Raw genomic sequence first — 54347 nt, forward strand, 5'->3', positions numbered from 1 at the left:
CTGCCGCGACGGCATGCGAGAAGGATGGCGCAAGCGAAGACAGCAGGATGGCGAAGCACGCTAACCATGCGGTGATTTTACTTCTGACAAACTTGCTTTGCATGCACACATTTTAGCACCAGGACTTGCCTTCTAGCAAATCGCGCGGCGGCCGGCCGGGCATCCAGTCCGGCTCGCGCCCATCGGGGCAGCGATAGGCCAGGCCGGCAGCGGCGCCAGCGGATGATCCAGCGCTGGTGGCAACTGTAGCTGTCGATCGACTGATACAGCATGGCTCTGTCACCTTGGCCTTGTGCCTTGTCGGCGCCGCGCCGCGCTCCTAGACTGGTAGCGTTTCCACACTGCGAACTGCATACCATGACCGAACTCCTGCCCTTGATGAGCTATTGCTTTGTAATGTCGGCCACACCCGGGCCGAACAACGTCATGCTCGCCACCACCGGCGCCAATTTTGGTGGTCGCGGCGCGCTGCCGGCCATTCTGGGCATCCAGACCGGCATGTTCGTGCAAACCATGCTCATGTGCGTGGGGCTGGGAAGCGTCTTTACGGCCTACCCGTTGACGCAGCAGGTGTTGCGTATCGCCGGATCGCTGTATCTGGTGTTTTTGGCTTGGAAGCTCAGCGGGGCCTCGGTGGGCGGGGCGCAGGCCCCCAAGGCGGTGTCGTTCGCCCAGGCGGCGATATTTCAAGCGCTCAACCCGAAGAGCTGGGTGAAGGCCGTTACGGTGGCATCGGTGTTCATGCCTGCCGGGCACAATCCGCTCGCCGCTGCGCTGCTGGTGGCGCTGATCGGCACCCTAGTGGGCATGCCTTGCAATGTCATGTGGGCCTTGTTTGGCGTCTCGATTCGCCACCTGCTGAAGGACCCGCGCAAGCAGCGCGTGTTCAATTTGACCATGGGTGCAATCTTGCTCGTCCTGGCGGTAATGTTTTTGCGCTAGACTCTCGCCATGTTCGACATCGACCGCTCCTCCCCCATCGCCCTCTCCAAGCAGATCGAGGCGAAACTGCGCCACATGGTCGAGAGCCGGGCCCTGCCCGGCGGCGCCAAACTGTTGTCGATACGCCAACTCGCCACCCAGTTGGCGGTCAGCACCAATACCGTGGTGGTGGCCTATGACAGGCTGGTCGCGGCCGGCGTCATCGATTCCCATGGCACGGCGGGTTTTTTTGTGCGCACCACGAGCGACGCCGGCAGGTCGATTCCCGATGAGGTCGCACTGGAAGCGGGCACGGAGCAAGAGCCGGTCTGGTTGGCGCAGCAGGCGAACGATCAGCGCGCCGGTGTATTGCAGGCCAGCAGTGGCGCCTTGCCGCCGACCTGGCTGCAGGACGCGGTGCCGGCCGCCGCCGTGCAAAGGGCCTTGGCGCGCAGCGCCGCAGGCATGGCCTCGCGCTGTCCGCCGCAGGGGCTGCCGGAGTTGCGCGAGCACATCGCGCTGCTGTTGCGCGGCATCGGCGCCGCCTTCGACGCCGGCCACATCCTCACCACCTTCGGCGGCACCCACGCCATCGACTTGATTTGCCGTAGTTTTTTGCAGCCCGGCGACACCGTGCTGGTGGAAGACCCCGGCTATTTTCTGATGTTCGGCCGCTTGCGCCAGGACGGCATACGTTTGGTGCCGATCAAGCGCCGGCCCGACGGCCTCGATCTGGACGAATTGGAGGCCGCCTGCCGCGAGCACCGTCCCCGCCTGCTGTTCGTGCAAACGGCCCTGCACAACCCCACGGGATGGAGCAGCAGCGCCGCCAATTTGCACAAGGTTTTGATCTTGGCGCAGCAGTATGGTTTCCTGATCGCCGAGGACGACGTGCATGGCCATTTCCAGCAAGGCCACTGTACCCGGCTGGCATCGCTGGCCGGGCTCGACGGGGTGATTTACTACTCCAGCTTTTGCAAGGTGCTGAGCCCGGCCCTGCGGATGGGCTATCTCGCCGCCGCCCCCGCCCTGCTCAAGGTGCTGATGCGCACCAAGATCCATTCCATCATGACGCTGCCGGCGCTGAACGAATATGTGCTGCTGGAAGTACTCAGGGCCGGCAACTTGCGCAAACATCTAGACCGCATGCAACGCAAGATCATGGCGGCGCGCAACGTCAGCACGCGCCAGTTGAGCGCGGCGGGCGTGCTGTTCGAGCAGCCTGGCGACGCCGGCATTTTCTTGTGGGGCACCATGCCGGAAGGACTGGACGTCGACTTGTTGGTGCAGGACGCCTACCGCAACAAGATCCTGCTGATGCGCGGCGCCGCCTTCTCGGCGAACGACACGCCCGACCAGCACATCCGTTTCAATGTCGCCTTTAGCCAGGAGCCGCGCCTGAGCAACTACCTGCAGGAGCGCCTGCAGGCCGTGGCGGGGGCGCGCTCGAGTTTGGCGCGGGCCAGCGCCACGGCCGGCGTGGATGGCCAGCGCTAATCCACCTCGTGGCCGCGAACGCTGGGCGGCCCTGGCGCATGCGCTGCCCGCTCGCATCATGGCGAGTCGGGCTACGTTAAAGAATACTGCAGCCAGGGTTTGAAAGCACCCTTCTTTTATTTCGACCACCGGATGGATAGCGGGAGCGAATAATAATCAGATCAATTCGTTCATTGGAATATAAAGTAAATACATGTGCCGTCAATTACGCCTGGGAGTTTTCTGGCGGCCGCAAAAATCTCCGCCAGACTTGGCATAGTGGCATACTCATTGGGCCTGCAACTGATATTTCCAGTACGGAATATCATATAGACAAACTCAACATTAATTCGCGGAAATTTTATTTCTCGTAATTAATTCAATTTTATTTCACGAAACATCTTCTAGCCAAGGTCCCGGCCCAGCCAAACAAAGCCGATCCGCCATATATGTCAAGAAATATTTTCACTCAGGAATCGACTGTCGTTGAATATCAACAGCATAAAATACCTGTTGTCGTATTAATAAATATTACTTAATATTCTCTGGCGTCGCGTCGATCCCGGCATGGGGGCCGAAAGTGCTGGAATCAAACATCTGTTAAACATCTGTTTGTTACTCACACTAAGGAATAGCTATGGATAATCACGACAAAGGGCAGCCCACGCGGGAAGACGATATCGACAGGCGGCGCAAGTTTTTGCGCTCGCTAGGCTTCGCCGGCATGCTTGCCGCCGGGGCGGTGCAGATGGTCCCAGCGGTAGCCCAGCCGCCTTCAGACATGCGCATCGAACTGCGTCCGGACATCAAGATGGACGCCAAGCTCGCCACCCTCAACCGGGCCACCCTGGCCCAGCTTAAGCTCACCAAACGCCTTGCTCCGACGGTCAATATCGAGCATATGGGCCTGACCCCCGAGGCGATCGCCGAACTCAGCCCGGCGGCAAAAACGCTGACGAAACTGGACCTGGTGCAGCTCGGCAATGGCAAGCTGACCGCTGCGACGCGCGGCCTGACGGTGAAGGACATCGGCTCGATCCGCAAGGCCTTCGGCACCGGCTACGCGCCCGGCAAGGCTGGCAACCTGGCCATCGATGTGTCCTGCTGCTGCTGCACCCCGTGTTGCTGCGCCGTCGCGGTGAATGCCCCGGTGCTGCTGCGGGCGGCCTAGGCGTTTTTCCCGGCCTTCGGCCTCATGCGCCAGGAACGAATGCGACGCCGGCTCATCGCGCCCCCTCGCGGGGCGCGCTGCCCCCCCGGGCTGCCATGCCGAATACCGCAGGCATCAAGCACCTATCTACCAACGGACGGTACGCCATGACGACGCTGCGTGTGTTACTGGTTTGGCCAAGCTCCCTCAACGAAGTCCTCGGCTGGGGCGCGCTTGGCGCCGTGGCCGAGCCGCTGGCCCTCGAATACCTTGCGGCGACAGTCGGCGAGATGGGCCACGATGCCAGGATCCTCGATCTCAGGTTGCACCCCGACGAGCTCGAACAGGTCGTGCGCGACTATCAGCCGAACCTGCTCGGCGTGACCGCCTACAGCATGCATGTGCGCCGCGCGGTCGCGATCTGCGACCAGGTGAAGGCCATGCTGCCGTCCTGCAAAACCGTGGTTGGCGGCCACCACGCGACCTTCCTGCCGGAGGATTTTTTCAAGGACAGCATCGACTGGATCGTCTCCGGCGAAGGCTGCGGCGCCCTGGGCGAATTGCTCGCCTCGATGGCGGCGGACCTGCCGGTCGCGCCCCAGCCCGGGCTGTGGACGCGCGGCGCGGACGGCGCCTTCCGCCCGCCCCTCGTCGCCCTGGCCAGTTCGGGCAACCAGCTTGACGACATGCCACGCCCCGACCGCACACTGGTGCCCGAAGACCGCTCGCGCTACTTCATCGACTGGATGCGTCCGGTGGCCTTGATGCGCACCACGCTGGGCTGCCCTTACCGCTGCACCTTCTGTTCGATATGGAAGGTCATGGAGGGGCGCTACCTGTCGCGCGATATCGACGCCGTGGTCGACGAACTGGCCACCATCAAGGAAGAATGGGTGTTCCTGGTCGACGACGAAGCCTTCATCAATCGGGGCCGCATGGTCGAACTGGCGGCCGCCATCAAGCGGGCCGGCCTGCGCAAGCGCTTTTTCACCTACTGCAGGATCGACACCCTGCTGCGCAACCGCGAGGCGGTGGAGGCCTGGCGCGGGATCGGGCTGGAGCGCCTGTTCATCGGCATCGACGCCATCGACAGCCTCCAGCTCGACGAATTCAACAAGAAGTGCAGGGTCGACCAGATCGAGCAGGGGCTGGCCCTGGCCAACGAGCTCGATATCGAAGTCTTTGCGCAGTTCGTGGTCAATACCAGTTATACGCCGCAGGATTTCGCGCGCTTGCGGCGCTTCGTCGAACACCACCGGGTCCGCTACCCGTCCTTCACGATCCTGACTCCGCTGCCGGGCACCGACTTGCTCAAGGACTTTACGGCGGTGGACGAACTGCAGTCCGACGGCAGGCCCAACTGGGACTTGTTCGACTGCCAGAACGCAGTGGTGCCCACCAAAATGAGCAAGCCCGACTTCAAGCGCGCCTACCGCAACCTGTACCACGTGTTCAAGGGTGCCTACGCCAGCTACCGGGAACACAATTACCTGCTGGTCGACGGCGCGGCCGGCGCGGACCCGGCGCGCAGGGCGGCGGCGCATATGGAGTAGGCGCGCCGCCGTCCAACGCCCCGGATGGAGTCCCCATCGCCCACAACATGATCGGAGTGAGCCCACATGAAACTTGAACTGAGCCGAAGCGACGCGGCACCTACCGACGCTGAACCGCGCTACCGGCTGTGGCCGCTGCAGGTGGTCAGGCACGACCAGGGCGTGATCCTGCGGCGCGGCACCGAGAAATTGTACGTGGCCGGCGCCGACGCGGTCCCCGTGGTCGAGGAACTGCTCGCCATCGCGCATGGCGCCGGCGGCGCCACCCTGGTGGAGATGCTGCGGCCGTTTGCCGAGGACCAGCGCGACCATGTCCAGAGCCTGCTCGAGAAGCTGCTGGCCAAACGTTTCCTGGCCGATGCCGCGCAAGTGGCCGCCGGCGACGAGCGGGTCCCCACCAACGAAGACGTCTTCTACTGGGGCCAGGGCAGCACCACGGCGGAGGCGCACGCCAACCTGAACCAGCGCCGCTTTGTGATCGTCGGCGTCAACGCCGTCGGCGCGCGCCTTGCCGACAGCCTGGCCGCCTGCGGCGCCCTGGAGCTCACCGTGATCGACCACCCCGCCCTGCGCAACATGGCGTTCTTCGACGACAACGGCGAGATCGACCTGCGGCGCTGGCCCGCGCGGGCCGCCGTGCCGGTCGCCTTCGACGACTGGATCGACGGCGACATGGAGTTCGAGGGCCTGGTCGCCACCTCCGATTTCGGCGGCCTGGGCTTGATGCGGGAATGGAACGAGTTCTGCGTGCGCGAACGCAAGCTGTTCCTGCCCGTGGTGCTGCAGGACATGATGGGCTATGTCGGCCCGCTGGTGATCCCCGGGGAAAGCCCCTGTTTCGAGTGCGCCTGGACGCGCCAGAGCTCGAATATGAACCAGCCCGGCATTGAGCGGGCAACCGAGCCGGTGGCCTACTTCGGCCAGGGCGTCGACGCCTGGCTGCCGCCGATGGCGTCCATGCTGGGCGAACTGGCGGCGCTGGAACTGGTGCGCTTTGGCAGCGGCGTGGTCGCCGGCGTGCGCACCGGCGTGATGACCGAGGTCGACATGCTGCGCCCCGAACTGAGCACGCGCCGCCTGCTGAAGGTGCCGCGCTGCCGCGTGTGCGGTCCGCTGACCCGGCGCGCCACCACCACCGGCGAGCGCAATGTCTTCGTCCCCGGCAACGACGAGGCCGACTCGTGAGCGGCCGCGCGCGCGCGCTGCCCGGCGGCGTACGGATCGGCGCGATCGAACGGCGGTTCGACCTGCTGGTCAACGAGCACATCGGCGTGGTGCGGCGCCTGGGCGAAGTATTCACCGAGCCGGGCACGCCCAATTTCTTCCACTACGCGGCCGAGGCGTCGAACACCAGCGCGTTTTCGGCGCAGCGCAACTTCTTCAACACGGGCGGCGCGTCGGTGCATCGCTCGGTGGCCATCGCCAAGGCCGTGGGCGAGGCGGTGGAGCGCTATTGCGCGGCCCTGTACGAACGCGAGGAACTGCCGTTCTGCAGCGCCAGGGAGGCACCGTTCGACTGCGTCGAACCGGCGGCGTTCGCGCTGCACAGCGCGGCCCAGTATCGGCTGCCCGGCTTCCCGTGGGCGCCGCTGGAGGCCGACACCGCGTTGCGCTGGACGGGCGCCACCGCGTTCTCGAGCGGACGCCGAGTCCACGTGCCGGCGGCGTTTTGTTGGATCCCGTATTTCTACGACGCGGCCATTGGCGAGGCGCCCATCGGCCAGCCCATCTCCACCGGACTGGCCTGCCACGCCGACTACCACCGCGCGGTGCTGTCGGGCCTGTGCGAAGTGCTCGAACGCGACGCCTTCACCATTTTCTGGCAACGCGGCCTGGCCATGCCGCAGATCCGCATCGAAACGCTCAGCGACGAGAACTACGACCGGGTGCACCGCTTCGAGGTCACCGGCGACCGCGTGATCCTGCTGAACCTGACGCTCGATCACGGCGTGCCGGTGGTGCTGTCCATCCTCGAATCGTCGCAGCCGGCGCGGCCGGCCCACGTCTTCGCGGCGTCCTGCGACCCCGACCCGGAGCGGGCGGTGGCCAAGGCCCTCGAAGAGCTGGCCCACACGCGCCGCTACAGCCAGCGCGTGCACCGCCTTCTCGCGCCGGTCGCCGGCGACAACGACTACGAGCAGGTGCGCAACCAGATGGACCACCTGAACCTTGCGGGCGACCACGCCAACGGGCAGTCGATCAAGTTCGCGCTCGATTCCCGCCAGCGCCAGTCGTTCGACGAGATCGAATCGCTGGCGCAGGGCGGCCCGGCGGCCAGCGTGGCGAAGGTGGTGGCGCGGGTCGAGGAGACCGGCCACGAGGTGCTGGTGGCCGACCTGACGTCGGACGACATCGCGCAATGCGGCCTGACGGTGGTGCGCGTGCTGGTGCCCGGCTACCACCCCCTGTTCATGGGCCACCACTGGCGCGCGCTGGGCGGCGCGCGCCTGTGGAGCGTGCCCGAAAAGCTGGGCCTGAAGGCGCTCTACAGCGGCGCCGACAATCCGATCCCCCACCCCTATCCGTGAAGCGAGCAGACGTGGACCGACTCGACTGGCGCACTGCCCACATCCCGTCCAATCCGGACGGCGAGGCCTGGGAGCTGTATCACGAGAACAGCAAGACCAACCGCCACGACGCCCCGCTGTCGAACGAGGAGGTGCGCCAGCGCATGCTCGATTCCTGGCCTTCGCTGCCGTACGAGGGATATCCGACGACGGCGCTGCCGCCGCCCGCGCCGATCGCGCTCGGTCTGTCGGACGCGATCCTGGGTCGCCACACCGCCCGCGCCCTGGCGCCCGGCCAGATGACGCTGGCGCGCTTGAGCGCGCTGCTGCATTACAGCTACGGCCAGACGCGCGACCAGACGGAGCAGGGCTACCCGCGCCCGTTCCGGGTCGTTCCCTCGGGTGGCGCCCTGTTCCCGCTCGAAATCTACTTCCACACCAGCCGCGTGGCCGGGCTGGGCGCCGGCTGGTACCACTACAGCGCGGCCGACAATGCGCTCCACTGCCTGCGCGCCGGCGACGATTCGCGCCGCCTGGCCGACGCCCTGGTGCAGCAGAACCTGGCCCTGGACGCCAGCGTGGTGTTTGTCGTCAGCGCCATGTTCAACCGGTCGACCTTCAAGTACCGCGAGCGCGGCTACCGCTTCGCCCTGATGGAGGCCGGCCACGTGGCGCAGAACCTGTGCCTGGTCGCCCAGGCGCTCGGCCTGGGAGTGGTGCCGATCGGCGGCTTCCTCGACCGCCAGGTCGACGACCTGCTCTCGCTCGACGGCCTGCTGCACTCGACGCTGTACCTGGTGGCGGTGGGCGACGAGCCCGACGGCGGCGCCGGCGCCGCCGCCGCGCCGTGAACCGCGTGGCCGCCTCGGCCGGGCCGGCGCTGCTGGCCCCCGGCCACGCGGCGCTGTGCGGCATGCTTGCGCTCGAGCCCGGCGTGCCCTGGGTGGTCGACCTGACCCTGGGCGCCTGGCGGCCGCGCGAGGCGGCCCGCCAGCTCGCCGCACAGGCCGGAGTCGCGCTGCCGGAAGCGCCCGCCGCCGCCGACGCCGGCGCCTCCTGGGCCGCCACGGTGGGCGCCAACATCGACGCCGAAGCGCGCGGCCCGGCCCAGGTCCGCATCGCCGACGCCGACGCCGCGCTGCTGCACGGCCACCTGTCGGGGGGCGCGGCGGCGCCGCTGCTGGTGGTCTGGCAGCCCTTGTCCGATTGCCTGCCCGACGACAACGCCTGGTTCCTCCGCCTTCTCGCGGCGCGGCTGGAGGCGGCGGGCGGACGCCTTGTGCTGGCGCGGCGCGCCCCCGGCGTTGGCGCCGCGCCCGCCGCCGCCTGTCTCGAGCCGCACCTGCTGGCCGCGCCGGCCGAGCAGGCCCCCTGCCACCGGCTGCGCGGCGGCCAGTTCCTGTGCTGCCCGTCGCAGCGCCCGCTCGACTGGCCGCCGACGGCGCGCGCGCGCTTCGACCAATTGGCCGCCCGGCCCGGCGCGCCGGCATGGTTGCGCGCCTACGCCGCGTGCCACGGCAACAGCTATTTTGTGCAAAGCGGTCCGCTGTCCGACCACGCCTGGGCGTGCCACGCCGAAGGCGCCACCTCGCTGGCCATGCTGCTGCTACAGCGCGCCAGGGAATGTTCGCGCGAGCCGGTGCAGCGCGCCACCGTCCTGGCGCGCCTGCAGGGCATCCGCATCGCCGGGCACAATTTCGCCGACGCCGCGCGGGAGGCGGCGCCGGCCCACAACATGCCGGCGCCGCTGCGCGACTTCCTGCGCCAGTCGGTCGGCTGGGCGCGCATCATGCTGGGCGATACGGCGGGACTGGCCGCCCACTTCGGCCAACCGGGGACGGCCCCGGCGGACAGCCGCGAGCAGCTCTACGCGATGAACATCCACGCGCTGGGGCTGGCCCGCTCGGGCCGTGCCGGCGAGGCGCTGGACATGGAGCTGCGCATCGAGGCGGCGCGCCGCCTCGACGCGGTCGACGACGCCAGACTGGCCTACGTCAACAACCTCAACATCGCGCGCCTGTACAAACAGCGCACGCAACTGGACCAGGCCACCCGCTACTACGAGCTTGCCTTCGCCACCAACTACGGCGTGCGCAGCCACGCCGAATCGGCGCACGCCGCCTGGATACGCGCCAGCATGGCACACGCCACCGGCAGCGCCCAGTGCGCCGGCGCCTGGCTGATGCAGGCCGTGCTGCACTGGCTGGCCGATCCCCTGCCCGAGGCGGTGCCGGTCAGGCTGGCCCAAGCCATCCTCGGCCCGCGCCTGCCCGCCGAGCACGAGCGGGCCGGCGCCGTGTCCGCCGCGATGCTGCGTGCGCTGCTCGAGGCGGCGAAGGACGGCCGGCTCGGCTGCGCCGCCCCCGCCGCCGGGCCGGTCCCGGCGTTTGCGGCGGCGCCCCCCCACCTGGCCGCGCAGCGCTACTTCGGCTGGCCCGGCTGCGGTGTCGGCTGGAGCGGCGCCCGCCCGCCCCCCGGGCCGGAACGCGGCGCCGCGCAAACGGCGCTGGCGGCGCTGGCGGCGCGCGTGCTGGCCGCCAGCGCCGGCGCGCCCGGCGCCGGCGGCACGATCATTGTCGACGACCAGGACGGCCGCGACTTGCCGCGCAGCCGCGGCGAACTGCTGGCGCTGGCGCTGGCACGCGGGGCGGGCGCATGCACCTGGCAGGGCGAACACGTCGATATCCGCGGCGCCGACGCGCAAGCACTGCGGCGCAAACTGGTGCTGCGGCGCAGCGCCGCGCCGGCCGCGCTGGAGCGGGCCGACGGCGGCCTGTGGCAGCTGCGCTACCTGCGCCACGGCCGCGTGCACCGGCTGGCAAGCGCGCCCGCTTTGCTGATCGGGCGCCTGGAACGCGAGGGGCCGCTCAGCGTCGATGCGCTGGACGGTCCCGCCGGCGCAAGCGACGACAGCTGGACCGAGGCCTGGGCCAGCGGCGCCGTCGACCTTTTTCTTTCGGAGCAGGCATGCACAATGGCTGGTATCAGCTGGCATACGAACGCGACCTGAAACCGGGGCTCAACGCCTTGTCGCTCGCCGGACGCCCCCTGCTGGTGGTCTATCGCGAGCAAGCCGCGCATGCCGACGTCTACGACGGCAACTGCCCGCACCGGGGCTACCTGCTCGGGGTGGCGGGAGAGCTGCGGGGCGACCGGGTGGTTTGCCCGTTCCACGGCCAGGCGGTCGGCCTGGGCGAACCGCACGGCTGCGCCCTGTCGGTCGCGCGCCATGCTTCGCTGCTGGTGGGCGGCCTGCTGTTCGCCCGCGTCGGCGCCGGCGCCGACGCCGGCTTCGCCGAACGCATCGCGCAGCTCGACGCCCTCCACTACATCGTGCCCGGCTTCACGCGCCGGATCCGGGCGCCCGCCGAGCTGGTGGTCGAGAACGCGTTCGATGGCGGCCATTTCCAACCAGTGCACCGGATCGGCAATGCGCCGCGGATGGCGGCGGGGCGCACCGCCGAAGGCGCCTACGCCGCCCAAGCCCGTTTCGAACTGCCGCCATCAGCCTGGCAGGGCGCCGCCGCGACCAACGTGCCGTTTACAACGACCGCCTACAGCCCCACCCTGGTGCTCACGGAACTGGGCGGCGCGCGGCCGTACATCATGCTCAGCGCCACCGTCCCCGTCGATCCGGGCACATGCGAGTTGCGCCTCTCGGTGATGCTGCCGATCGGCGAACCGGGCCGTCCGCCCGAGCCGGACGGGGTGCGCTACCTGCTACGCCAGGCCGAGGCGGGAATCGACAAGGACACCCTGGTCTGGGAGAACCTGGCCGATGGCGGCGCCATCGGCCAGGCGGCGCCGTTCGACGGCCCCGTGCTGGGGTTCCGGCAGTTCTGCGAAGGCTTCCTTTGAACACCCGCGCGCCGGCCGGCGGCGCCGGCGACATCGCCGTACGCACCCGCCCCGGCCCCGGCCCGGCCATCCTATGGGTCCATGGCTACACCCTCGACGCCGGCGTCTGGGGGCCGCTGTGGGACCGCCTTCCCGACTATGCGCACGTTGCGCTGGACCTGCCGGGACACGGCGCCAGCACCCGGCCCATTGCGCGCGTCGCCCGGCTCGGCGATTTCTCCCATGCCGTCGCCGAGGTGGCCGACGCCCATGGCGCCGACATCGTGCTCGGCCTGTCGTTCGGCGCCACGGTCGCCCTGCAGGCGGCGCTCGACAGGCCGGCGCGCTACGCCGCGCTGCTGTTGGCGGCGTGCGGCCTGGCGGGCGGCCCGCAAGACCGCGAGGCGGCCGATTGCCACTTGGAGCTGGCGCGCCTGGCGCGCGCACGCGGGATCGGACCGTGGCTGGCCGATCGCTGGCTGGCCTGTCCGCCCAGGATCTTCGAAGCGATCCGCGCCCAGCCCGCCGCGTTCGCTCCGGTCGAGGCGGCGGTCAGGCGCCATGCGTGGACGGAACTGACGCATGAAGGCATGGCGTCTATGGCGCGCGACGTCCAGTCGCCGGCGGCCATCGCCCGCCTGGACATGCCGCTTTCCTTGCTCGTGGGGGAACACGACATGGCGGCGTTCAAGCGCAGCGCGCACCTGATCAGCAAGGCCGCCAGGCACGCGAATTGCGGCTACGCCCCGCTGCGCGGCCACCTGCCGCTGCTCGAATCGCCGGACGAGGGAGCCGTCTGGGTCCGCGCGCAACTCGCCGCAAGCCGGCCCGGACGAAAGCCGTAGCGATGCTCGCTCCCCGCATCAATATTGATACCAGTACGCATCCAAGATGACATCGAAACATGCGCCTGGGCGGACCTGCCGGTCGCCGGAAGCGGAAGTGTGGCGTGCAAAGCGAGGCACACGTTTATCAATTGTGTTCCAGAACAAAAAAAGCCCACTCGAAGTGGGCTTTTTCTTGATTTTTCAATCGAATCTGGAGGCGAGGATCGGAATCGAACCGACCTAGACGGCTTTGCAGGCCGTTCGCAGGTCAATAAAAACAAGGACTTGCGCGACGACCGTGCTTTCCACCTCGCAGCGAAAAAAAACCGGAAGGCCGCACTTTGTGCTTTGCCCGGCTAGGCCCGGCGGACACCAGATCGCGGCACCGACGCTTGCAACGCCGTGCCAGGAGCGGGTTCCGCAGCAACACCTGGTTGCGTTGCCTGTCGGACGATGTCGGTCCCTCTCGGCCGGACGACACCGCCGGATGCCGCCCCACCAGAAGTGACTTTAATCAGTACGCCACCCGCAATGTGGACGCCATGCCGCGCGGCGCTGGCAACGAACGATTCCCTCGCCTTCTTTACCACACCAAGTTCCTCGGTCGTTAAATCCCGATTGCCGAGGTCAAAAGTGAATGATTTGGTCGCCATAGTAAGTCCAGTCTATATCCATTTGGGGCCGTCCGCAAGAAACAGCGGGACAATGTTTCTCAATGTTAATTTCCGCGCAAGCTCCTGGTCGGACCTGCCGTCCAGCGTCGTCTGGCGTTTTTTGCTTGACACCAGAGTCAGCACGACACCTAGACTACCTTGGGGCAGGCCGATTTCCTGCGTCCGTCCTCCTGCCCCGGCATCCCGCCACAATCCGATTGCATTCGCAGGCCGTGATTCCACCCAATTGGAACGGTCCACCATCCCCGCGCAGGTAAAGCTCAGCACGGCAGAACCAGGATCCTCAGCCAAGACTGTTGCATAACGCCCCGGCCAGCGAATGCCGAGTTGCGGTCCATCCATCAGCAGCGCAATCACCAGATTCGGCCCTACGGACCGGATAACTCCCATCGCAGGGTCTGCGCGGGCGAGATCCTCACAGATAAGGGTCGTGATCGACATGTCCTTGCGTAGGCCGATAAAAGGCAACTGGCGATTGCCGACCTCGATGTCCTCCCACCATTGATCGTTCTCATGATTCTTGTCGAAATCCAAGGCGTAGCGATCAACCTGCGATTTATCCAGGCGCCAACGATGATGCTTGTCCTGTTGCCGCAGTACCGCGCCTTCTTCTCCTTCCCGCATCACAAATGTCTGCGCGCGGTTGTGCGCTTTGCCAGTATCTGTGTCGACATCAAGCACGCCTGTGATCAGGAATTCTATTCCGGAGTCTTTCAGTGCCAAGACCAGTTGCTCCGCCACGGCGGTTGACAATGCGCACTCGGGAAGCACGATACCGTTCGGGACGCAACCTGACTGCGCCCGCGCATCCTGGATCAATGGCAGGAACAATTCCCGCGCCATTTGTTCACCGCTTATCTGCCCTCCGGGCCCATCCAACCAGCGCTGGACCAGGCTGAAGTAGGCCGGGATACTATAGCTATTGCCATACTTTCCCTGCTTCGAGCTGAGACGGAAGCTGTCGGCGTGGACGGTATAGGGGAACGGCACCAGCAGCAGGCGCACATCGTAGGGCAATGCAGCATCCGCCTTGGAGGTGGAGCGATCCGTCGTGCTCGTCCACGTCCACGACGGCGTGAGAATGCTCTTAGGTGGAAGCAACGCCAAGTAGTGACTCAGCGACCGGATGGTGCACCCAACCGTTGCCGTGTTCGCCTTCGGCAACACGATGGCCCGGTCGGGTGACACTGCACAGCATAGAGACGTCGGAAGGTTCACCATGAATGTATCATCAGGTCCCTTGTATGCCATGCAGTCCATAGTGAGGGCGGCAAAGGTGCGTTCGCTGACTTCTTCATCCGTTACGTCCCAACCGGCGCCAATACTGGCTTCGTCGGCGATAGCAAAGAGCGCCAGCAAGCAACGCACGGCCTCAGCGTTTTCGGAGATCACCGCAATGTCGCCGTCGCCGAATTGATTGACCAGCTGATCCCATAGTCCGGCAACCTCTTCTGGCGGGTGAAAACAGTCCTGATTCCAGGCCCGGGCAGCCGCAACGACCTTGTCAAGAAACGCACCGTGCTCGTCGAGTGCAGCACGGTTGGGAGTAGCCAGTGTGTACCGATAACATTCTTGCCCGGTCGAAAAATACACGAATAATCACGCTGACGTGTCAGAGCAACGCGGCGTTGTTGGGTAAATCCAGCCGTGGCGAGGGCCGACGTTTACGCGCAACAGCCGGTGCCGCAGGGCTGTTAACTTTCTACGAACTTGCGTAGATTCTGGTCTTTTGCCTGAACCGATGCGCAAAGACGAACAACAGCGGCAAGAGCCCAAGGGCAAGTACCGCGTCAAGAACTGGCCCGTCTACAACACCGGGCTACTCGCGCGAGGTGACGTGACGATCTGGATGCAGCCGGGCTTGTGGCATCGGAACGGCGGAGCCGGCTCCGCCAAGCGCGGCCGGCCACACCTTTACGCCGACGCGGTCGTCCAGATGCTGCTCGGACTCAAACAGGTGTTTCGCCAGCCTTTCCCGTGTTTTGCACCACGCACGGCACTCGGTGTCGTAATGCCGACCTTGCGTTCTGCTGACTAGTGCTTCACTGCCCGTCTTTACTCCGCCCCACGTACGATTGCGAGAAATCAGATGACGCGACAACTATCCTGACACAGGGGGTTTCCTGATTATGTTCGTTCGTCAGAACTTTGCCACTCCAGTTGAGTCAAACCTATCAGGATGGCAGAGCCACTGAAGGGGATGATGATGACGATCAACGGGATTCAGTTTCAGAAGGGACTGTCGCTGCCTGCGTTCTTGCGCGACTACGGCACCGAGGAGCAATGCGAGGCGGCTTTCATCAAGGCGCGGTGGCCACAGGGATTCATTTGCCCTTGCTGCGGCCATGGCGCCGCTTACGAATTCAAGCGGCGGGAACTGCGCTACTGGCAGTGCGGCGCCTGTCGGCATCAAACCAGCCTGCGCGCCGGAACGGTGCTGGAACATGGGCGCTTGCCGTTGACGAAGTGGTACTTGGCGATCTACCTGGTGACGCAGTCGAAGACGAATATCGCCGCGCTGGCCATGATGCGGCAGCTGGGCATCTCGTGGAAGGCCGCCTGGCTGCTCAAGCACAAGCTGATGGAGGCGATGGCCCAGCGCGAGGCCGATCGGCCGCTGCAGGGCGATGTCCGGGTCGACGACGCGTATCTGGGCGGCGAGCGTACCGGTGGCGGGCGGGGGCGCGGCTCGTCGAACAAGGTGGCCTTTGTCGCCGCCGTTGAGATGTGCGATGGGCGGCCGCAGCGCGTGCGCTTCGATCCGGTGGCAGGGTTCTCGTTCAAGGCCCTGACACCCTGGGCGCGCCTGGCTGTGGCGCCGGGAAGCTGCGTCTTGTCCGACGGGCTGCTGGGTTTCGAAGTGCTCGAAAAGCTGGGCTATACGCATAAGGTGGTGCTGGCGCCGCGCGGTAAGGCGGGCACGGAGATCGAACCGTTCAAATGGCTCAACGTCTTGTTGGGGAACCTGAAAACAGCCCTGTCCGGGACGCACCACGCGTTTAAATTCGCGAAGTATGCCCGGCGATACCTCGCCGAGGTCCAGTATCGCTTCAACCGCCGCGCCGACATGGCCGCCATGGTGCCGCGATTGGCGGTCGCGCTGGCGCGGACGAGGCCGTGCCCGAAACGGTTGGTGCTGGGAAAGGCTGACGTAAGAACATAATCAGGGGGGGGGTTTATGGTAATTCGTCGATGCGGATGAACAGCGTTTGCGGGTCTGTTAATAGTGGCGTGAAACCATATTTTGTATAGAAGCTTGCTTGACCATCTTTAGCGTCAACGAACAGCAGGACATCACCATTCTCAATGGCAAGTTGTTTGACACGTTGCATAGCTTCAACTAAGAGCATACCGCCGACGCCCTTGCCTTGTACCGACAGGTCGACCGCAAGGCGGGCCAGCAGTGCCGTAGGCACACTGACGGGAAATTTCTCCGCAAATTCCTGGGGGAGCGATTCGGTTGGGTAGGGCCTGCGAGCAACCAGCGCGAAGTAGCCGCGTACTGTGTTGTCGTCGTCCACAATCACGTAGGTGATGGAACGACCTTTTCTTGCTGCCTGGCTCGCTTGGGTTTTGAGCCAGGTGTTCAATGCGGGAGTGCCGCAATCAAAACCAGCTATATCATGTTGCTTGTGCTCTTTGTCGAGCGGTTCCGTTAAATAGACCATTTTTGGTTAGTTCCTTATGACGCTCGAACAGATCCGTCAGTGCTGCGTTGGGTTGCGGCGCTCTGTTCAAAGTTTTTAATATTAATTCAGCGTCAGCGCAGGAAATTTTAACAAAGCGCTCTCTGTCAATAATCTTCTGTGCTTTTTCCAAAGATGCCTGAACCACAAACTGGTTCAATAACACTCCGGTTAATTCAGCTGCCTCTTTTAGTGTTTCTTCTATCGAAGAAGATACACGAGCCGTAATCCGGCCACGTTCTATGGTATTAGCCATTTTTCAATCCTTGTACGCCACTGCGTCAATGTATGTAATGAGTGCGTTAAACTCGCCAGTTGTCTTCTAGCCCATGTTTCGCTCCATTTTATGCGACGGCATTTTGCCGACGATGAAATCATAGCATAGGTTGCTCGCTGGTGTCAACCTGGCACCAATACTTCAGCGAAAAATCCCCGCAACCTCCTTGCGCATCAACACCGCGCGATGAACGTGGGCTATAATATTCCGATGATCGACATGTTGAAGCGACCAATACTGCACATATGGATTGCCGTGCTGGCCATTCTATTCAGTTCGCTCGCGCCTACGGTTTCTCATGCACTAAACGCTTCCGGTCTCGCTGCCGACACCGTGGAAATCTGCACGGTAAATGGCTACAAGCTTGTCAAAGCCCCGGGTTCTGACAGCGGCAAAGCACCTGCTTCGGCAAAGCACGGCATGGAACACTGCGCTTTCTGTAGCACTCACGGCGGCTCCCATGCACTAACAGGCGCGCCGTCCGTCACCCTCGCGCTTGCTGCCGGCCGCGACATCTACCCGCCACTGTTCTATACCGCACCGCAGTCTCTGCACGCCTGGTCGACGGCCAATCCGCGCGCGCCTCCTCTCTTCGTCTGATAGCCGCTCTGCCTCACTTCGCTGAGGCACGGCGGTTCGTACCCAATTCCAGTTAGAGCACCGGGCCACCGGTCGCGCCGCCGCCATGTCGCGGCAGGACGCCGTTGCTCTCGTTCGAGTATCGATTTGGAGTCACGCCATCAATGCCAATGAAAACACTCGTCCGCGACGTTACGGCGCGGTTCGGGGCGCAATGCGCTGCCGCGCGCCCTGCGCCGTTAAATCAGCTGATGTCCAAGGCAGGAAATTCCTTGAGCCGCGCCGGCTTGTGCGGACGGCTACTGGCAGCCCCGTAATGACACCCAATGGATCGCCATGGTTTCCAGCAGCCTTTCCAGACAGTCCACAACCCATTCAAACAGGAGATCTTCATGAAAGCTCGTCGCACCCTTATTGCCATGTCGTTGACCGCGCTGGCCATGTTCGGCAGCGGCGCTCAAGCTGCGACCGACGCTGCCAAGCAGCAGATCCGCACCCTGATTTCGACTAGCTACGACCAGCCCGGTCGCGCGGTGGAAACGGCACCAATAGTCGTTGCGGACCGCCACGCCATCGCCGACTGGGTTCAAGGCGAGAAAGGCGGTCGCGCCTTGCTGCGAATAAATCAAGGGCGATGGGAGATCGTCGCCTGTGGGGGCGAAGGATTCAGAGACGTCAAGGAGCTGCAAAAAGCCGGCCTCCCGATTGGCACCGCCAAGCTGCTCGTCACGCAGTTGAATCAGGCGGAAGCAAAAGTGAGCGGGCAGCGTCTCAAACAATTCGATTCGTTCGGCAAGGTGGAAATGGCAACCCCCAGTCAGCACCGCGGCCACGCCCAATAATTACCAATTGGTCCGGCTCGACTGCCGACCGTCATCCATTAGAAAGAAATCTATGACTCACCCTAAATTCGTCCGCACGGCCATCGCGATGGCCATTGCAGGCCTGACATCCATGGCGCAGGCGCAATCCGAACAGGCAGGCGCGTCGCATGAGGAAGCATCGAAAACGCCAAGCTGGGTCGCCGGTCAAGTCGTCATTACGGCCAAGCGCGCGAACTATACCGCCTCCGAGTCCTCGGCAGCCACTCGCGCCGACACCCCGCTGATCGAGGTACCGCAGTCGGTGCAAGTACTGACCCGCTCGCTGATCCAGGAGCAGGACCGCCGCACGCTCGGCGATGCGCTGATTAACGTTTCCGGCGTGGTCCCGACGAGGTCCGAGGAGCAGCTACTGATTCCGCCGCTGGTGCGAGGCTTCCCCGCCGAGGTCTATCTGGACGGCCTGCCGATCTACGCGGGCAACCAGCAAGTGTTCGATCCCACCAGTCTTGTCGGCGTGGATCGGATTGAAGTACTGAAGGGGCCGAGCGCCACGCTCTATGGTGGCGGTCTCGGCACGCCGCTGGGCGGCATCATCAATATTGAATCCGAACGGCCGAGCGACAAACTGGGCGGGTTCGTGGCGCTGCGGGCCGGCAGCTTTTCCACCTGGGGGCCGTCCGGAGATATCAACCTGCCCCTGGCGCCGGGGATAGCGGCCAGGATCGCGGCCGAGTATCAGAGCAACAAGAGCTGGATCGATCAGGTCCATGGCCGGCGCTCGAGCGTGCAGCCAAGCTTATCGTTCCGTATCAGTCCTCAAACCGACCTCCTTCTCCGAGCCCAGTTCAACCACCGTAGCCAACTGGAGTATTCGGGCCTGCCGGCCGCTCAGGCGCTGGCAGGGAACATCGAGCGCAACGCCTTTCCTGGATCGCCGACGGGACAACCGTTGACCACGAACGACAACCGGATGACCCAGGCGACACTGCGCCACGGCTTTTCCGACGACGTCAAGCTGACCGTCAGCGGCCGCTACTACAACAGCGCGATCCGGCAATACGGCAGCTTCGTCGATCCCGACCTGCTACCACCCGACCCCGCCACGCCCACCGTCTACCCGGTCATTCCGATCACGATGATCACCGATACGAAGGAGGCGACGTTTGACGCCAATGTGCTGGTAAAGACCGAAATGCTCGGCGGATCGCACGCCTTCGTGGCCGGTCTCGACTATGATTGGACTCGTTTCTCCAGCAACATGGGCCTGTTCGTCAGCAATACGCCCGACGGCACGATCGATCTTGCCAAGCCTGCGTACGACGCGGTCTACACACCGCAATTGCCGGTCAACTCCCTCCAGACCGACCATTATCGGACACTGGCCTTCTATGTCCAGGATCAGGCGACCTATGGCCGGCTGCACTTGACGGGCGCGCTGCGCTACACGCAGCTCAATTTCCAGGAAGTGAGCAATATCGGGGTAGCCAACGACGACACCTACCACCGCGTCTCGCCCAGGGTGGGGGCGACCTTCGATGTCGCTCCCGGCCTTGCCCTCTTTGCCGGCTATGCAACGGCGTTTCGCGCGGCGTTCGGCTTTGTCGGCGCGGCGCTGCCCAAGCCTGAGAGCTCGCGCAACATCGAGGGCGGCATGAAGCTGGCCCTGCCCGGGACCGGCTTGTCGGGCACGATCTCGGTCTTCGACCAGACACGCGACAATATCGCCACCGCGGACCCGGGCAATCTGGGATTCAATCTCCAGACCGGCCGGCAACGGGCGCGTGGGGCGGAGGCGGATCTCATCTGGGAGCCGACGCCGGCGTTTTCGCTGCTCGCCAACTACGCCCATACCAACACGAAAGTGACGGAGGACAATACGATTCCGGTCGGCAGCGAATTGACGCGCGTGCCGCGAAACAGCGGGCGCGTCGCCGCGCACTACCGGATATCTAACGGCGCGGCCAAAGGACTGTCGTTCGGGGCGGGCGTCACCACGCTCGGCGCGCGCCAGCTCACCCTGCCCAATACGCTCAGGGCGCCGGGCTACGCGGTGGTCGACGCGCAGGCCGCCTATGAGTTCGGACGATTCACGCTCCAGGCCTCCGTGGTCAATCTCGGCGGGCGGCGGGCGTTCGATACCTACCAGTATTTCAGCAACCCGCTCGTGATGCCGACCCAGCCACGCTCGGCCTTCATCACGCTCAAAGCCAAGATCTGAGGGCCGGCCATGCGCATGAACCACTCCATCAGAACAGTCGGCCTGGGTATCGCCGCGATACTTCTTTCGGCGACAGCGACAGCGCACCCGTCCACAGGCGGCGGCTTGATCATTCCGCTCTATCCGCAAGGCACGATCGGCTCGCTCGGCGTGGCGGAAATCCGCGAGCGGCTGAACAAGTCGGGCGACACCATGGTCCGCAACGTCAGCGAGCCCACGCTTGAACTGTTCCGCCCTGCCCCGGGTCGCGCCAACGGTACCGCCATGATCGTCGCACCCGGAGGCGGTTTCGTTGGGCTGGATTACAACGCCGGCGGCACGGCGGTTGCGCGCCTATTGGCGCAGCGCGGCGTTACCGCGCTTGTGCTCAAATACCGCACGATCCGAAGCGCCCCCGATCCGATGCAACTGCCCGAGGTCCATGGGCGGGAGATGGACACCGTCATGGCGCGGGCGAAGAGCGGCGTTCCTGCCGAGATACCGCGCTTTGCCGGTGAACAGCAGGCGCTGCAGGACGGCAGCCGCGCCATGGCGATCGTGCGACAGCGCGCATCCGAATGGGGTGTCGATCCCAGGCGGATCGGCTTCATCGGCTTCTCCGCCGGAGCGTTCCTCGCCGCAGATCTGGCGATCGGCGATAAGGCGTTCCGACCGGACTTCGTCGCCTTGCTCTACGGCGGACTACGAACGCCTGTCCCCGCCGATGCGCCACCGGCCTTCATCGCCGGCGCGGCGGACGACGAGTATCAGCCGAACGACGCGGTACAGCTCTATACCGCTTGGCGACAGGCGGGAGCGGCGGCCGAGCTCCACGTCTATGAGCGTGGCGGCCATGGTTTCGACCTGAAGCCCAAAGGCACCACGAGTGACCACTGGTTCGACGAATTGGTCTGGTGGATGCGCTCTCGCAGCCTCGTCGGGCAAGCGTCGGATCATCCAAAGTAGGGGCGTGTCGAACCGTCCCGCTCAGATGCAGGATCTGTTCGCGCGGATCGACACACAGGCGAATTCTGTGCTGACGGAGGATCAACTGCGCGGCCAGAAGGCGGTCGATCTCGCCGCCGCCCCGCGCCGCGCCCGCCGACCGGCCCGATTGATGAATTGATTACAGGAGAAAAAATGGCGAAACAATTCCCCGGCCACGCCCGGCGCCGGCACACGTTGGCGCTGGCGGCCGCCGTGTTGGCCTTGTGCGGCTGCGACGATCTGTTCCACGGCTATAACGGCAACGAGATCGGCGCCGGCGCCGCCGGCCTCGACTTCCACCTGCTCGGTGCGGCGGGCCGGGCCACCTCCATGGCCGATTTTCGCGGCAAGTATGTGCTGCTGTTCTTCGGCTTCACCCAATGTCCGGACATCTGCCCGAGCGCCCTGTCGCGCGCCGTCGAGATCCGCCGCCTGCTGGGCGCCGCGGGCCGGCACCTGCAGGTGGTGTTCATCACCATCGACCCCGAGCGCGACAGCCCGGAACTGCTGGAGCAATACACGGCCGCCTTCGATCCCAGCTTCGTCGGCCTGGCCGGCACGGCGGCCCAGACCGCCCGCGTCGCCGCCGACTTCAAGATCGAGTACCGGAAGGTGGCGAGCGGCAATTCCTACAGCATGGACCACACCTCGACCAGCTACCTGTTCGACCGCGGGGGAAGGATACGCCTGGCCATCGCCCACAAGGCGACGGCGCAACAGTGCGCCGACGACCTGCGCCGCCTGATGCGCGGCGACGGGGACCGGCTATGAGCCAAGGGCGCGGCCAGGCCGCCAACGACGCCACCGAGCCAGGCCCGGCCGAGCAGCCGGCGGCCGGCGCCAAGCACGCGGCCCCCCCGCCGGCGCGCCGGCGCGGCTTGGCGCTGGACCCGTCCTTGTTGCGCCAACTGCTCTGCCACAAGGGATACTCGATCCGGCGCTCCGCCTTGGCGCTGGGTGTCTGCCACACCACGGCGCGCGTGGCGGCGGGCCGTCTTGGTATCGCCCTGGCCGAGCGTCCGAGCAAGATCGACTCGGCCGTACAACAGGCCGTCGCGCTCGCGCTCGGGCGCGGCGAGCCCCTGGCGGCGCTGACCGACGCGATCGGCATCTCGCTGCCGTCGCTGTACCGCATGCTGCGCATGGACCCGCTGCTGGCGGCCGAATACAAGGCCAAGCTGCTGCAGCGCAAACGGATGGCGCGGCGGCAACTGTTCCTGCTGCAAGTGGCGGACAAGCCGATGAGCGAATGCGCCGAATACTACTGGCTCAGGCGCAACGACGCCGCCTGGTTGCGGCAATGGCGGGCGGGCCGCCGCTAGCGGCCGCCCCATGCGCCGGCCTCAGCGGCGGCGCAGCGCCAAGCAGTAGTCCAACGCCAGCATGAGCAGCATCGAGGCGCCGACCAGCGGCAGGAGCAGGCCGCCGACGGCCATCACGGCGAGCACCACCTTGAGCGCGCCGCGGTCGGCGGGCATGGGCGGCACGCCCAGCCCGCCGGCCGGACGCCGTTGCCACCACATGCAACCGCCCGCCACGCACAACAGCACGATCGCCACACAGGCGGCGAGCAGCACCAGCTGGTTCGCCAAGCCGAACTGCTGGCCCAGGTGGACGTTGATCCCCCACTCCAGGCTCTTGCCCAGCGGACCGTAGTCGCCATACCCCATATCGAGCAGGACCCGGCCTGTGTACTGGTCGATATGGACCACCCGCTGGGCGGCCAAGTCGGCCGGATAGACGGCGGCGCTGTAGACCCCGGCCGGGCCGGCCGGCAGGCTGACGGCGTAGCCCCTGGCGATGCCCAGCTGGTCGAACCGGGCCACCGCCCGGTCCACGCCGATCGGCGCGGCCGCGCCGGCGCCGGTCGGCGTGGCGGGCAACCTGGCCTGGCGCAGCGACCAGGCGGTGGGCAGCGCGTGTTGCAGGTGCTCGTCGGACATCGGCAGGGCGACGCGCACGCCCGCCGGATAGCCGAAGTTGCTGCCATTGGCCCACTGGTTGATTTGCGCCCCCCACAGCACCGACCAGGGCATCCCCGTGACGGCGAGGAACAGCAGGAACAAGGCCACGTAGACACCGGTGACGGCGTGCAGGTCGCGCCAGAACACCCGCTGGCCGGGCCGGCCGCGCAGCAGCAGCGCGCCGCGCCGCCCGCGCGGCCACCACAAGTAGAGTCCGCTGACCACCAGCAGTATGGTCCAGCCGGCGGCCATCTCGATCAGGCCGTTGGCCAGCGTGCCGAAATAGCTCAGGCTGTGCAGGCGCCGGACCACGCCCGACACGCCGCCCTTGTCGGGCAGGCTGCCGAGCACCTTGCCCCGGTAGGGGTCGACGAAGACCACGACCCGGGCGCCGTCGGCGCCGCGCAGCAGCACCTGGGCCGAACGGCCCGGCGCGGCCGCCGGCACGTAGCTCGCCACCACGCCGGGAAAGGCCGCGCCGGCCCGGGCCAGCACCGCGCTGTGCGGCAGCTGCGCGGCGGCGCGCGGCACCGTGCGCAGGTCGCGGTAGACGTAATCGTCGATCTCGGCCTGGAACAGATACAGCGCGCCGGTCACCGCCAGCAGTACGAGGAAGGGCAGCACCAGCAGACCTGCGTAGAAATGCCAGCGCCACACCGCCCGGTACAGGTCGACCGGGCGCGGGGCGGGCGCGGCGGAGGGGGTCGCCGGCGCCATCTCAGAACGCCAACTGGGCCGACAACGACAGCGCGCGGCCGTCGCCCGGCGCGTGGCGGGTCTGGTCGTTGATCCACACGTACTCGATGTAGCGGTCGGTCAGGTTCTTGACCTGCAGCTCGAGCGACAACTCGGGCCGCACTTGGTAGCGGGCGCTGGCGTTGAACAGCACGTAGGCGCCGTACTTGGCGCCGGTGTTGGCCGTCGTCAGGTAGTAGCCGCCCTGGCCGTTGCTCCAGGCCCGCAGGCGCAGCTTGTCGCCGGGCCGGTAGTCGAGGCCGGCGGAGAACAAGGTCGCCGGCACGTGGTCGATCTGCTTGCCCAGCGTGGCCGGCGCGGCCGGGTCCGGCTCGACGATGCGCGCGCGCTGCCAGGAATAGCTGGCCCAGGCCGTGCTGTCGTCCGACGGGCGCAGGTTCAACTGCAAGTCGACACCCTGACGGCGCGTCTTGCCGACATTCTCGGAGCCGCCGCTCGGGTCGTTCAGGCGCCGCTTGACCTCGTCGGACGCGTCCTGGCGCCAGACGGCCAGGCGGCCGTCCAGCCAGTCGGCCGGGGTGAATTTGACGCCGCCCTCCCAGCCCTCGTTGATCGACGGCTTGAGCTCGCCCGCCGTCGAACGGTAGGCCGCCGCGCCGGCGCCGACCTGGAAGGTGCGCCCCCAGTTGCCGTACAGGCTGGCGGCGCGCCATGGCGCGTAGACCACGCTGAACTTGGGCTGGCGGATCCAGCCGTAGTCCTGGATGGCGAAGTGCTGGTTCTTCGACGGGTCGGACAAGCTGCCGGCGAAGCGGTCGACACGCAGGGCCGGGATCAGCTTCAGGCCGGCCATCGGCATGAACACCGCCTGCACATAGGCGCCGTAGTTGTCGAAGGTGAAGCGTTGGTCGCGCGTGGTGGCGGTGCGCACTTGGTTCAGCGTGGCGTAGCGCGGGCTGGCGTCGTTTTGCCGCTCGGCGTTGATGCCGCCCTCGAGCGACATGTCGCGCAGCACACCGGCCAGGCCGCGCGGCCGCCAAGTCAGGCTGCCCGACAGGCCGTGGTGGGCCTCGTCGATCACCCGCTCCTGCTGCGAGGCGAGGATGGCATAGCGTAGCCAGCGCTGGTCCTTGACGCTGTTGGTGTAGAGCCGCGCCGCCGCCGACAGCGTCTCGCCCGGCTCGCCGTCAAGCTGGACGCTGGCCTGGTTCATCTGTCGATTACCGCCCTCCGACTGCGCGTAGGGGTAAGACAGGGTCGGCGCGCGGTAGGCGTCGGCGGCCGTCAGATAGCCGGCCTCCTGGCCGCCGCTCTCGCTGTGCCGCACGCTCAGGCCGACGCGCCAGCGGCGCGCGTCGCTGGTGTAGAACCACTTGCCGCCCAGCGTGTACTTGTCGAAGCGGGAGTGGTCGCGGTAGCCGGCCGACTCGAGGCGGCCGAAGCTGTAGTTCTGCGACCAGTTGCCGTCCTCGACGCCGGCCGACAGCTGCACCTGGCGGGTGGCGAAACTGCCGACGTCGAGCCGCGCCTGGCGGTAGTTGCCGCCCGTCCGCGTCAGCACGTTGGCGTTGCCGGCGATGTTGTGCAGGCCGTAGCGCGGGTCGTTGGTGCCGCGCACGATCTCGATGCCTTGTATCTCCTGTGGAAAGATCATGTCGAGGAAGGGCATGCCGCCGCCGTTGTCGTTGCTCGGCACGCCGTCGATCAGCAGCTTGACGGCGTTGACCTCGCCCTCGCCGTTGAAGCCGCGGAAGGACAGCTTGCCCGACTCGTTGCCTTGGCGGAACTGGGTCAGCGTCACCCCGGGCGCGCGGCCGAACAACTCCCAGGTGTTTTGCACCTGCTGGTCGGCCACCAGGTCGGCGCCGAGGATGTCGACCGAACTGAGCACCGTGCGCGCGGCGAGCGCGCCGACGCGCTTGCCGCGCACCTCGACACGGCCGATCTCGAGGGCCGAGTCGGCGTCGGCGCCGGGCTGTTGCGCGCGGGCGCCGCCCGCCGCCAGGCCGAACAAGCTCGACAGGGCCAGCGCGCAAGGCAGCAGGCGGCAACTGACGCCGCGAGCGAAGGATGGGAGGGAACGAATAAACATAAGACTCCTTGGTAGATGGTGCAAGAAAACGCAACGCGCCGGCTGGGGGCGGAAAACCACCCTCACTGGCCGCGCAGGAAAAAGTTAAACGGTTGCAACGCCACGGCGCCGAACGCCTGGCCGTCGCGCAGCACCGGCAGGCAACGCCAGGCCAGCACCGCGCCGAGCGCCGCCGCGTAGTGACCCCGCACGCCGGGGCTGTCGACGCCGCTAACGCTGGCCTCGATGTAGAAGTACTGGACACCCGTCTGGCGCGACAGCGCGTCGAGCACGCCCCTCAGGGACTGGGCGGGAACATCGAAACGCTGGGACGCGGCCTGGGCCGGCGCGACCGCGCAGGCCAGCGCCAGGCACACGGCCACCATGGTTTGATTCGGATACTGCATATGGAACTCCTCTGATTCATTGTTGGCCGCCGCCGTCGCGGCCGGCCGGGGCCAGTCGAGACTTCCCGGGCATGCGCGCTGGCGGCGAGCAACAAACATCGCTATCTCGATGAAAGACCAGATTGCCTGTGCCGGATGGCCGCAGCGCGGCGCGGCCGGGACGCGCGAAGGCGCAAGCGCGCGGGTGCAGGCGCGCGCGCGCCATCGTTCAACGGCGGACCGGCCCTGCGTCAGTGCGCAACAGGTGATGCCCGTCCGACCGCATGGCGGACATCGAACGGTACTAGGGGAAGATCAGAGGGGGAGTGGCGGCGCGCGCGACTGCGCGGCGGCCCACACGGCCAGGGGCCGCAGGGATTGATAGAACAAGGACGGCATCGTGCCGGCGGCGAGGGGCCGGGGCAGGCTCAGATTCCATGAAGGCAAGATGCCAGGGGAGCCGGCGTGGGTGGAGCAGTATGGGCAGTGCTCAAGTTGCAGCGACTTCTTGGTCAGCGGTGGCACGGACTTGGCGCCCTCGTCGCCGAGCTTGGCGAACTTCACGCCGTCCACCGTGCAAATCTCCATCCACAACTCGCCCTTGGCTGCCGCGACGGCGTGGGAGATGGAAGGGGTAAGCGACGAGAGCAGGATGGCGATACACGCTATCCACGCGGTAAACCTGCTTCGGAGACCCTTACTTTGCATAAACACATTTTAACACCCGGACTTGCTTGTCCGCAAATCGCCGGTCCGCCGCGCGCGGCGCGCAAGTGATCTCGCGACCGCCACAGTGAAGTCGGCGCGCAGCTCCCTGTCCACGCGGCCCAGCCGGTCCACCTCCCAGCGCGTCGCCAGGCCGTTCGGCCCCACCAGTTCCAGCCGCGCGCCACCGCCGGCATCGTAGCGGCAGCACTCCTAGTGGCCCATCGCGTTGGCCACCGTGGCCGGGAGACGGCCGTTGCCGTCATAATTGGTGACGCTGAGCACCCGGCTCTGCGCCGTCGCCGGCAGCGGGTAGATCCAGTCCTGCGTCACCTTGCCGACCAGGCCGAAGCGGTTGCTGCTGCGGTCGAAGGTGGTACGCAGGCGGTACCTCGGCGCGCCCGGCTCGAGCGTCTCGCTCGACTGCAGGCCATTGTCGGCGTCGTAGTCGCGCACCAGCGTGCGCACCAGCGTGCCGCCGCGCGGATCGGTCTTGCTGGTGACCACGCTGAGCGGCAGGCCGACCGACCAACGCGCCGCGTCGTTGCGGAAGGTGGTGCCGACCTCGGTCTCGTACTCGCCCTCGCCCTCGCCGCCGCCGCGCGTGGTGGTGGTTTTCAGGTTGATGTTGCCGCTAGCCCGCGAGCCTTGGTGTCATAGCCCGAGAACCGGCCATCAACCCACTGGGCGAACGTAGACGGCCTGTTTGGCCGTTGCAATTTGCACGAAACTCTGAAATTCAACGAAGATAGGCGAAAATACTCGTCTTTTCGACTTGTTCAGCGGGGATGTGCCTGGCGCCGCTGGAGAGGCCGTGAGGTGGACCGCGTTAAAGTGACGGCAAAGAACGAAAAAAGCCCACTCGAAAGTGGGCTAAGTCCTTGATTTTTCAATCGAATCTGGAAGCGAGGATCGGAATCGAACCGACCTAGACGGCTTTGCAGGCCGTATTTACCACTTAAAAATCAAACACTTAGGTTACCACCTTCTTTTTCACCTCCTGAGCTTGTTCAACAAGTGGGTACAGCCGCGACACAAAGGACGACTCGCCAGCGAAGCGAGGCAGGAGCCCAGCGTTCGGCGAGTGTGCTGAAATCACAATGAGGCCAGCCGGTCGAACAGCGCACCAATCTGAAGCACGGTAGTCTCCGCAACCAGCGCTGTGGGATTGAGCTCAAAGACCAGGTGTCGCCAGAGTGGATCCGGCTTGTCGAACATCACCCCATAGGAGATGGCCACCGCAGGCTTGAACGAAAACCCGTTTACACAAAATCCAGCCCCCCGCGGGTCAGCAGAATTCAATCAGCGCCAATAACGTGGACTCAACGACTGCTGATCTGTTCGGCGGCAGAGCGACAGTATTCGCCAGCCTGCTCGAAGTCAAAAGCCGACATCGCCGCAGCCAATTTCGTTTCGAGCAACGGTAACTGTTGCCGCAACCGACTCTGTAGTCGCTCAAAACTGGCGAGCGCTGCCAGGTTCGACGCCGACAACAACTCGGCGAGCGCGACAATCTCCGCTTCCAGCGATCCCGCTTCGGCAGCGCCGGTCCCGACCTGTTCGTCGGCAGGATGGAGTTGTTTCGACAACTTCAAACACTGGATCTTGGTCTCGTCCAGGGTCCACATTAATACATCGAGCCCGCTCGCCGGTTCGCCGCGCCGCAGAGCCTGTTCCATCTGCGCCGCCCTGCGAGACAAGGTGTGCGCGCCTATCGTCGCGGCGTTTCCCTTCATGGTATGCAATACGCGCAGCGCATCGGGCATGCTGTGTGAGTCCAGCGCCTGCCGCAATGCCGAAGAAAAGACCTGCGCCTCCAAAGAAAAAGCGCCCAACAGGCGAAGATAGAGCGCACCAGAACCGGCTAGCCGCCCGATCGCAGCTTCATAGTCCAACAATGCGCTCCCGTCGGCAAGCCCGTTCGTGCCATCCGGGGTTTCCGGACGCGCGTCGCCGTACACATGGTGCCTAATGACAGCGGCCAGCAACGCCATATCGAACGGCTTGCCGACATGGTCGTTCATCCCCGACTCGAGCGCAGCGTCACGATCGTTGGCCATAACGTTGGCGGTGACCGCGACAATCGGCAGATCTCGCCAACGCCGCTGGCGCCGGATCGCCCTGGTCGTTTCGTATCCATCCATACCGGGCATCTGCACGTCCATCAAGACAATATCGAACCCATCGCTGTCGCCCAGTCTTTGCAGTGCGCGATAGCCGTCTTCGACCAGTTCGACAACCGCCCCTTCGGCCCGCAGCAGTTCCTGCGCGATTTGCTGATTCAGCGCATTGTCTTCCACGACCAACACGCGCAAGCCGGCCAGGCGGCGTATTGGCGAAGCCGGGTCGCTCGCCGGCGCAGCCTTACCTGGCCCGATATGTGGAAGCTCGCCAAGCACTTGATGCAGTTGACTCGCGAGTACCGGCTTGATCAATGTCCTGCAGGCGCGACGGCCGAGTGCGTCTGCAACATGTGCCGGAAACGGCACCGCTCCGGGCGTGCAGATGATGGTCAACGGCTCGTCATTCCAACCAGCATATGCTTGCTCGAGCACCGACTCATGGCCGCTTAGCAAGCCCTGGTCCACTACCACCAGCTCATAGCGTTGTTGCCGACATGCTGCCAGCAATGCCGGCGCATTCTCCACTTCCGCGACGGCGTAGCCGCGGGCAGCTAACAGCGCGTTTAAGATCCGTCTAGCGCCCGGATGGCAGTCGGCCAACAAGCAGCGAGCCAACCCTTGCTGCTTGTTGGTCGACTCGCCTGCAGGGGAATCGTCCCGCACCCTAAGTAAGGCAAGATCAAAAAAGAAACGGCTACCCTCACCACGCACGCTATCGACCGCGAGCACGCCCCCCATCAATTCGACAAACCGCTTGCTGATCGCCAGCCCCAGACCGCTGCCGCCAAAATGGCGGGCGGCGGAAGACTCGGCCTGAGTAAATGGCTCGAAGATCACCGCCAACTGGTCCGCATCGATACCTATCCCGGTGTCGACCACCGCAAAAACGACGCGCGCATCCCTGCGTGTAACAGTGAGCAAGACTTCGCCGCTGCGGGTAAATTTAAGGGCATTCACGCACAGGTTCAACAATACCTGCTGTATCCGAAGGCTGTCCCCGAAGAGCCGCGCCGGCACATCGGGCGCGACCTCCAGCAATAGTTCGACCGATTCCGCGCGTTCGCTGCCGCCGAGCAGCAATGCTAGTTCAGCCAGTAGGCTCTGCAGGTCGAATTCCTCGATGTTGAGTACCAGCCTGCCCGATTCGACGTACGACAGATCCAGTACATCGTCAAGCAGGCGCAACAGCGCGCGGGCCGCCGTCTCCGCCCGCTGCGCATAGCTGCGGCCACGCTCGTCCATCTCGACGCGCCGCATCAACTGCAACATGCCGAGCACCGCGTTCATGGGAGTGCGTATCTCATGACTCATATTGGCCAGGAAAGCCGATTTGGCCCGATTCGCGGCCTCGGCCTCCTGCCGCGCCAACACCAACTCGGACTCGAAGCGAGAGCGCTCCTGCGACACGAAAAACACCCATACATAGGCCAGTCCATGGCTGGCAGGCCGGCAGTTGAGCAACACCGGAATGCGTTCGCCAGCAGCGCCCTTGAGTTGCAGATGCAGCTCCACCAACCTGCCCTCGCGCATCAGCATGGGCCACAAATGGGTATGGAGAAAAATTTGACTGGCTAGCGGCAGCATGGCGTCGAGCCGTTGCCCGCACCAATCCGCCGCTTGCCCGCCGAGCAGATCGAGTAGCTCGGCATTGAGCTCCTCGATGATGCCGGTGGCATCGGTGACCAGCACCGCGCACGGCAAAGCATCGTAGGCGTTCATGCCAAGCTCACCCGGCAAGTGTCGCCAGATGTCGCTGCAGGGCGTCGATGACCAGGTCGGGATGACTCATATGGGCGCAATGACCGGACACCTCCAGCACTTCGAGTTTGCCGCGAGGCAGATGATCCCGCAAGTATTCCCCGACATCCAGCGGCGCGAGGGTGTCGTAGCGGTGTTGCAGAATCAGGCAAGGGCACCCAATCAGCGCAAGGTCGCCTCGGTTGTCCGCGAAAAAGGTTGCGTGCGCAAAGATACGGGCGCTGCGCGGATCGGTGGAACAAAAACTGGCCGCCAATGCCCCACTGACAGCGCCCTCGCCCGACTTGCCGGCCACCATGGGCGCCAGCATACTGGCCCAGCCGATATAGTTTTGGTCCATCAGCGTCAGCAATTCGACCAGGTCGGCGCGCTCGAAGCCTCCATGGTACACCGGTGGGTGATTCAAGAAGCAAGGTGAAGGCCCCAGCCAGATCATGCTGGAAAACAAGGACGGACGGGCGAGCGCCACCAAGCCGCCAATGCTGCAACTGACCGAATGCGCGACCAAGGTCACGTCGCCCTCCAGTCCGAGGGCATCGCACACCTCCATCATGTCGCGCGCATACCCATCGAGCGTGGCATAGCGCTCTGGTTGGGGCACGAGGCCGTCAGCAGGGCCGCTGCCCGTGTAATCGAACAGCACCACGCGGTAGCGCGCGCTGAACGCCGGTGCCACGGCGTCCCACATGTGCTGGTCACATCCGAAGCCGTGGGCGAACAGCAATACCGGACCCGCGCTACCTATGACGCGCACTCTATTACGTTGAATGATATCCACCCGCACTCCTAACTAAAGCGCCCCTTCGCAAACGGGGCGATGTGTTTTGACGATGCACGAAGGTCTGCGGGATTTGGGCGGACGGGCATGGGGCGGCGAGGGCTAGGCGCTCTCCATTAGCGACGATTATTGCACATTAGTAGAGGAATTTATCAACCCTGCGGCAATAATAACCTAGCAACGCGGACATGCAAGCACATAAGATCGCTCCGGCACGCCGCCTAGCCGCACGACTCTGGCGCTGCGCTTGCTGGTCTGCCGAGCAATTACAAGGTACTATGCCCCGATTGCTTGAAAGACACGAGAGCGTCGTGTCCCTCGTCGACAAGGAGAACCATGCGGCAACGGAGACTTGGTCCGCAGGGCGCGAAAGCCGTCCTGTTGATTGTGCTGATCGGCGTACTGGTGGCTGCCGCCATGCTGACCTTACATGCCGGCGAAAGCGAGCGGCGACAGACGCTGAACGTCTACGCTGCGCGGCTCGGCGCTTCCGTCAACGTGCGCAGCGAAACCATCTCCGCTGCGCTGGCGGCGATGCGCCGCGATGCGGTTTTCCTTGCCAACGTACCACCGGTCGGCGGCGTCACGCGCGCCATCGCCCACCATGGTTATGACCCGCAGGAGGGATCCAGCGGCCGCCAGTGGGAACAGCGCCTGGGGCAGATTTTTTCCAGTTTCATGGAAGCCAACCAGGAATTGACCTGCATCCGCTTGATCGGCCTGGCCGACGGCGGCAAGGAGGTGTTGCGCACGCAACGCCGCGCCCAACAGGTCGGCATCTTGCCGGCCAACGCCTTGACGCGCCACGGCACGGAAGATTTTTTCCAGGCGGCGCGCCAGCTCGCCGCGGGACAAGTCTATCTGTCGGAATTCCGCCTAGAGCCATCGAGCGGCTGCGCCTACGGCCCCGAGCAGCGGGTGATCCACGCCGCCACGCCGGTGTTCAATGCGAACGGCGCGCTCTTCGGGATGCTGGTTCTGAGCGCGGATGCGGACGCCGTGCTGGCCAGCCTGCAAAGCAACCTGGGGCAAGAGTTCCAGTTGTTTCTCACCGCCGCCGATGGCAGCTACCTGCTTGCCCCGCGCATCGCTGGGCCACGCACGCGCTGGCAACGCGACTACCAACACCTCCCCGACCCGGTCGATAGCGGCCTGGGACTGCAGCGCCTCGCCGGCCCGGGGGGCAACCTGCACGCCCGCAGCGCGCCGGTGCGACTCGACCTCGACGCCCCGGCGCGCAACCCGACCTTGACGCTGGCATTGCCCGACAGCGTGGTCGAGACGGCCGCCGCCGCCGCACGCTGGGTGCTGCTGCGCAGCCTGGCGGGCATCGGCGTCGCGGCGGCGCTAGTTTTTTACTTGCTGCGCGCGACACGGCGCCGCGCCAGCAAACAGAGTGAAGAGCTGGCCGCCATCGTGCGCAGCTCGCACGACGCCATCATCGGCAAGGATCTCGGCGGTCGTGTGACAAGCTGGAATGTGGGTGCCCAGCGCATCTTCGGCTATACCGCCGAGCAGGCGATCGGCCACCTGCTGTCCGAACTGATCGTTCCGGACTTCGCGCTCGCCCAGGAAGCGGCCATCCTGGCGCGGGTGAAAACCGGCGAGGTCGTGTCCAACCAACACACCCAGCGACGCCGGCGCGATGGCAGTCTGGTCGATATTGCGGTGACGGTCTCGCCCATTCTGGATGCCGCCGGCCGCGTGGTCGGCGCCGCCAAGACCGCCCGCGACATCAGCGAACAAACCGCAGCGCAGGCGCGCATCTTGGAACTGAACCGCTCACTCGAAATGCAGGTGGTCGAACGCACCGCGCAGATACGACAGGTCTCGGCCATGCAACAGGCGATATTCCAACATGCCGGCTACGCCATCATCGCCACCGACCTCGATGGCAAGATCGTCACGTTCAATCCGGCGGCGGAACGACTGCTCGACTACCGGGCCGCCGACCTGATCGCGCAACACACACCGGCCCTGTTCCATGACCCGGCCGAAGTGGTGTCGCGGGCGAAGGAATTCAGTGTGCAGCTGGGCGAGGAAATCGAACCCGGCTTCGAGGTGTTTGTCGTCAAGACGCTGCGCGGGCTGCCCAACGAGCACGAGTGGACCTACCTGCGGCGCGACGGCAGCGCGGTGCCGGTGCTGCTGGCCGTGACGGCGCTGAAGGATGAGACCGGCGCACTCATGGGCTACCTCGGCATGGCCGCGGACCTGAGCGCCCAGCGCGCGGTGGAACAGCAGCTGGTCGCCAACGATCGTTTCCTCAACAGTCTGGCCGACAACATCCCCGGCATGGTGGCCTACTGGGACGCCGACCTGCTGTGCCGCTTCGCCAACGGCGCTTACCTACAGTGGTTCGGCCGCAGCAAGGCGGAGATGTCCGGCATCCACCTGCGCGCCCTGCTGGGCGACGAAATCTTCCATCGGAATGAAAACTACGTGCTGGCTGCCTTGTGCGGCGAGCCGCAGCGATTCGAGCGCAGCCTGACCATGAGCGATGGCGCCCAGCGCCACACCTGGGCCCACTACATCCCGGATATCGAGGGCGAGGAGGTGCGCGGCTTCATTGTGCTGGTGTCCGACGTGACGGAACTCAAGCAAGCCCAGCTGGATATGGAATTGCTCAACCGAACCCTGGCCCAGCGCACCGCCGAGGCCGAGCAGGCCAGCCGCGCCAAGTCTGAATTTCTCGCCAACATGAGCCATGAAATCCGCACGCCGATGAATGCGGTCCTGGGCATGCTGCAGTTGCTGCAGCGCAGCGGCCTGGGGACGCGCCAGTCCGACTATACCGCCAAGGCCGAAGCGGCCGCGCGCGCGCTGTTGGGCATTCTGAATGACATCCTTGACTTTTCCAAGGTCGAGGCCGGCAAGATGACGCTGGAAGTGCAGCCATTCAATATCGACCGCCTGCTGAGGGAAATCGGTGTCATCCTGTCGACCAATCTGGGCGAGAAACCGGTGGAGTTGATCTTTGAACAGTGCGACGACTTACCGCGCTGGATCATAGGCGACGCCATGCGCCTGCAGCAGATCCTGATCAACCTGGCGGGCAACGCCGTCAAGTTCACCGACGCGGGCGAAATCCGGGTACGCGTGGCGGTGCTGGAAACGCGAGGTGACGAGCTGGTCCTGGAGTTCTCCGTGCGCGATACCGGCATCGGCATCGCGCCGGACCAGCTGGCCCGCATCTTTGACGGCTTCGCCCAGGCCGACGCCTCCACCGCGCGCCGTTACGGCGGATCGGGCCTGGGCCTGGCGATCAGCCGGCGCCTGGTGTCGATGATGGGTGGGCAGCTACAGGCCGAGAGCCAGCGCGGCAGCGGCAGCATATTCCGCTTCACCATCGTCTGCCAGCGCGATACGGCGCACCGGCCAGTCGATGCGCTGCAGCAGATGACCGGCCTGCGTTGTCTGATCGTGGATGACCACGACGGCGCCCGCAGCACGTGCGCAACCATGCTGCAGGCCTTGGGCTGGCAGGTGCGGCAAGCCACCAGTGGCCGCGCCGCACTCGAGCTGGCCGCCCTCGCCAGCTACGACGTCATTCTGCTCGACTGGCGCATGCCCGATCTGGACGGCCGCCAGACCGCCGAACGGCTGCGGCGCCTGGCCCTCCAGCCGGCCCCGATCCTGATCGCGCTGACGGCGGGCAATGGCAGTGAAGAATGCGCAGCGCTACTGGAAACCCAACCGGCGTTGTTTGACGGCGCCGTCAGCAAGCCACTGACGGCGTCGGCCCTATATGATGCTGTGGCCGAGTCGCGCCTGGGAGCAAGCCCGGTGGCTGCGGCCGCGCCGCATGACGCCGGCCAGCTTGCCGGCCTGCGCCTGCTGCTGGTCGAAGACAACGCCATCAACCAGCAGGTGGCGCGCGAACTCCTGTGCTCGGAAGGGGCGACGGTGGTCGTCGCCAACGACGGCCATGCGGCGGTGGCCATGACCACTGCCAAAGTAGACGCCTATGATGCGGTGCTGATGGATGTGCAAATGCCCGGCATGGATGGCTACAGCGCGACCCGCGCCATTCGCCAGCGCGCCGATCTGGCGAACTTGCCTATCATCGCCATCACCGCCAACGCCATGGCCAGCGATCGCGCCGAGGCGCTGGCGGCGGGCATGAACGACCATGTGGGCAAGCCTTTCCAGTTGGCCGAACTGGTCAGCGTGATCCGCCACCACTGCCAGCCCGGCCGGCATCAGCCCTACGCCCACCTGCCCGCCCCAGCGGCGGCAGCGGCGGTGGCGGCGGAAGCCGAGCCGCTAGCATCGGCGTGGAACGAAACTGGCGCACTGGCGCGCCTGGGTGGAAATCAGGCCACCTATGCGCGGGCTCTGCAATCGTTTCCACGCGAATCGCGCGCGTTGACCGACCGCCTGCGCGCCGCCGCGCTGGACGGGCAAGGCAGCAGCGCGGCCCAAATCCTACACAATCTCAGGGGTATCGCCGCGCTCGTGGGCGCCCAAGCGTTAGCGGCGCTCGCCGCCGAGGTGGAGCACGACCTGTTGGCATCGACGAACCAGCCTTGGCCATCGCTGGCGCCGTTGCTCGAAGCCAGTGCCAGCGCAGCCGACTACGCGGAGCAGCGCGCCGCTTTTTACAGTCCTGACGCCGCCCCGGCACAGGCCCCTGACCTGGCCGGCCTATCCGACCAGCTCGAGCGGCTGGCGCAACTATTGGCGGCCTCGAACATGGCGGCCTTGCCCGCCTTTGACAAACTGGAACGTCTCAGTTCACCAGCTCACCAGGGTGCGCTCGATGCGCTGGGGCAGGCGATACGCGCGCTCGACTTCGGCGCCGGCCTCGAGCTGTGCACAGCCCTGCAACGCGCGCTGGCCGAAGCCCGCTTGGCGGCGACCGGCGGGCCCAGCTAGTTCGCCGGCGCATCGACCACATCGACGCCGGGACGCTGCGCGCTAAATTGCTGGCCGCAGACGCGGGCGCGTCCGCTTTGCTTGGCGCAGTACAACTGGGTATCGGCGCTCGCCAGCAGCGCGGCGGCGCTGCCGCCCTCGCTCGGCCGCCCCACCGCCACGCCGATGCTGACGGTGACGACTGGCGCGGCCTCTGAGTCCGGATGCGGCAAGGCCAGCGCGCGCACCCGCTGTTCCAGCGCATTGCCGCAAATCAACGCGCCATCGAGCCCGGTGGCCGGCAGCACACAGGCGAACTCTTCGCCGCCATAGCGCGCCAGCAGGTCGGACGAACGGTCCAGCCGCTGTTGCAGCGCGCCGGCGACCTGCTGCAGGCAATTGTCGCCAGCCAGATGTCCAAAGCGATCGTTGTACCGTTTGAAAAAGTCGACGTCGATCATGATCACCGCCAGCTCGGCGCCCTCCCTGGCCGCGCGCCGCCATTCAATTTCCAACACCGCGTCGAAACGACGCCGATTGGCCACGCCGGTCAGGCCATCGACCATCGCCATGGCGCGCAGTTGATCGGCCTGTCGTTTCACTGTCAGCTGAGTGTTGACGCGTGCCTTGACCACGGTGGCGTGAAAGGGCTTGACGATAAAGTCAACCGCGCCCGCCACCAGCCCGCGCGCCTCCTCCTCGGGGTCGCTGTTGGAGGTGACAAAAATCACCGGTATCTCCGCGGTGCGCGCAGATTCCTTGAGGCGCTGGCAAACGGCGAAGCCGCCAACATTGGGCATCACGATGTCAAGCAAGATCAAGTCGGGGGTGCGCTGCTCGAGGAATTTAAACGCGGCCTCGCCCGACAGCGCCATGTATACTTCGCAATCGTCCTTGAAAATGTCGAACAAGACCTGGATGTTGCTGGGCTGATCGTCCACGATCAGCAACAGTGGCCGGTTACCTTGCCCCGCGTGGCCGCTCCCTGCCGGTTCGCTATCGATGCTCATTGCCGCTCCTGCGCGCGCCGCGCGCCTTGACTGTCGTGTTGCAAATAAAGCCGTGAGACCACCGTCCGGCGGCGCCCATTGCTGGCCTGGCCGGTGCGCCAAGCGCCGCCCCTGCCCCTCCCCCCGCTAAGTCGGCGCCTCCTCGCCAGCGAACTGGTCCAGCTCGGACAAGCAGCGCTCGGTGAGTTGCGTCAGGGCCGCCAACGACTTCCCATCGCCGCCAACGCCATTGCGCCAACAAGTCTCAAGCTCCGCTGCACACTCCTGCAGCGACACCGCGCCTACCACGGCAGCGGCGCTTTTGAACGCATGCAGGCGGTCCGCGCCGGCGCCCAGCATGTCATGCCGCTGCGCCAGGTGCAGCGCCTTGAGCGCGCTGCTACATTCCTTGTGGAACGATTGTATCAGGGTCGCATACAGGCGAACATTGCCGCCCAGACGCGATAGCGCCAGCTCGCTATCGATCACCGGCGACGGCGACGATGGCGCGCCGTCAACGACGTCGCCGACCGGGGCAGACTCAAGCGGCCGAGCTTTGCAGACGCCGAGCAAAGTCCGCACCAACTCTTCCAGTGCAACCGGCTTGTCCAGGTGCGCGTCCATGCCCGCCGCCAGGCTGGCCGCGCGGTCGCTCTCAAGCACATTGGAGGTAAGCGCGATAATCGGCAGCGCGGCGGTCTGCGGGTCCGCGCGCAGCCGTCGCGTGGTCTCGAGCCCATCCATGTCGGGCATCTGAATATCCATCAGGACGGCGTCGTAGGCCCGGTCGCCGCGGCGCGCCAGCGCGATGGCCGCCAGCCCGCCCTCGGCGGACTCGGCGTGGGCCCCTTCCCGCTGCAGTAGTTCACAGGCCACCTGCAGGTTCATCGGATTGTCATCGACCACCAGCACCCGCAGGCCTGCCAGGCGCGCATGGTCCGTGACGGCACCGCTGCGCTCGACCTCGAACGCCGCCGACACCGCCTCCCGCAGCAGCGACAAGGTCACCGGTTTGCTCAGGTAACCATCGATCAACGCGCGCTCGGCATCGCTGCGGGCCGCCAACTCGATGCTGCCGCAGCCTGTCACCATGATGATGACGGGGCGGCGCCGTTCCCGCCGCGCCGCCCGCAAGCGCGCGGCCAACTGCCATCCATCCATCTCCGGCATGCGCCAGTCGAGCAACACCACGTCAAATCCGCCGTCCTGGCCCTCCAGGCGCGTCAATGCTTGCGCGGCACCGGCCGCCGTCTCGCCACGCCAGCCGGCGACCTCCACCATACCCAGTATCGCTTCCCGCGCCAGCGCGTGATCGTCGACCACCAGCACCCGGTAGGGCGCCGTCTCGGACTTGATCGCGGCCGACTCGACCGTCGCCAGGCGCAGGCGGAAACGGAACACGCTGCCGACACCGGCTTCACTGGAGACTTCAAGCTCACCGCCCATCAGGCCCACCAGGCGACGACTGATGGACAGTCCAAGGCCGGCGCCGCCGTAGCGCCGGGTCGCATCACCCTCGGACTGGCGGAACTGTTCAAAGATCGCATCGAGCTGTTCCGCTGCGATGCCGATCCCGGTGTCGCGCACGCTAAACTCAAGCTCCGCCGTCTTGCCGTCGGCGTGCAAGCAACTGACATCGACGACGACTTCGCCGTGCTCGGTGAATTTCAAGCCGTTACCGGCTAGAATCAACATGATTTGGCGCAGGCGCGCGCCGTCCCCCACCAGCGTCGCCGGTACGCCGGGATCGCAGCGGATCACCACCTCCAACGCCTTGCCCCCTTGCAATGCGCGCAGCCGGATCGCCAGATCGGTGAGCACGGTCTCGATCTCGAATGGTGTCGCCTCGATCGCCAGCTCATGCATTTCGATGCGGGAAAAATCCAGCAAGTCGCTCAGCAAGGCAAGCAAGGACTGCGCCTCCATGCTGCTCTTTTCCACATAGTCCTGTTGCTGCTCCGTCAGCCGGGTGTAGCGCAGCAATTGCAGCATGCCCAGTATGCCATTCATCGGTGTGCGCAATTCATGCCCCATGTTGGCCAGGAACTGGCTTTTGGCGATATTCGCGGCCTGGGCCTGGTCGCGCGCCATCGCCAGTTCGGTCACGGTCTCCTGCAATGCGGACTCGGCGCGTCGGCGTTCCTGCACCTCGATACTGATAGCGCTGTGCGTCTGCGCCAACTGTTCAGTCATCACATCGAAACGGTGCGCCAGAAAACCGATCTCGTTGTCGAGACGGAGCGCGACACGCGGCGTCAGATCGCCTTGCGCCACCTGCTCCACCACCATGCTGATCCGTGCCACTGGCGCCAGCACCCGCCGCCGCAGTATCAGGTAGGCCGAGCCGATCAGGCACGCCAGCAGGGCCAGGGCAAACAGCACCACCCGGTTGTACTGGGCTTGCGCGCGCTGCAGGTCATCGCGGTTCATCCGCATCAATTCGAACGCATCGCTCGCCATCTGCTCGGTGGTCAGAAACAGCGCGCTGACGACCGACGCCGTGCGCGCGCTGTCGGCCGCCCCCGTCAAGCTATCGAACAGCCGCTCGATCACGGCCAGATTGCCGCGCTCGCGGTCGAGCAAGGCCTGCTGCCGGCCCTCATTGTAACGGTGCGCCGCCAGTTGGCGGCGGAAGCTGTCGACACGTTGGCGCCACTGCTGGCCCGAACGCGCCTCACGATACAGCGCGGTCTCCATGATCAGGTAACGGAAGTTTCCCACCGCCTTGGCGGTGCTTTCCGCCATCTCGATCTGATCGGTCTGGGTACGCACGTCATTGGCCGCGCTCATGGTCACGCCGACCACCAGCAGCAGCGCCAGAACGGCGAGCCAGGCCAGCACTGTGGATTGTCGCTGCAGCGTCATGCGCGCCTACCGGATAATGGAAATCGCACTGGGTAGCACCGCCTGCAATGCCTGGGGACGCAGGTAGTCCAGGTAGTTCGGCATGGCACGGTTGTTGATGATCTGCCGTTGCTGCGCCCAGCGCGTCTGATCATCAAGGGCGAGCAATAGGGATTGATCCAGTGAGGGCCCATAGTCGACCGGTTCAAAGAAACTGGCCACCAGTTGCGGCGGCAAGCCGATGGCGGCGGCCACGGTCTGCCGGGCCTCCAAGGGCTGGTCGATCATATATTGATGACTGTCTGCCAACGCCGCCAGCAAGCGTTGAACTTCCTGCGGATGGCTGTCGACGAAACCGACTTTCCCCACCAACAAAAAACGATACACGAACAGGTCTTGCTCAAACAGGGCGGCAACTTTCGTGCCCAGCGCTTGCTGCAGCCTGGCCAACTCCGGTTGCCAGGTGGTGATGGCATCGACCTCGCCGTCACGCAGCGCCGTGAGCAACCCCGCCGGGGCGTAATCGACGATGTGCACCTCACTGGCGCCGACACCATGGTGCTCGAGCAATTTATCCAGGAAATACTGGGCGTTGGTGCCAAATACCGTGCCGATGCGGCGCCCGCGTAGGTCGGCGGCGCTGCGCACGCCATGGTCGACGCGCACCAGCAGCGCCGCCGTCTTGCGCGAGCCAAAGACCGTGCTGACCACGGCGATCTGGTTTCCTTTGGCGACGGCCAAGACGTAGGGCGTGTCGGCGACGACCGCCATGTCGGCCCGTCCCTCGATCACCGCGGCCAGTGCCTGCTTGCCCAGGGGATAACGCTGGGTCTGCAAAACCAGACCATGGCGCGAGAACAGTTGCCGCTGCTCGGCCACGAAGAAAGCGCCGCTGGCCGCCTGGGTCGGCAGGCCCAGCGTCAACGGCAGCGGCGCCACCACCGCGACGCTGGGCCTGGTGTAATGCCAGGCCAGCGCGGCGACCAGCGCAAGCGCCACGCCGGCGGCGATCCATCCGAGCATGCGTTGCCGCAAGGACACAAGCCGCCCCGCCCGCAGGTTTTTCATCAAGTTCATACTCCTGTTGGCCAGCGGCGAGGCGCCGCCGACTGGTTCACGCCGGCACCGGCGCCAAGCCAAAGACCGTTTCACGGCGAAGCAAGGTCAGCATTTCTTCGAACGGCAGCGGACGACTATACAAATAGCCTTGCATGATCGCGCAGCCCATCGCCAGCAGCCGATCGGCCTGGGCCTGCTGTTCCACCCCCTCCGCCACCAGATCCATGCGCAAGCTGCTGGCCAGGCTGATAATGGCGGAGATGATGGCCGCGTCGCTGCTGTCGGTGAGCATGTCGCGCACGAAGGACTGGTCGATCTTGAGCACATCGATGGGAAACTTCTTTAAATACGACAAGCTCGAATAGCCCGTGCCGAAGTCATCGATTGAGGTGCGTATCCCCAACACGGATAGCGCGCGCAGATTCTCCAGCGAGTGGGCGACATCTTCGATCAGCGTGCCCTCCGTGATCTCGACCTCCAGCAGATGGCTGGGCAAATCATAGCTGGCCAGCGTCATGGCGATGTCGGCGGCCAGCGCCGGATCATCGAACTGCTGTCCAGCCAGATTGATGCTGACCGGCACCGCCACCTGCGCGCCGACCAAGCGGGCCAGGTCGGCACAGACCTGGCGCAGCACGAATTGGCCGAGCGGGACGATCAAGCCGCACTCTTCGGCCAGCGGAATGAAACTGGCGGGCGACACCAGCACGCCGTCATGACGCCAGCGTATCAGCGCCTCGAGCCCGACCACGCGCCCCACCCGGACATCGACTTTGGGCTGGTAATGCATTTCCAGCCCGCCATCCTCGATCGCCTTGCGCAATTCGCCGATCAAGGCATGGCGGACCAGTAGCTTCTCCTCCAACTCGGCCGAGAAGAAGCAAAACCGGTTCTTGCCTTCCTGTTTGGCCCGGTACATGGCGGAATCGGCATGCCGGTACAGGCCATCCTGGTCACAGCTATCGTCGGGAAACAGGCTGACGCCGATACTGGCGGACAGATCAAACCTCCGGCTGTCGACCATGAACACCTCCGCCAACGCCGCGAGCAGCTTGCGCGCGACCAGTCCGGCGTATTCCACGTCATCGATCGCACCGAGCAAGACAACGAACTCGTCGCCGCCCTGGCGGCAAATGGTATCGCCGGCGCGCAGCGCCTGCTGCAGCCGCACAGCGACCTGCTGCAACAGCGTATCGCCGACTGCGTGCCCGGCCGTGCTGTTGATCACCTTGAAATTGTCCAGGTCGATCAGCAGCATCGCCACATGTTGATCTTGGCGCGAGGCCTGCTCCAGCGCCTGCGTCGTCCGGTCGCGCAGCAAGGTGCGGTTGGGCAGATTGGTCAAGGCGTCGTGCTGGGCCAGGTGGGTCATCTTGTACGCCATCGCCCGCGCTTCGCTGACGTCGTGGAACACGATGATGGCGCCGCTTTGGGCGCCGTGGCGGTCGCGCACCGGCGCCGCCGAATCTTCGACCATCAGGCGCCGTCCATCGCGCCGCACCAGCACACAGTCTAGCGCCATGCCGACGATGCGGTCCTCGCTGAGCGCCAAGCGCACCGGATTGAGCGCCGGCGCGCCGCTGTCGCCGTCGATCAAGGGCATCACGCGCTCGATCGACTGCCCCGCCGCCTCCTCGCTGCTCCATCCGGTCATGTCCTCGGCGATGGGATTAAGAAAACTGACGCAACCGTAACGGTCCGTGGCGATGACTGCATCGCCGATCGAATCGAGCATGATGCGCATGCGCTCTTTTTCGTCGTAAAGGGCCAGCTCCGCATGTTTACGGGCGCTGACATCGGTGATCAACAACAGAAATCCGCTGTCCTGTTTGCCGCGCTCACGCCGAACCACCGAGGCCTGGGTGTGCAAGACGCCACCGTCGGCGTTGAGGATCGACATTTCAAACGCCGGCGCGGCGTCCAGCGGTCCCATATACAAACGGCGCCGTATCAGCAGGGCGTTGGCGCTGCCCACCACCTCGGGCAAGGCCATGCCCGCCATCGACGCAGCGGGCACACCAAACCACCTGCCGGCGACGTCGTTACTGAAACGGTTCATATGCTGGTCGTCCCAATAACTGACAAAGGCGGGCAGGTGCGCGACCACATCGGCAAGGTCCTGCCGCGCCTGCGCCAGCGCGCGCGTCTGCATTCTGAGCTTTAAATGATTGAACACCCGCGCCCGCACCACGGCCAGATCGAGCGGCTTCTGCAAATAATCCACCCCGCCCTGTTGCAGCGACGTCAGCTCATGCTCCACGCCGTGGTAACCGGTGACAAAAATCACGGCGCAATCGGCCGTGACCGGATCGGCCTTCAACGCTTCACAGACCGCGTAACCGTCCATGCCCGGCATGGCGATATCGAGCAAGACCACATCGGGGCGGCAATGGCGGGCCAGCGCCAGGCCGCTCGATCCACTGGTGGCAAAAAACACCTCGGCCAGGCCGTCGACCGCATCCCGCAACACCTTAATATTGCTGGCGATATCATCGATGATCAATATCGACATGGGTGTTGCTTCCTGCAAAGTGAACATTCGGGCACCTAGCCTATTTATGATTCCATTGTGCAATGATGCTAACGCTGGCGCCGCCACGGCGCAAGCGCTATCGTTGCGCAGCGACGGCGCCCGCGCCGCACCAGGCGACGGCGAGCGCCTCGCATTCCCGCAGACGTTGTTCGGCCAAGGCCATCAAGCCCGGCAGCCCCGTTCCTTGCGCCGCGCCAGCGGCACGCTCCACGGCCAGCGCGGCGCTGGCGAACTGCTCTGCGTGCAGGGTGTCCATCGTCGCACGCAGTGTCCGGTAGCCCCGTGCCAGGTCGTCGAAGCGGCCGGCTTCCCAGTGCTGGTGCGCGCTGGCGGCCTGCTCCATGGCGACCTGCAAGGTACTGGCGACGAGCGCCCTTAACCGACGCAGACGTTGCGGATCAGCAACATCGGCGGGCATTAAATGACTCACATCGAAAGCGCTCGTCGAAGCGGGCGGCGCAGCCGCCCAACGTAGAATCGTGGCCAGCATCTGCGGCAGCTCCAAAGGCTTGGCGATGAAATCATTCATCCCGGCCTGCAGACAGGCATGGCGTTCGATTTCCAGCACGCCAGCCGTCATCGCCAGTATCGGCAGCGTCAGGCCCAATTGGTGGCGGATCACCTGGGTGGCCGCGACGCCGTCCATCACCGGCATCTGCACATCCATCAGCACCAGCGCATAGTCATCGGCATGGCCGCGCAAGCGCTCGATCGCCTGCTGCCCGTCGTCGACGACGTCGATCAACGCGCCCTCGTAGCGCAGCAGCTCGCAGGCGACCAGCTGGTTCAAGGCGTTGTCCTCGGCCAGCAGTATCCGTATGCCGGCCAGGCGCGCACTCGGCTGCTCCATGGCGGTGCCGGCGTCGGCCGGCGCTGCGGACATCAGCGCCCGCAACGCACGGCTCAGGGTGCCCTGCGTGACCGGCCGCGCCAACAACTGCGCGCTGCTGGGCCACTCTACGCGAGCACGCGGGTCGAACGGATTGGCTAGAATGATCAGCGGCGCGGCCACTGGACGGCCGGGGTCAAACTGGCTGCTGTCGATCAGCACCGCATCGTAGTGCTCGGCCAGCGGCCCTGGCGGCATATCGCCATGCGCCTCACAGTAGCCGCCGGCGCGTGTGATCAGGCCGGCGACCGCGGCGCGGCTGTGATTGTCGCGATCGATCAGCAGCACGCGGGCGGCGACGCCGACCGCTTCCCGCGGCGACGCCAAACTTGGCCTCAAGGGCAGACGGACGGCAAAGGTACTGCCGCCGCCGGGCGTGCTGGTCAAGTCAATCGTCCCCTCCATCAGCTCGACCAGACGCCGCGAGATCGCCAAACCCAGGCCGGTGCCGCCGAAGCGACGTGTCATCGAGCCATCCACCTGGGAAAACGCGGTAAACAAGCGCTGCTGCTGCTGCTGATCCATGCCGATGCCCGTATCCATGACTGAAAATACCAGTTTCGCCTCCCCCATGGCGGCCGTCGCCACCTTTACCGATAAGACGATCCTTCCGCGTTCGGTGAATTTAATCGCATTGCCGCATAAATTGATCAGGATTTGTTGCAAACGAGGTGCATCGCCTTCTAACATCTGCGGCACATCGGCCGCGACATCGATGATTAGCCGCAGCGGTTTGTCGGCGGCGCCGATACCAATAATGCCGGCAACGGCAGTGAGCACGCTATCGAGTTCGTAAGGCGCGGCGTACAGTTCCATCCGTCCAGCCTCAATTTTTGAAAAGTCGAGCACGTCATTGAGTATTCCCAGCAACGAGTGGCCGGCTCCGCTGATCTTGGTCAAGTAGTCACGCTGGACCGCTGATAGCGCCGTATGTTCAAGCAATTGGGCCAATCCCAGCACCGCATTGAGCGGCGTGCGTATCTCATGGCTCATGTTCGCGAGGAAGCTGCTTTTAGCCTGGCTGGCCTGCTCTGCCTGTTCCTTGGCGCTGGTCAGAAACTCGCGCAGTTGGCGCTGAGCACTGGTGTCGTGTGCGATGCCAAGAAAGCCGGTGATCGCGCCCTCCTGATCGCGTATCGCTGTCATCACCAAGTCGACGGCAATCGGGCTACCATCCTGACGGACCAAGGTCCATTCGCGCCGGTCGGCCACGCCGTGTCGGGCCCGCGCTACCAGCGCGCCAAAACCGTCGAACCAGGCTTCGGCCGGTGCCAAGGCGTGGTGCTGCCGGCTCAATTCGCCCGGCTCGTGCAAGCGGACGAATGGCACCCGCCCCTCCATGTCCTGGGCGCGATACCCCAACATGCGCTCTGCGCCGGTACTGAAGACCTCGATCAGACCCGAACTGTCGGTCGCGATGATGGCAAATTCGCTGGCCGAATCGATGATCGCCTGCAGCTGCTTGCGGGCCGCATGCTCTGCGAGCTGCGCTTGCTTTAGCGCGGTGATGTCGGTCACGATCGAATAGAAGCCGCAGGTCTGCTCCGCGACGCGGTCCGGCACGAAGGAAACATACGCCTGTCGTCCCGCACCCTCAGGGTCGGTCAACTGCAATTCAAACTGACGCGTCTCGCCGGCCAGTACTGCGCTGATGTGTTCGGCGATGCGCCCGTAGCGCTTGGCGTCCAGAACAGCCCGCAAAGACTGCCCTCGCAACGCGGCCCCATCCATGCCGAACCACAGCTGGCACGCCCGGTTGGCGAATCGATTCCGCTCGTCAGCCGTCCAGTAGCCGATCATCGCCGGAACGTTATCGATGATGACCTGGAGCTCTCTATGGCTCTCGTCCAGCGCCACTTCCGCCTGCAGCCGGGCGCGCTCGCGCGTGCGTTCCTGCCGCCGGCTCACCGCCAGCAGCAACGGTGGAATCAAGGTCAACAACATGGGCGCGTAAATCAGCAGCACCTGCCAGTCCGATGAAAACGGCGGCGCCGCGAAATATGGACTCGCCATCACGGCCGCCATGACTAGGGAGACGAGCCACACCAGCAGCGCCATCGCCTCGAGGCTGAGCGTGACGGCGGCCATCATCAGCGGCAACACCATGTAGATAAAGGAGAAAGGCAGATAGACCAGCGCCAGCACGCACACGCCAGCCGCCGACAACGCAAACGGCAGCAGTCGCGGCCACTCGACGCGGCGCCAGACCGCTTGCCAGCCATCCCGAAACACCAGCAGTAGCAAGGGCAGTGCGCTGGCACTACCGACCGTCGATCCGGCGTACCAGATCGACCAGGTGCGCAAGTAACTGGGCGACTCGGCCATGGGCAACAACCAGGCTGCAAGCGACGCGCCGGCAAGAGGTGGCACGCAGCATCCCAACAAGAGGAAAGTCAACCATTGTTCGGGGCTATGATCAAACGCCTGGCCGACGCCGCGGCGTCCGAGCAACCAGGCGCCGACCAGGCTTTCCAGCAAATTGGGCGGGACAAACAGCACCGCGCGCGCCGCCGGCACGCCGGCCAAGCAGTTGGCCAGAAAAATCGCCAGGCCGGCCGCTCCAAGTAAGGCCACGGCTCTGCCTGGCCGCGTCAACAAGGTCGCCATGAGCAGCGCATTCACATTCCACAGAATGGCTATGCTGCCGGGCTGGCGGGCCAGCCACAGCGCAGAGAGCGCCAGCAAAAAAAAGCCGGCAAAGATGGCGAGCAACTCCAGCGCCCGCCGCTGCGTGGCCAGCCGACTCATGCGCCCTCCCGGCGGCGGCGGCAGCGCAGCAGCGCCGCCGCGCACAACGCAGCGGCGAACAGTGCCGCCGCAAGCAATGCGGGTCCGGCGCCACTCATCGGCGTGGCCCGCTCCAACGGCGGCATCCAGCGCGCTAACAACGCGCTGCGCTCGGCCGACGTGATCTGGTGCAGGCCCCGCTGCAGCAGGATACCCAGCTCGGGCCAGTCGGATCGATAAGCAAAACACAAGGCGTAATCAAAGCCCACGGGGCCCAGAGCGCGCAAGTCAAACCAGCGCTGGCGGCGACTGACAAAGGCGATGCTGGCCTGGTCGGCCACCACAGCAGCCACCGTTCCGGCGCGCAGACGGCGCAACGCCTCGGCATCATCGGCGACAGCAACCCACGTTACATCGGGGTATCGTTCACGCACGTAATGCTCGACAGCATACCCCTTGCCCACCGCGACCGGACGGTGCGTCAAACTCTCCAACGTGACTGCGGCGCTATCCGCACGGACCACGAGGATGGCGGGCACCAATATATATGGGGAAGTAAAGGCAAGGTAAGCCCCACGCTCAGGCGTGGGGCGCAATGACGTTATCAGGTCGACCTCACGGCGCTTAGCCAGCTCGAGGTTGACATTGAGCGATTGCGCCGCACTCATCGCCATCACCAAACCCGTCTTTTTCTCGATCAGTTGCAGGAAATCGATCGACAACCCTTGCGGCCGACCGTCCTCGGCACTGAATACGAACGGACCATAATCCGCTTCCGGCGCGACACGGATCGGCTGCGCAGGACTAAACGTGGCGGCGCTCGCTGGCAGAACGGCGCCGAACCAGCTTGCCGCCAGGGCAATCAGCAAGCTTGCGACACCCAGCGCGGGCCGAACCCTGCGTTTTACCCCCCGACCTGCCACCACTGCAGCGAAGGCGCTCATCTGCGTGCAGCCAACTGTCGTTCGAGCTTGCCGATTGCCTCGAGCAATGCTTGCGTGCTGAAAGGCTTGATAAGAAAACCGTTCGCCCCCAGCTTGAGCGCCGCTTCAACGGTCGGACGGTCGCGCTGGGCCGATACCATCAGCACCATGCTTGCAGGTAAATGGCCCTTTAGCCACTCCAGCAAGGCCAACCCGTTGCCATTTGGCATCATCACGTCCAGTAGAACGAGGTCGGACTCGCAATGTCGTAACTGTTCGACTGCGGATGACGTGCTGCTAGCTTCGCCATCGTAGCGATAACCTTCCTCCAGCAGGGTCAACCGCAACAATGTACGCATCATTTCATTGTCATCGACAACGAAAACGCTCAAAGCATGCTCTTGCCGCGGCATAGGCCTCCTCTCAGTTCATTCAAACTATACCGCATTTACGCGTGCAAAAAACACAAGTTGCGGCGGCAAGAATGCGAATGTTCTTGCCGAACGGGCCATAGCGCCGCGTCGGCCGCGCGGTGCGCCGCCGATGCAGACCAGCGCGCGCCGTTCGGCGGCAGGCAGTCTGGATCGCAAGGGCAATCTCTGTTTAGCCGTGGACTAGGCGCATTGGCACCGGTTTCATGGCTGGCCTATCGTCGGACTGCCGCGTTTCATTTTCACGGGACTCAAGGTTGAACAGTCCGACCACCTCGGCCAGCGAGCTCGCCTGCTCGCGCAGTTCAAGCGCTGCCGACGAAGCCTCTTCAACGAGTGCCGTGTTTTGTTGAGTCATGCTGTCCATCTGACCGATGGCCCCGTTGACTTGCTCGATGCCGCTGCTTTGCTCCGCGCTAGCAACGCTGATCTCGCCCATTATTTCCCTAACTCGCTGCACGCTGGCGACGACTTCCTGCATTGTCGTACCGGCCTGTTGAACCAACGCGGAGCCGCTGCCCACTTTGTCGACCGAATCGTTGATCAGTGTTTTGATTTCCTTTGCCGCCGCGGCAGAGCGCTGTGCCAGATTGCGCACCTCGGTGGCTACCACAGCAAAGCCGCGCCCCTGTTCGCCGGCACGCGCCGCTTCCACGGCCGCATTCAAGGCCAAGATGTTGGTCTGGAAAGCGATGCCATCGATCACGGAAATGATGTCGACGATCTTCTTCGACGAATCATTGATCGATTCCATGGTCTCGGTCACTTGCACCATCACTTCACCGCCTTGTTGGGACACTGACGAGGCCGATTGCGCAAGCGCGTTGGCCTGGTGGGCGTTGTTCGCGTTTTGTTTGACGGTCGATGTCAGCTCTTCCATAGCGGTGGCAATCTTTTCCAGCGATTCGGATTGAAGCGCGGTGCGCGACGCAAGGTCTTCATTGCCGCTGGCGATTTCGCTCGATGCGCTTCGGATCGACTCGGTACCCTCGCGCACCTGTCCAACAATCGATGCCAGGCTGTCGCGCATGGTCTTAATCGCAAATAGCAGGCTCGACTTGTCGTCCTGCTTGATATCCACACCAATCCCCAAATCTCCACGGGCGATCTTGTTCGCTATGTCGGCAGCGTAGGCTGGTTCTCCGCCAAGCTGCTTCAACAGCACGCGCTTGATCAGACCTGCGGTCAATACACTGATGATAAAAGCGATCGTTGCTACGATCATGCTGAGCTGGCGTGAGGTAGCTGAGCGCGATGCGGATAGCGAGGTGGCGTCATCCATTTGTTGCTGAGTCTTTTTTACCACGACAGCCATGTCCGCCACTATCTGTCGCCGCAAAGGGCTGCACTCGTTGACCAAGAAGTTGCTGAAATCTTTCATGTTGCCAGTTTCACGCAGTTGTCGAGGGCGCTTTAGCGCTTCGCCCATTGCGAGCAGGCCAGCACGTACTTTGGCAAACTCAGGGTCATTGCCATAGACCGGCGTCAACTTGTCCAGTGCGGTAAGGTAGATCGCTTTTTGCTCATCGACTAGGGCAAGCTCCTTGTTCGCTTGGGCCTCATCGGTGAATATATACGCGTTGCGTGCAGCCAGACCAGTTTGCGCCAAGGCTTCGCGGGCCTGATAAAGCGGCCCAAGGCGCTCGGCGGATATGCTGTCAAGTTGATTGACCGCCTGCCCAATCGACGATATTCCTGTCAAGGTGATCGCCGCCATTATCAGTATAAGTGCGGTTAGTAGGCCGAAAGCGAGGGAAAGCTGCGTACCGATTTTTAGAGCTTTAAAGGTGTTCATGTTCGTTCTTCCGAAAATAGATTGAGGACTCAATCTGTCACAGGCAGATCGAGTGAAACAACGGCCGTTGGCGGCACATGTGGTGGGTTTTGAGGCGTCGCGGAATTTGGGCGATGCCAAGCATTCCGTCGATCCCCTTATTGGATTGTTCTTGCGCCGCGACGGTACTCATCGAAGTCGGGCTTCTCCGCCGTTGCGCCGCAGCGCGATGGCAGGATCGATGGCGTGTGCTGGCCATTTTTTCTGTGCCTCGTCAGCGCCTATTGCCGCTGTTGTTGCGCAGGGCTGTCAGACTTCCGCTCGCGTATCCTGCTTTAGTCAAACCCCTCTTACATTGGCCGGCCTTGTTGTCATCCAGCGCTTAATCCTTAAACATTTTCAGCAAGGTTACTGCCGGTGACGACGCGCCGATCTTTCGATCCGTTTTCGCGGCGTCAATGACTTCCACCAACTGATCGTATTTATCCGCTTGCCGATGTTCAAGATTGGTCATGTTCATGCTCCAGCGCGTAAAGGTGCGGAACTTGGCCGGCTCGTTGTACAAAATGCGGGAATTCTTGTGGCGCGGATCCTTCTCGATCTTCTTGTACAGTGCATTCAAGGTCTCCAATGGACCTTCCAGTACCTGCAAGAACCAGCCACCGTTGTAGAAGAGACTACCTGTCACGTCGATGTGCTGGTTGTTATTCTTGGCGCTACGTTGGATTTCGTTCAGGTCCTCAGAGGACATTTTTCGGGTTGATTGACTGACGTAAACAAGTTGGTTGACGGACATTTGATCACCTATAGATTTAGATATTTCATGCGGGACATGCGCGGAGATGGAGCCAGGACATTTAATCGCTAAGTTCTCCTTACCTGTCCAAACGGGTTTTCTGAGGTGGTGGCCGGCAACTTTTTGGGCAGCGGCCTCGCCCGCTGCGGATACTTTTCCCGGCCATAGTTGTGGACCGCATCAATCACGTTCTGCAAAGTCAGCAGTATGCTGATTCCTCTTGGGGAACGGTCCAGTCCGACTGCACCGGCACCGCCTATCCAAATTTCCACCTGCGGCGGCACCACACTGCGCAGTTCTTTTAGATAAGGCAGAATGCGGCGCTTTGGAAACGCTTCGCTAAAGCACAGACAGACGATATCTGCGCGATAGTCGGCAGCAGCAATGGGTATTTCTTGAACAGGCGTCTGGGCGCCCAGCGAAATGCAGCATGCGCCGCGCAGCGACGCCAACGCGTTCACCATGAGGATGCCCAGCGTATGCAGCTCGCCGGATGGCGTTGTGATCAGAATGCGGGGCTGGCCGTCGGGTTTGGCCACCTGCGATATTTCCTCTCGGATCAATCCCTGTATCATTTCCGAATACACGTGCTCATCTCGAATCCCAATCTTGCCTTGCTCCCAGGCAGTTCCCACAGCACCGTTCAGCGCACACATCACTTCCACGACGAATTTTTCCAAGCCGAGGCGCCTGACTTCGTGCTTCAGTCTACGATCCAGAGCGCTGCGGTCACGCAATTGAATCATGGCCATCAACTCGCTCACCACGAGAGAGTCGACATGGGGCGCCGACGTCCTGATGCTCTGGGCCTGCAATAGCGATTGCAACGCCTCCTCGCTCAAAGGAACCACCTGGGAGGGACGCATGCCGCTGTCGATCAAGCGCTTGATCATCTGGAGGCGGATCGTTTGGTGCGCAGCATAAGACCGATGGCCGCTTCCATCTCGCTCCGGCACGGGGAAACCATATCGTTCCTCCCACTTGCGCAACACTTCCTTGGAAATGCCGGTACGCAGTGAAATTGCTGCGATTGTGCAAATATCCGCCATGGCGCCCTCGTTTTTCAGCTAAATGTCTTAGACAAAAGTATGAATCATTCGCGGGCCTACCGCAACAAATAATTTCAATTGGGAATTAATAATTTCAAATTGACAACAATATGCGCGGCAAGGCCCATGTTCAGGAATGCCCTGAGTGTTGTGGAAATTAGATCAATGATGGCTTCCCCCGATGGGCAGGCTGCGCCGTACCGCCACCATGTTCAGCAAGATGGACCGCGCCGCCTCCCGGAGATTCGGGCATTGGCTTGTCGACCTTCCCGTCGAGCTCGTCCGGCGTGGCCTCGCCGCCGGGCACGCGCCGCCTGCCCCAAGCGTCGTAGTCCAGCGCCTCGGCACGCGCGCAGTCCCCCCCCCCCCGCCAGCGCGATCGGGCTGCCCAGGTGGTCGCGGTAGACCCAGTTCAGCCCGGTCTAACGGGACGGACGGTCGATCTCCATACCCAACCCCGGCGGCCAGCAGGTCTTCACCGTCGTCGCGCCGCCGACGCTCTCGACCTCCTGCGCGCCGGCATGGACCACGCTGTCCGTCACCCGGCCGCCCTCGCCGCGTTCCTGGCGCGTGCGCTGGCACTCGGGGCCGTAGACGAAGTCGGCCGTCGGCCCGCCCCTGGCTAGGCGCAGCGGCATGTCGAAGCTGGTTCAGCTGACCGTGCGGCCCGCGCCGCCGGTCTAGTTGCCGTTGGCGTCGTAGGTGAGACGGCCGTGGCCGCCGATCGAGTCGACCGCGTGCGGCCGCTTCGCCTCCTTGCCCTGCGGCGGATAGCGCAGCACGCCGTCTCCCGCGCCCGGCTTGGCGGCCAGGTAGCCGGCGGCGGCGTGGCCGAACATCTGCGCCGGCCGCGCCGGCGTCCGCATCTCGCTCGACTTGAGCCGGTTCAGCTCGACCTCATACTCGATCAGCACCAGGGCGGGGTCGCCCAGCGATCTTGCGACCCGGCGGCTCGTAGCTGACCTCGGTGACGTTGCCGCTCAGGGCGCCCGTGCCGGCCAGGTTGCGAACGGGTCGTAGCTGATGTCATAGCCCGAGAATCGGCCTTCAACCCACTCGGTGAACGTAGACGGCCTGCTTGGCCGTTGCAATTTGCACCAAACTCTGAAATTCAACGAAGATAGGCAAAAATGCTCGCCTTTTCAACTTGTTCTGCGCGGATCGGCCAAGCGCTGCTGGAGAGTAAGCGTCTTCCCAGCGCCGTCTGGACTGCCTGAACAGCGTCATTCATGATCGAATCTTGGCACAGCATTTGTGCCCACAAATTTCGATTATGGACACAAATTTTCAACCGATCATTTCCACGAATGCGCGCGGCCACTATCGCCAGCACCCGCTGGAGTTCAAGCGCGCGTTGGTGGCGCTGTCGCTGGAACCGGGGGCCTCGGTCGCTCGCATTGCCCGCGACCACGGCGTCAACGCCAACCAGGTGTTCAGCTGGCGCCGTCTTTATGAGCAAGGCCGCCTCGGCGTGCCTGCGTTAATGCGTGACGATGGCTT

44 protein-coding genes and 1 pseudogene (1 of these 45 only partly in view) are annotated in these 54347 nt (G+C 64.5%); 21 read left to right on the forward strand and 24 right to left on the reverse strand.

The annotated features are described in order from the left end of the window. Nucleotides 1-103: the start of a DUF2946 domain-containing protein gene (locus BM252_RS09730; RefSeq protein ID WP_093386890.1), read on the reverse strand. The gene continues 290 nt to the left of window position 1, outside the view; the window shows 103 of its 393 coding nt (coding positions 1-103); it begins with the start codon at nt 101-103; its stop codon lies off the left edge, out of view. 254 nt (nt 104-357) lie between these two features. Here BM252_RS09730 and BM252_RS09735 point away from each other — a divergent pair, with 254 nt between their 5' ends. The 10 genes from BM252_RS09735 to BM252_RS09775 all read left to right on the forward strand — a co-directional run bounded on the left by BM252_RS09735 (nt 358) and on the right by BM252_RS09775 (nt 12289). Then, complete coding sequence (locus tag BM252_RS09735) at nt 358-942, forward strand: LysE family translocator (RefSeq protein ID WP_093386893.1); 585 nt, start codon at nt 358-360, stop codon at nt 940-942. 9 nt (nt 943-951) lie between these two features. Further along, on the forward strand, nt 952-2418 hold the full coding sequence (locus BM252_RS09740) for an aminotransferase-like domain-containing protein (protein WP_093386895.1): 1467 nt from the start codon (nt 952-954) through the stop codon (nt 2416-2418). A 616-nt stretch (nt 2419-3034) separates the two neighbouring features. Continuing rightward, nucleotides 3035-3568 (forward strand): hypothetical protein, encoded by a 534-nt coding sequence (locus BM252_RS09745; RefSeq protein ID WP_139236382.1) that lies wholly within the window; start codon nt 3035-3037, stop codon nt 3566-3568. A gap of 146 nt (nt 3569-3714) precedes the next feature. Then, the gene (locus tag BM252_RS09750) at nt 3715-5100 is read left to right on the forward strand and encodes a B12-binding domain-containing radical SAM protein (protein ID WP_174900474.1); all 1386 of its coding nucleotides are present in this window, start codon (nt 3715-3717) and stop codon (nt 5098-5100) included. Nucleotides 5101-5166: 66 nt separating this feature from the next. After that, on the forward strand, nt 5167-6285 hold the full coding sequence (locus BM252_RS09755) for a TOMM precursor leader peptide-binding protein (RefSeq protein WP_139236384.1): 1119 nt from the start codon (nt 5167-5169) through the stop codon (nt 6283-6285). Beyond that, nucleotides 6282-7628 (forward strand): YcaO-like family protein, encoded by a 1347-nt coding sequence (locus BM252_RS09760; protein WP_093386905.1) that lies wholly within the window; start codon nt 6282-6284, stop codon nt 7626-7628. Before BM252_RS09755 ends, BM252_RS09760 begins: the two co-directional genes overlap by 4 nt. Nucleotides 7629-7639: 11 nt before the next feature. After that, complete coding sequence (locus BM252_RS09765) at nt 7640-8458, forward strand: SagB/ThcOx family dehydrogenase (RefSeq protein ID WP_093386908.1); 819 nt, start codon at nt 7640-7642, stop codon at nt 8456-8458. Continuing rightward, nucleotides 8455-10617 carry a hypothetical protein gene (locus tag BM252_RS30920; RefSeq protein ID WP_174900475.1) on the forward strand — a complete coding sequence of 721 codons (2163 nt, stop codon included), beginning with the start codon at nt 8455-8457 and terminating at the stop codon, nt 10615-10617. Before BM252_RS09765 ends, BM252_RS30920 begins: the two co-directional genes overlap by 4 nt. Further along, complete coding sequence (locus BM252_RS30925) at nt 10575-11465, forward strand: Rieske 2Fe-2S domain-containing protein (RefSeq protein WP_174900476.1); 891 nt, start codon at nt 10575-10577, stop codon at nt 11463-11465. Before BM252_RS30920 ends, BM252_RS30925 begins: the two co-directional genes overlap by 43 nt. Next, a complete protein-coding gene (locus BM252_RS09775; RefSeq protein WP_174900477.1) occupies nt 11462-12289 on the forward strand; it encodes an alpha/beta fold hydrolase in 828 nt (275 codons plus the stop codon). Before BM252_RS30925 ends, BM252_RS09775 begins: the two co-directional genes overlap by 4 nt. Before the next feature lie 647 nt (nt 12290-12936). Here BM252_RS09775 and BM252_RS09780 read toward each other — a convergent pair. Further along, nucleotides 12937-14538, reverse strand: coding sequence for a hypothetical protein (locus tag BM252_RS09780; protein ID WP_139236388.1), 1602 nt, complete (start codon nt 14536-14538; stop codon nt 12937-12939). Between the two features lie 148 nt (nt 14539-14686). Between BM252_RS09780 and BM252_RS09785 the strand changes: the two are divergent. After that, nucleotides 14687-14917: pseudogene (locus tag BM252_RS09785) on the forward strand (transposase); the annotation flags it as partial. Nucleotides 14918-15151: 234 nt separating this feature from the next. After that, entirely contained in the window at nt 15152-16108 is a 957-nt protein-coding gene (locus tag BM252_RS09790) for an IS1595 family transposase (protein ID WP_093387272.1), read from the forward strand. 13 nt (nt 16109-16121) lie between these two features. On the opposite strand, the gene BM252_RS09795 is transcribed toward BM252_RS09790, so the two are convergent. Together BM252_RS09795 and BM252_RS09800 are read right to left on the reverse strand one after the other, a co-directional pair. Next, on the reverse strand, nt 16122-16613 hold the full coding sequence (locus BM252_RS09795) for a GNAT family N-acetyltransferase (protein WP_093386918.1): 492 nt from the start codon (nt 16611-16613) through the stop codon (nt 16122-16124). After that, the gene (locus BM252_RS09800; RefSeq protein ID WP_093386920.1) at nt 16567-16887 is read right to left on the reverse strand and encodes a type II toxin-antitoxin system TacA family antitoxin; all 321 of its coding nucleotides are present in this window, start codon (nt 16885-16887) and stop codon (nt 16567-16569) included. The genes BM252_RS09795 and BM252_RS09800 overlap by 47 nt, the downstream gene beginning before the upstream one ends. A gap of 231 nt (nt 16888-17118) precedes the next feature. Between BM252_RS09800 and BM252_RS09805 the strand changes: the two genes are divergently transcribed. From BM252_RS09805 to BM252_RS09830, 7 genes are all read left to right on the forward strand, one after another. Further along, nucleotides 17119-17508: a DUF2946 domain-containing protein gene (locus tag BM252_RS09805; RefSeq protein ID WP_093386923.1), complete on the forward strand. Its 390-nt coding sequence runs from the start codon at nt 17119-17121 to the stop codon at nt 17506-17508. 305 nt (nt 17509-17813) lie between these two features. Next, complete coding sequence (locus tag BM252_RS09810; RefSeq protein WP_245774177.1) at nt 17814-18329, forward strand: copper uptake system-associated protein; 516 nt, start codon at nt 17814-17816, stop codon at nt 18327-18329. Between the two features lie 52 nt (nt 18330-18381). Continuing rightward, complete coding sequence (locus BM252_RS09815) at nt 18382-20529, forward strand: TonB-dependent siderophore receptor (protein ID WP_217429895.1); 2148 nt, start codon at nt 18382-18384, stop codon at nt 20527-20529. A gap of 15 nt (nt 20530-20544) precedes the next feature. Beyond that, the gene (locus BM252_RS09820) at nt 20545-21474 is read left to right on the forward strand and encodes an alpha/beta hydrolase (RefSeq protein ID WP_093387281.1); all 930 of its coding nucleotides are present in this window, start codon (nt 20545-20547) and stop codon (nt 21472-21474) included. A gap of 4 nt (nt 21475-21478) precedes the next feature. Continuing rightward, entirely contained in the window at nt 21479-21634 is a 156-nt protein-coding gene (locus BM252_RS30930) for a hypothetical protein (protein ID WP_174900478.1), read from the forward strand. 14 nt (nt 21635-21648) lie between these two features. After that, nucleotides 21649-22266: an SCO family protein gene (locus tag BM252_RS09825; RefSeq protein WP_093386925.1), complete on the forward strand. Its 618-nt coding sequence runs from the start codon at nt 21649-21651 to the stop codon at nt 22264-22266. Further along, nucleotides 22263-22817 carry a hypothetical protein gene (locus BM252_RS09830; protein ID WP_093386928.1) on the forward strand — a complete coding sequence of 185 codons (555 nt, stop codon included), beginning with the start codon at nt 22263-22265 and terminating at the stop codon, nt 22815-22817. Before BM252_RS09825 ends, BM252_RS09830 begins: the two co-directional genes overlap by 4 nt. A 21-nt stretch (nt 22818-22838) precedes the next feature. Here the strand turns inward: BM252_RS09830 and BM252_RS09835 are convergent, their stop codons facing one another. The 8 genes from BM252_RS09835 to BM252_RS09865 form a co-directional block, all read right to left on the reverse strand. Beyond that, nucleotides 22839-24176, reverse strand: a complete 1338-nt coding sequence (locus BM252_RS09835; RefSeq protein ID WP_093386931.1) for a PepSY-associated TM helix domain-containing protein — start codon at nt 24174-24176, stop codon at nt 22839-22841. Between the two features lies 1 nt (nt 24177). Next, entirely contained in the window at nt 24178-26247 is a 2070-nt protein-coding gene (locus BM252_RS09840; RefSeq protein ID WP_093386933.1) for a TonB-dependent receptor, read from the reverse strand. Nucleotides 26248-26309: 62 nt separating this feature from the next. Beyond that, nucleotides 26310-26633, reverse strand: a complete 324-nt coding sequence (locus BM252_RS09845) for a hypothetical protein (RefSeq protein WP_093386936.1) — start codon at nt 26631-26633, stop codon at nt 26310-26312. Between the two features lie 294 nt (nt 26634-26927). Further along, nucleotides 26928-27320, reverse strand: a complete 393-nt coding sequence (locus BM252_RS09850; RefSeq protein ID WP_093386938.1) for a DUF2946 domain-containing protein — start codon at nt 27318-27320, stop codon at nt 26928-26930. Between the two features lie 210 nt (nt 27321-27530). Beyond that, a complete protein-coding gene (locus BM252_RS09855; RefSeq protein ID WP_093386941.1) occupies nt 27531-27824 on the reverse strand; it encodes a hypothetical protein in 294 nt (97 codons plus the stop codon). A 588-nt stretch (nt 27825-28412) separates the two neighbouring features. Continuing rightward, entirely contained in the window at nt 28413-28556 is a 144-nt protein-coding gene (locus BM252_RS30935; RefSeq protein ID WP_174900479.1) for a hypothetical protein, read from the reverse strand. Between the two features lie 83 nt (nt 28557-28639). Then, nucleotides 28640-31159 carry a response regulator gene (locus BM252_RS09860; RefSeq protein WP_139236390.1) on the reverse strand — a complete coding sequence of 840 codons (2520 nt, stop codon included), beginning with the start codon at nt 31157-31159 and terminating at the stop codon, nt 28640-28642. A 7-nt stretch (nt 31160-31166) separates the two neighbouring features. Next, nucleotides 31167-31976: an alpha/beta fold hydrolase gene (locus BM252_RS09865; protein ID WP_093387283.1), complete on the reverse strand. Its 810-nt coding sequence runs from the start codon at nt 31974-31976 to the stop codon at nt 31167-31169. Nucleotides 31977-32312: 336 nt separating this feature from the next. On the opposite strand from BM252_RS09865, the gene BM252_RS09870 reads away from it, so the two are divergent. Beyond that, entirely contained in the window at nt 32313-36854 is a 4542-nt protein-coding gene (locus BM252_RS09870) for a PAS domain S-box protein (RefSeq protein WP_093386947.1), read from the forward strand. On the opposite strand, the gene BM252_RS09875 is transcribed toward BM252_RS09870, so the two are convergent. The 12 genes from BM252_RS09875 to BM252_RS09930 form a co-directional block, all read right to left on the reverse strand. Continuing rightward, complete coding sequence (locus tag BM252_RS09875; RefSeq protein ID WP_093386950.1) at nt 36851-37843, reverse strand: diguanylate cyclase; 993 nt, start codon at nt 37841-37843, stop codon at nt 36851-36853. The genes BM252_RS09870 and BM252_RS09875 overlap by 4 nt on opposite strands. Nucleotides 37844-37969: 126 nt before the next feature. Then, nucleotides 37970-40687, reverse strand: coding sequence for a hybrid sensor histidine kinase/response regulator (locus tag BM252_RS09880; RefSeq protein WP_093386952.1), 2718 nt, complete (start codon nt 40685-40687; stop codon nt 37970-37972). Between the two features lie 6 nt (nt 40688-40693). Further along, the gene (locus BM252_RS09885; RefSeq protein WP_245774187.1) at nt 40694-41734 is read right to left on the reverse strand and encodes an ABC transporter substrate-binding protein; all 1041 of its coding nucleotides are present in this window, start codon (nt 41732-41734) and stop codon (nt 40694-40696) included. Between the two features lie 46 nt (nt 41735-41780). Next, nucleotides 41781-44237 carry a two-component system response regulator gene (locus BM252_RS09890; protein ID WP_245774178.1) on the reverse strand — a complete coding sequence of 819 codons (2457 nt, stop codon included), beginning with the start codon at nt 44235-44237 and terminating at the stop codon, nt 41781-41783. Between the two features lie 97 nt (nt 44238-44334). Continuing rightward, on the reverse strand, nt 44335-47895 hold the full coding sequence (locus tag BM252_RS09895) for an ATP-binding protein (protein ID WP_139236392.1): 3561 nt from the start codon (nt 47893-47895) through the stop codon (nt 44335-44337). Further along, nucleotides 47892-48743, reverse strand: a complete 852-nt coding sequence (locus tag BM252_RS09900; protein WP_174900481.1) for a transporter substrate-binding domain-containing protein — start codon at nt 48741-48743, stop codon at nt 47892-47894. The genes BM252_RS09895 and BM252_RS09900 overlap by 4 nt, the downstream gene beginning before the upstream one ends. A gap of 71 nt (nt 48744-48814) precedes the next feature. Further along, nucleotides 48815-49189, reverse strand: coding sequence for a response regulator (locus tag BM252_RS09905; protein ID WP_174900482.1), 375 nt, complete (start codon nt 49187-49189; stop codon nt 48815-48817). A gap of 211 nt (nt 49190-49400) precedes the next feature. Then, nucleotides 49401-51023 carry a methyl-accepting chemotaxis protein gene (locus BM252_RS09910; RefSeq protein WP_093386968.1) on the reverse strand — a complete coding sequence of 541 codons (1623 nt, stop codon included), beginning with the start codon at nt 51021-51023 and terminating at the stop codon, nt 49401-49403. 361 nt (nt 51024-51384) lie between these two features. After that, complete coding sequence (locus BM252_RS09915) at nt 51385-51798, reverse strand: BLUF domain-containing protein (protein WP_093386970.1); 414 nt, start codon at nt 51796-51798, stop codon at nt 51385-51387. A gap of 68 nt (nt 51799-51866) precedes the next feature. Beyond that, nucleotides 51867-52847, reverse strand: a complete 981-nt coding sequence (locus tag BM252_RS09920; RefSeq protein WP_093386972.1) for a MerR family transcriptional regulator — start codon at nt 52845-52847, stop codon at nt 51867-51869. A gap of 422 nt (nt 52848-53269) precedes the next feature. Continuing rightward, a complete protein-coding gene (locus tag BM252_RS09925; protein WP_093386974.1) occupies nt 53270-53485 on the reverse strand; it encodes a hypothetical protein in 216 nt (71 codons plus the stop codon). A 42-nt stretch (nt 53486-53527) separates the two neighbouring features. Then, nucleotides 53528-53761 carry a hypothetical protein gene (locus BM252_RS09930; RefSeq protein WP_093386977.1) on the reverse strand — a complete coding sequence of 78 codons (234 nt, stop codon included), beginning with the start codon at nt 53759-53761 and terminating at the stop codon, nt 53528-53530. Nucleotides 53762-54087: 326 nt separating this feature from the next. Here BM252_RS09930 and BM252_RS09935 point away from each other — a divergent pair. Further along, on the forward strand, nt 54088-54347 hold a 260-nt coding region (locus BM252_RS09935), incomplete at its 3' end, for a transposase (RefSeq protein ID WP_174900483.1).

The sequence above is a fragment of the Rugamonas rubra genome (assembly GCF_900114705.1).
Lineage (GTDB): Bacteria > Pseudomonadota > Gammaproteobacteria > Burkholderiales > Burkholderiaceae_D > Rugamonas > Rugamonas rubra.

What these genes read in the sequence shown, in the direction of transcription:
- BM252_RS09850 (WP_093386938.1), bottom strand. Translation starts at nt 27,320, where the DNA reads ATGCAAAGTAAGGGTCTCCGAAGCAGGTTTACCGCGTGGATAGCGTGT.
- BM252_RS09800 (WP_093386920.1), bottom strand. Translation starts at nt 16,887, where the DNA reads ATGGCTAATACCATAGAACGTGGCCGGATTACGGCTCGTGTATCTTCT.
- BM252_RS09895 (WP_139236392.1), bottom strand. Translation starts at nt 47,895, where the DNA reads ATGAGTCGGCTGGCCACGCAGCGGCGGGCGCTGGAGTTGCTCGCCATC.
- BM252_RS09845 (WP_093386936.1), bottom strand. Translation starts at nt 26,633, where the DNA reads ATGCAGTATCCGAATCAAACCATGGTGGCCGTGTGCCTGGCGCTGGCC.
- BM252_RS09910 (WP_093386968.1), bottom strand. Translation starts at nt 51,023, where the DNA reads ATGAACACCTTTAAAGCTCTAAAAATCGGTACGCAGCTTTCCCTCGCT.
- BM252_RS09830 (WP_093386928.1), top strand. Translation starts at nt 22,263, where the DNA reads ATGAGCCAAGGGCGCGGCCAGGCCGCCAACGACGCCACCGAGCCAGGC.
- BM252_RS09805 (WP_093386923.1), top strand. Translation starts at nt 17,119, where the DNA reads ATGATCGACATGTTGAAGCGACCAATACTGCACATATGGATTGCCGTG.
- BM252_RS09795 (WP_093386918.1), bottom strand. Translation starts at nt 16,613, where the DNA reads ATGGTCTATTTAACGGAACCGCTCGACAAAGAGCACAAGCAACATGAT.
- BM252_RS09890 (WP_245774178.1), bottom strand. Translation starts at nt 44,237, where the DNA reads ATGTCGATATTGATCATCGATGATATCGCCAGCAATATTAAGGTGTTG.
- BM252_RS09815 (WP_217429895.1), top strand. Translation starts at nt 18,382, where the DNA reads ATGACTCACCCTAAATTCGTCCGCACGGCCATCGCGATGGCCATTGCA.
- BM252_RS09820 (WP_093387281.1), top strand. Translation starts at nt 20,545, where the DNA reads ATGAACCACTCCATCAGAACAGTCGGCCTGGGTATCGCCGCGATACTT.
- BM252_RS09875 (WP_093386950.1), bottom strand. Translation starts at nt 37,843, where the DNA reads ATGAGCATCGATAGCGAACCGGCAGGGAGCGGCCACGCGGGGCAAGGT.
- BM252_RS09750 (WP_174900474.1), top strand. Translation starts at nt 3,715, where the DNA reads ATGACGACGCTGCGTGTGTTACTGGTTTGGCCAAGCTCCCTCAACGAA.
- BM252_RS09755 (WP_139236384.1), top strand. Translation starts at nt 5,167, where the DNA reads ATGAAACTTGAACTGAGCCGAAGCGACGCGGCACCTACCGACGCTGAA.
- BM252_RS30925 (WP_174900476.1), top strand. Translation starts at nt 10,575, where the DNA reads ATGCACAATGGCTGGTATCAGCTGGCATACGAACGCGACCTGAAACCG.
- BM252_RS09915 (WP_093386970.1), bottom strand. Translation starts at nt 51,798, where the DNA reads ATGTCCGTCAACCAACTTGTTTACGTCAGTCAATCAACCCGAAAAATG.
- BM252_RS09745 (WP_139236382.1), top strand. Translation starts at nt 3,035, where the DNA reads ATGGATAATCACGACAAAGGGCAGCCCACGCGGGAAGACGATATCGAC.
- BM252_RS09925 (WP_093386974.1), bottom strand. Translation starts at nt 53,485, where the DNA reads ATGCCGCTGCGCCTAGCCAGGGGCGGGCCGACGGCCGACTTCGTCTAC.
- BM252_RS09840 (WP_093386933.1), bottom strand. Translation starts at nt 26,247, where the DNA reads ATGTTTATTCGTTCCCTCCCATCCTTCGCTCGCGGCGTCAGTTGCCGC.
- BM252_RS09920 (WP_093386972.1), bottom strand. Translation starts at nt 52,847, where the DNA reads ATGGCGGATATTTGCACAATCGCAGCAATTTCACTGCGTACCGGCATT.
- BM252_RS09885 (WP_245774187.1), bottom strand. Translation starts at nt 41,734, where the DNA reads ATGAAAAACCTGCGGGCGGGGCGGCTTGTGTCCTTGCGGCAACGCATG.
- BM252_RS09735 (WP_093386893.1), top strand. Translation starts at nt 358, where the DNA reads ATGACCGAACTCCTGCCCTTGATGAGCTATTGCTTTGTAATGTCGGCC.
- BM252_RS09740 (WP_093386895.1), top strand. Translation starts at nt 952, where the DNA reads ATGTTCGACATCGACCGCTCCTCCCCCATCGCCCTCTCCAAGCAGATC.
- BM252_RS09810 (WP_245774177.1), top strand. Translation starts at nt 17,814, where the DNA reads ATGGATCGCCATGGTTTCCAGCAGCCTTTCCAGACAGTCCACAACCCA.
- BM252_RS09880 (WP_093386952.1), bottom strand. Translation starts at nt 40,687, where the DNA reads ATGACGCTGCAGCGACAATCCACAGTGCTGGCCTGGCTCGCCGTTCTG.
- BM252_RS09790 (WP_093387272.1), top strand. Translation starts at nt 15,152, where the DNA reads ATGACGATCAACGGGATTCAGTTTCAGAAGGGACTGTCGCTGCCTGCG.
- BM252_RS09860 (WP_139236390.1), bottom strand. Translation starts at nt 31,159, where the DNA reads ATGAACGCCTACGATGCTTTGCCGTGCGCGGTGCTGGTCACCGATGCC.
- BM252_RS09825 (WP_093386925.1), top strand. Translation starts at nt 21,649, where the DNA reads ATGGCGAAACAATTCCCCGGCCACGCCCGGCGCCGGCACACGTTGGCG.
- BM252_RS09870 (WP_093386947.1), top strand. Translation starts at nt 32,313, where the DNA reads ATGCGGCAACGGAGACTTGGTCCGCAGGGCGCGAAAGCCGTCCTGTTG.
- BM252_RS09835 (WP_093386931.1), bottom strand. Translation starts at nt 24,176, where the DNA reads ATGGCGCCGGCGACCCCCTCCGCCGCGCCCGCCCCGCGCCCGGTCGAC.